Genomic DNA, 55,699 nt, shown 5'->3' on the forward strand with positions numbered 1-55,699 from the left:
TCTGCTTACGTTTGCCGGCGTACTCAGCATCGGCGAAGGACATCTGTTTCATCGGGACTCAACCGTTCGATTCCTGTGAGGCGGGTATTTCACCAAATCTGGAAGCCTTTTTCAGAGTTTCCCTAAGTTGCAAGGCGGGCGCAGATAATAACCAAAACGCATCTATGGCTCGGGAAGACAGTTATTTGGCTTGAAATGATTGTAAGACTGTCATTTCTGACAGGTGTGTCGGTTGAAAACACATGCTTCATTGGTGATGCCCAGACAGGGCTTTTATCACCTACCGAGATGGAGCAACGGTCATGAATCAATCAATTACTTTGTCATCAGGCGACCTCGACCTTGCCTTTGCTACGGGTGGTCTGCTACCCATTCCTTCAAATGAACTCCTCGGCCTTCCCTCTCAAGCATTGATTGCACTTAAAGATAAAAAACTTCTGGTGGGAGTTGGAACCGACATTGGCGGCCATGCAAAATTGGCGCGGTTAAATGAGGACGGCACCCGCGATCGCTCCTATGGACAAGATGGATATGCTGAAATCCCGATGGGAACCGGGCGTCTGCCAGTTAAACTGGTTGGAGCGTTAAATGGTGGGTCGGTGGTTGTAGGAGTTACTCGCAAAGACCCTACATCTATAAGAGAATTTAGTGTGGTGCGTCATCTTGAGGACGGCCAGCTGGATTCAACGTTTGGCAAGAACGGTACAGTTTTCATCAACTTGCAAGAGCTTCTCGATCCCAAAAATGCCCTTGGCATCGAAATTGTAATTGATCGGGAGAGCCTCACTGCACATGATAGACTCATAGATCCAGCAGAGATTTTACCCGCTCAGCAATCGGACGGAAAGACGCTCCTGGCCTGCACTTACGGTACGCATGATACTTCTTATAAAAGCATTTTGATCCGACTTAAGCTGAATGGCGAGTTGGATGAATCATTCAACGGCCGAGGTTATGTGCACGTAGAAGTGGGAACGCCGAAATTCAAACCGCAAATAGTTAATGCGATTGCGGTTCAAGGGGATGGGAAGATCCTTGCCTGTGGCACAAACGGTACCGAGAAAAGTCGAGGTGCTTTTGCTGTTCGCTACACAGAGGATGGTCAGATAGATACGTCGTTCGGAGGGAGTGGGACCGGTATTTTGCCCGTGACGAATGACGAAGCAACACTTACTTTCTCTGCGATGGAATTGTTGTCTGCGTCCAACACGGCAGGTGGAATTGTGCTGGTGGGAGACCGTTTGGTTCTTCCGGGTCAAATTACAGACGGGATAATTGCTGTGCTTACTGCAGATGGCACGTTTGACAAAGGCTTTAACGGTGGCAGTTTGCTATATACCACTCTCTTCGACTTTGGTGAGAAATGGTCAACTTGTGGAGTGCAAAGAGATCAGTCGGGTAACGCTGTCGCGATTATTGTCTCGGGACCTGCCACAACTCTTGAGGACGACAAGTTTGGCATGACAATAACGGCACGGTATCTGCTGGACGGTACACTGGACACATCATTCGGTGCTGAAGGCTGGGTTGTGTACACTGAAAAACCGTCAGCCGTGGTCCGGGCGTCTGTAGTGACCGCAGATAATAAAATCATGTTATGCAGTTCTCATGGTTCCAATGCCAATCTGCGGCGTTATTTGGCGTGATGCTTGTTGTGGATTCTGGAGTCGTGCACAACGGTGCCGGTAGGAGCGGCTGAGGTACAGGATTTCAGTTAGCCGTGGGGCTGATCGCTGCATGTACGTGCGGTCAGTCCTGTTTCAATAAAGCACATGACGCTTTACAACAACTGCCCCTTGTCCCAAAGATGCACCAGATCTCCCGGCGCCTGATCCTCCGGCACTTTCAGCACCATTTCCCCGGACGGGTAGCGCACTTCTATCTGATAGAAGCGTTGGTCTGCGCGCCCGGTTTCGGCACTGTCCAGCGGCAGACACCCCTCCAATACCGAGCAGATCCGTGTGCGTTCGCTGATATCGCATTGAGCGAATTCGATTTCACGGGGGCGGCTCAGGCTATGAATGGCCGCCACGCCACCCTGACGGGATACCCGCACTACGGAATCGTCACCTAACTCGGGCAGAACTTTCATACGACCTCCACGACCAATTCGATACCGACCTGAGCCCAGGCCTCACGCACCGCAGTCACCTCTCTGGCACTGAAGCGTTTGCCAGCGTTTTCGACCGTCAACCCGGCGAATGCCTCAAACGTTGCGTCCTGACTCAAGCGTTTGTCGCACAGCGTGTCGTACCAGATCCGCCCGGCTTTCTCCCAAGCGAAGCCGCCCAATGCCCGCGCCGCCAGATAGAACGCGCGGTTGGGAATCCCTGAGTTGATATGCACGCCACCATTGTCTTCGGTGGTAATGACGAACTTGCGCATGTGATCCGGTTGCGGATCCTTGCCCAACAGCGGGTCGTCATACGCGGTGCCGGGATGCGACATCGAGCGTAGCCCCTTTCCGTGGATTTGTGGCATCAGCAGATCGGCGCCGATCAGCCAGTCAGCCTGTTCCGCCGTGTGGCTAAGCGAATATTGCTTGGTCAACACGCCGAACACATCCGACAGTGATTCGTTGAGTGCACCCGATTGGTTCGCGTAAATCAGACCGGCCTCGCTTTCCGTCACACCATGGGCCAGTTCGTGGGCGATGACGTCGAGCGAGCGAGTGAAACGCTGGAAAATTTCCCCATCACCGTCACCGAACACCATTTGAGCGCCGTTCCAGAAAGCGTTCTCGTAGCCTTGACCGTAGTGCACGCTGCCGATCAGGGCAAACCCGTTGTTGTCGATCGAGTCCCGACCCAACACCTTCCAGAAGAAATCATAGCTGGCACCCAGCGCATCATAAGCTTCGTCGACCGCCGGATCGCCTGTTGCCGCCTGTCCTTCCACACGTACCTCAATCCCGGGCAGCAGCATTTTGTTTTGCGCATCATGCACGCTGCGCTGAGCGATACCGGGTTTGCTCAATGGCGCAAGAATGGCGCGAGTTTCCCGGCGCAAGAGCGCGCCGGGGTTGGGCAACAGGCTGCGCACATGATTGAGGGTGCGCATCGCCGCTGTCCGTTGCGGCTCCGAACCGTGGGCGATGATGCGATTGAGGATGTACGGCGGAATAAAACTGCGCGGCGATTGTGAGTCGGTCATCAGAGCTTCCTTGGCTAAATACGATGTCGATACACATGTGAGCAGCGCGGCGTGTTTCGGTTCCGTGCATTGCCATCGGCAACGAATTCTGCGAAAAACGCCGTCCGTGCCCCGACCGGGCCATCCCGACTGAGTGAAACAGCCATGACGAACGAACTACAAATCATCGACCTGCAACCGGGCGAGGGCAAAGCCGCCGTCAAAGGCGCGCTGATCACCACCCAATACACCGGCTGGCTGGAAGACGGCACCGAGTTCGACTCTTCCTACAGCCGTGGCAAACCTTTTCAGTGTGTGATCGGCACCGGCCGCGTGATCAAGGGCTGGGATCAGGGGCTGATGGGCATGCAGGTGGGCGGTAAACGCAAACTGTTGGTGCCGGCGCATCTGGGGTACGGGGAACGGACCATGGGCAAAATTCCGCCGAATTCGAATCTGGTGTTCGAGATTGAACTGTTGGAGGTTTTGACGCGGGAGGATTGAGATTGTGGGCGCTGATTTGGATGAGGTTCGTTACTTCATCCAAATGCCATCAGAGTTGATCAGGTGAATACGTCTATATCGTCGAGCGTGTCTTCAATGATCCCTTGCAGCGAAGGATGCGTCTGCTTGACTGATTCGAGTGTCGCAAAAATTGTTTCAGTATCCAGTTCGCCATGTCTGCGAGGGATGTGTCCGAGCGCCGTAGCCGCAGAGGCCACAATCGTTTCGGTTTTGCTGGTCAGGTATTTAAGGCAGATGCTCTGAGCCCAGTGTCTGTCGGTTTCATTTAAGCCAATGGAAACGAGCGCAGCCACCACGTTTGCATCGGTGCCGCTGGCAAGAAGTTTTATGGCCTCATCGTGGTCTATCGATGGATCTTGGTAGATGAGGCTCATAGGCGAAGTTAACCCCTAACACCAATAAAAAGATCGAGTCCCGATGGCAACTGCTCGTTAACCGCCATGCCGATTTGTTGAGCTTGCCCGGGTGTCAGCAACCATTCACCGTCGGGACTTTCATCAAGTCCTTTCCAACCCATTGCAGCCAAGACTGCAGGCTCAAACTCCGGCCCGACTGTAAACTCGTATCTTAAGGCGTCGTCTTCGTCGTCACCTTTTAAAAAACCGCTAATCCATAAAAACATCTGTAGCCTCCAGTTTACTTAGGGGTTGATCTTTCAGGGTCTGCGGGATCGATTTGTTCCCCGGTCTCGTGGTTAAACTCGCCTAGATGCTTGCCTTGCTTGTTATAAAGCTCAATTGCACCGGTTTTACTGTCCCATTCATAGATGCGACCTTTTCTATCTTTCCATCGGCTGCGTCTGCCGCCGCCACCTTGAACACTGCTTTTGGATTTGACGGGAAAGGCATCCGGGAATGCGGGAAGTATCGCGGGAGGTCTGTGGTATTTGATATCGCCGCCGAGAGCGGGCCTTGAAATCACAACATACAGGGGCGGGACCCCAGAGTCAGCAGGAAAAACGAGGATGAAATCTCGGTAATCAGGCGGATAAACCGGGTTGACGATGATCTTGTCTGCTTGCTCGGTCGGCGGGTAAATCCAGATCTGGGGTATTTGTGGTGCGCTCTCCAGCGGTGGAATTCCCGATGTACTGGTGGGGTCTACGGCGGGTGTCCAAATCAGTGTTGTCCCATTGCCGAAATCTGCGACTTGCTGGGTGCCTTGCTTCACGAACTGTACGACTGGAATCATTTCCCAATCGCTGCGCGTCTGGGTGTTGTACCCATATCCTTTCAAGATGCCGTCGGCCTGTTGTTCTAAAAGCAATCGGACACGAGTGCGACCTACCTCAAGCGATTTAAGTTGTTCTTCTGTATACAGCGAGCTGTCGCCCAAACTCGACGGCCAAAGCAGAGCAACCATGCCGAGCAATGCGCCAGCGGCAACACCTCCCGTCACTGCACCTGCACCTGCACCACTCACCGCAGTTGTGCCTAGGCTTACATTGGTGGTCGTACCTAAAAAAAGCGTTCCTGCCGCGGCGGGAAAATTGCGCCCCCCCACCTTCTTCAGTGGGATGTTTCCAGCAGTATCTCGTTCGCGACCACCCAACAGAGACAATTCTCCAAAATCAGCCAACCTCTCTACCGGAATAAAACCGGTGGTACTGACATGGTTGATTACACCATTCGGAAGTTGGCAGCTTTTAGCGAACACACAACCTTTTGCATCAGGAATACGCTGTTGTGCTTGTTTGATGAGGCTATTTTCGTAAGCTTGTTGTCTGGCAAGCATGTTGTCATAGGCTGCTTGTCTGGCTTCCCGTTCTGCCAACTCGCTACCGGTCATGTAACGGCTAGTAATGTGGTGGCCGTCACCGGCCGGTGGGTTTTGAACCCAAGGTCTATCTGTCTTACGCGCCATTGAGCGTCCTTGTTCTATCGTCAGGAAACGACGCGGACGCTAAATGAATGGATGTTTGATAGATGTAGGAAGGGTCTGAAATTACGACCTTTGTTACAAGTGTAAAGATTTAGGCTTTATGCATCGCCAGGTACGCCAACTCGCCCGAAGATACTGTGTCGATTTCGCCATTGGGTACATCTTTGAGCCGTGGCTGGGTAATGTCCACGTGTTTGGCCGCTTCTTTTGAGGAAGTTTTCACTATCGAATTCTCGCAAAGCGTGCGCATCAGTCTGGCCCGAAGACGCATACGGGCGGCGTCCTGCGGCGTGTCTTCCAGTGCATCCCAGACACTTGAGAAACGTTGGAAGCCGGGGTGATGTTCCTTCATGGTTTAAGCCTTCCTGAGGTTTGGCTTTCGGATAATCGATCGCAGAAAGAACGCTATCGCGAGCAGGCTCACTCCTACAGTTGATTGCGGTGGATCATGGCAATTGAGTACACCGCAGATCCACTGTGGGAGTGAGCTTGCTCGCGAAGAGCGATCACGCGGTTAATCAGGCCCCATGCGCCATCTCGGCCAATGTGTCAGCCACGGTCCTTTGCAGTGATGGGAAGCGGCGTGCCACGCGGTGCAGTGCAGGCAGCAAGGCGTCGACCTCCAGCTCATCGAGTTGGGCGAGGGCGGTGACGGCGGAGGCGACGATGGTTTCTCGTTCGCTTTCGAATAGCACCAGACAGGCATCTTGTGCCCAGCGTCCTTCTCTTTCGTTGAATCCCATGGCCACCAAGGCTGCGACGACCTTTGCATCTGATTGTTTGGTCATGGTCATTGCCTCAGGGCGGGGTCGAGTTTGTCGAGGGCGCGGTTCACCGCGAGTTCGCCGAGCATGACCACTTGCTGGATGCCGAGGACGGTATTGCGGTAGGGCGAGTCGAGCAGGGCGGCGAAGTCGCTCAGCATGACGCTGGCCGAGGCCATGGATTCGCAGGCGTGGGCCATGAGGTCTTCGGTGCCTGTGTTCGGGTCAACGAGGAACATGGTGCTGGGTTTGCGCGGTGGCGCTGGGGGCGTGGGTTTCAGATAGTGATCGAGGGCGCGTTCGGCGGCTTCGTGGAGTTTTCTGGAGCCTGGCGTGGAATAGGGGGATGCTGGATTTGGATCAAGTTCCGCATCTGTTTCGGGCGGATTTGGCGTTATTTTGAACATATGCTGGGAAACCTCAATGAGGCTGACACCGTTCTGCGACTAAACATTAGGTGGCAGCTATACGCAGGTTAGTCGACCGGCATCCCAAGCATTACCGGCGCGCTCGAAAGCGCCCTGCGCACAGCCGCCATTGAGTGCAGGCATGGAAATGCCAGACTGAATAACAGCTTGCGAACTTGAGATAACACCGAGCGACTAAACCCGATCACTGAACATTCAGTGACGCGAACCAAGTTACCGGTGACCCTCAAGCCGCACAAGCCGGCGGATTCTGGCGTAGTTGTAGGCAAAGGCGCAAGGCGCTGTAGCCTCTTGGCTGATGCCGAAATGATGCTGCGTTTTACCGGACGCTTTCGCGAGCAGGCTCGCTCCCACTCTTGAAATGCGTAACCCCCTCTGGGAGCGAGCCTGCTCGCGAAGGCGGCTTCAACTTCAACTCAGGAAATGGTTTTGACACCCCGCCCAAACCGCTCCCGATACACCGACGGCGGCACACCCACCACACCCCTAAACGCCACGCGAAAACTCTCCACCGACCGATAACCGCAGCGCTCGGCAATCTGCTCGGTGTATTGGTCAGTGCTCTCCAGCAACTCCCGCGCCCGCGCCAATCGCTCATGCTGCAACCACGCCTTGGGCGACTGACCGCTGGCCTCAGTAAAGCGCCGCAAAAACGTGCGCTCGCTCATCGCCGCTTCACTCGCCAGGTCGCGCACCTCCAACGGCTCGTGCAAGCGCTCGCGCGCCCATTGCATCACGCGTGACAGATCGTTGCGCGGCGTCTGGCTGACGGGGGTCGGAATGAATTGCGCCTGACCACCGGTACGCTGCGGCGACATCACCAGTCGCCGTGCCACGAAATTGGCAACCTGAGTGCCAAAGTCGCGCGCCACCAGATGCAGGCACGCGTCGATGCCGGCCGCGCTGCCTGCCGAAGTGATCAACTGGCCGGAGTCGACGTAGAGCACATCCGGGTCGACTGCAATTGCTGGAAAGCGCTGCGCCAGTTCCGCTGTGTAACGCCAATGAGTGGTGGCGCCATTGCCGTCGAGCAGGCCGGTGGCAGCCAGCACAAACACACCTGAGCAAATCGACAGCAATCTCGCACCGCGGGCATGGGCCTGGCGCAGTGCGTCGATTAACGGTGGAGGCACTGAAGTATTCCGGTCGCGCCAGCCGGGGATGATGATGGTGCGGGCCTCGGCCAGCAACTCCAACCCTCCGTCAGCCAGCACCTGAATCCCGCCCATGGCGCGCATCGGGCCTTGATCGACCGCCGCAATTGCATGCTCGTACCACGCAAAGTCGAACTCCGGCCGGGCCAGCCCGAAGATCTCCACGGCAATGCCGAACTCGAATGTGCAGAGGCCGTCGTAGGCCAGAATCGCGACCAAACCTGGTGAAGTAGGCATTTGGCGGAAAATTCCCGGTGGGTGTCTTGCGCGCCACTTTAGCGATAAGCGTTGGCTGGATAAAGTCTGTTCACACCCACTCAGATGAAGGAGCAACACCTTATGACCAGCCTGGTTCGCGAAATCCCTGCCGCCCCGTCGGCCATCGCCCTCATGCATTTCAGCAATCGTCTGACGTTCGAAACCGATTGTTCCGACGTGTTCAGCAGCCTTGAGGCCGGTGCGGTCGACTTTGTGCTGGTCGATGTTCGCGGACCAGTAGCCTTCGAGCGCGGTCATGTACCGGGCGCGATCAATATTCCAACGCGGCGGCTGACCGTTGAAAGTTTGGCGGGCTACCCGAAAACCACGCTGTTTGTGGTCTATTGCGCCGGCCCGCATTGCAATGGCGCAAACAAGGCTGCCGTGAAACTGGCGGCGCTGGGGTACCCGGTCAAGGAGATGATCGGTGGCGTGACGGGTTGGCTCGATGAAGGTTTTCAATTAAGCGCTGAGCAAGCCGCCAAAACTGCAATCGGCTGCGAATGCTGATCCTATTGTAGGAGCTGCCGCAGGCTGTGATCTCTTGATCTTGCGGTTAAAAAACCAGATCAAAAGATCGCAGCCTCCGGCAGCTCCTACATGGAAATCAGCGTATTTCTGCGCTGGAAATGCTCTTGTCCTACAGTCTTTGCACCACGACGGCGCACCTGTTGACCCCGGTCAATCAGTGCGCCGGAGTTCTGTAAGTAATTGTCGCTTAAAAACAATTTGCCCTGTGCGCGCCGCCATAGACTGCCGACCACTTCGGTTTTTTGCCGCTGTATGGCCATGACCGAACGCTGAATCGAAAGCTGCCAATAAAAGCCTCCGCACACAGGAGTAATAAATGAAGAAGCTAGTGATGTTTGGTGCCCTGGCACTGTCGATGTTGTCCCTGACCGCTGTGGCCGAAGACGCCAAACCGATCCGCATCGGTATCGAAGCCGGTTACCCGCCGTTCTCGATGAAAACCCCTGACGGCAAACTCACCGGTTTCGACGTGGATATCGGCGATGCGCTGTGTGAGCAGATGAAAGTCAAATGCACTTGGGTCGAGCAGGAATTCGATGGCCTGATCCCGGCGCTGAAAGTGAAGAAAATCGACGCGATCCTGTCCTCGATGACCATCACTGACGATCGCAAGAAAAACGTCGATTTCACCATCAAGTACTACCACACACCGGCCCGCTTCGTGATGAAGACAGGCTCCAGTGTCACCGATCCGCTGACCCAGCTCAAAGGCAAGAAAGTCGGTGTACTGCGCGCCAGTACCCACGACCGTTTCGCCACCGAAGTGCTGGTCCCGGCCGGGATCGATCTGGTGCGATACGGCTCGCAGCAGGAAGCCAACCTCGATATGACGTCTGGTCGTCTGGATGCCATGCTGGCCGACTCGGTCAACCTCAGCGACGGTTTCCTGAAAACCGACGCGGGTAAAGGCTTCGAATTTGTCGGTCCGACCTACGAAGACGCCAAATACTTCGGCGGCGGCGCCGGGATTGCAGTGCGCAAGGGCGATGCGGCCCTGGCTGAGCAGTTCAACAAAGCCATCACCGAAATCCGCGCCAACGGCGAGTACAAGAAAGTGCAGGACAAGTACTTCGACTTTGACGTGTACGGCCATTAATACGCCGTAGAAAAAGTGGCCCCGTTTGCGCGGTGGCCACTTTTTTATGCCCATGATTTATCCTGCACAACACCTTTCCAATGTAGGAGCTGCCGCAGCCTGCGGAAGCTCCTACAGAGTTCGCGGAGTTTTCTTATGCAACGCATCGACCATCTTCTGCCCTGGAGCCACTTGGGCAGCGAACGTTCCCTCAGCGTGTTCCGTTACGGCGCGGGTGCCCGCAAGGTATACATCCAGGCCAGCCTGCACGCCGATGAACTGCCGGGCATGCGCACCGCGTGGGAACTCAAGCAGCGCCTGAGTGCACTTGAAGCGCAGGGTCGTTTGCAAGGTGTGATTGAACTGGTGCCGGTGGCTAACCCGATCGGGCTCGATCAGCATCTGCAAGGCAATCACATGGGCCGCTTCGAATTGGGTAGCGGCAAGAACTTCAACCGTGCGTTCGTCGAACTCAGTGCGCCGGTGGCAGCGTTGATCGGCGAGCGCTTGGGTTCTGATGCCGACGCCAATATCGCGCTGATCCGCCAGACCATGCGCCAGGTCTTCGATGATCTGCCGGCTCCGGCCTCGCAACTGGAAGCCCTGCATCGTTTGTTACTGCGCCACGCTTGCGATGCCGATATCACCCTCGATTTGCATTGTGATTTCGAAGCCTCAATCCACCTGTATGCGTTGCCCCAGCACTGGCCGCAGTGGCAGTCATTGGCGGCGCGCTTGAAGGCTGGCGTGGCGTTGCTGTGTGAAGACTCCGGCGGCAGCTCGTTCGATGAATCCTGCTCGACGCCGTGGCTACGTCTGGCACGAGCCTTCCCGGACGCGGCAATTCCAGCGGCCAACCTTGCGACCACGCTGGAGCTGGGCAGCATGGGCGACACCCGGGTCGATCAGGCGCAGGCCAATTGCGAAGCGATTCTCGGGTTTCTGGCGGAGCAGGGTTTCATCAGCGGTGAGTGGCCGGCGGCGCCAGGCGAGTGCTGCGAAGGCATGCCATTCGAAGGCACCGAATACCTCTTCGCGCCGCACCATGGTGTGGTGAGTTTTCTGCGCTCGGCGGGCGAGTGGGTAGAGAAGGGCGATGCGTTGTTCGAGGTGGTGGATCCATTGAAAGATCGCGTCACCACCGTGCGTGCAGGAACCAGCGGAGTGTTGTTTGCGATTGATCGCGGGCGTTACACCGAGCCGGGGATCTGGCAAGCGAAAGTGGCGGGGCGGGTGCCGTTTCGCACGGGTAAATTGACTAACGACTGACCGATCTTTGCTGTATTTGCTGGCCTCATCGCTGGCAAGCCAGCACCCACAATGTTCTGGGGCGTTCACAAAACCTGTGGGAGCTGGCTTGCCAGCGATGGCGGCATCCGCGGCACCACAACATTTGGATCCTCGCTTCAGGATGTTAGGCTCCCCCGAACCCTGCACCCGGTGAAGGAAGACTTATGTTGAAGGCGTTTGCTCTGCTGACCCTCCTGGCGTCCACCGCCGCTCATGCTCAAACCACACTGCAATCCGATCTGCCGCTCAAGTACATCGAACAGGTTCACCCTGACGCCGATCCACGTCCGTTGGTGATTTTCCTGCACGGTTACGGCAGCAATGAAGCCGATCTGATCGGCATGAAATTTCAGCTGCCGGCGCAGTACAACTACCTCTCGGTGCGGGCACCGCTGGCGTTGGGCGAAGGGCGTTTCCAGTGGTTTCGCAAGAAAGGCGAAGGTGCCTACAACGGCGAGACCGATGACCTGAAGGTCAGCGGCCAGAAGCTTCGGGATTTTGTCGCGCAAGCGGCGAAGAAATATCACGCTGCCCCGGACAAGGTGTACCTGATCGGCTTCAGCCAGGGCGCGATGATGACCTACGAGGTGGGCCTGCGACCACCCGTAGCGGTGGGCGGTATTGCGGCGTTGAGCGGGCGTTTATTGCCGGTGTTGAAGGCAGAGCTGAAGACCGGGCAACAACCGCTGCCGCTGAGCATCTTCATCGGTCACGGCACGGCCGATGATCCAGTGCCGTATCACCTCGGTACTGAGGCCAATGCATTACTGCAGAAACTGGATTATAAACCGCAGTTTCACGCGTATCCCGGCGTCGGCCACAGCATCAGTGCGGCCGAACTGCGGGACTTGAACGCCTGGTTGCAGCAGCTCAATCCTTGAGGATGGTCTTCACCAGCGCATCGTGACCTTTCTTGTCGCTGACCCGGGAGATCACCTGAACCAGCGCCATGCGTGTCCCGGAACCCGCCATCAACGTCGTGTTGAGGGTTTGGCCGCCGCCCTGGCTGGCGGTGCTGTCGACCTGACGCAAGCCCAGGCCAGTGCCTTTCTGGGTCAGGCTTTTTTCGCTGAGTTTGTTGAAGTCCGGTAGCGCTTTGCGCTGGGCTTCGATGAAATCCGACACGCTGCCGTCCAGGAACTCGCTGTCGTTGTCCTTGACGTTGTTGCCTTCGGGAATCTGGTTTTCTGCGGCGATGACCACGGTTTTGCTGGTCTGGTTGGTGTACATCGTGCCCGTGGCACCGGTCGGGCTGGCCGGCAGCGGTTCGGCAACGAAGTCTTTGGGCAGGGTGAAAGCGAATTTGCCGCCCAGCATCGAAACCTTCTCGGTGGAAGTTTTTTCCTTTGCCTTGGCGGCCTGAGCGTTGATGGCGCCGAGACCGGCAACCGCCGCCAGCAACAGGACGACGGCTTTCTTGCTCAACAATGTCATTCGAATCTCCGGGAAGTGGTCATGCCAGGCGGGCGATCATCCCACGCAGCGCCTCGGCACTCCAGCACGTCTCGTCAGGCTTGCGGCTGCGCTGCCGGTTTGGCCAGCAGTTTGCGCGTGACGCCAAGCATGGCCACCGACACGGCCACGCCAATAGCAAATCCGCTGAAGCCCAGGCTTGGCAAGGTCAGCGCTGACACCAGACAAAACGCCGAAAACGAGTACATCCCGGTCGCCGTCGCGCGCAACAACGCCGCAGTAAACTCGGGGCCGCGGGTCTGTTGGGAAAACACCGCCATGACACTGCCGAGCACCGGGAAGACTGCCAGTAATCCGCTCCAGCGTTCGCCGACGGTGCTGGCCAGCATCGTCACCAGCAGCGTCAACGCCGCACCGGCGACCATCCGCCAGATCAGTTTGTCCGACTTTGGCGCCGAGCGATTGAGCACCGGTTGCACCTTGGGAAACAGGTAGGGCGCCGCCAATAAAGCAACTGCCGCCGCCCCAATAGAAAACGGCAGCGACGCCGGGATCAGCGACAAGACCAACGCCAGCGTTGCCCAGACCGCCAGCGAAGCGCTCAGCGCCCACGGCCAGTTCGCCTTTTGCGCGACCTGCGCGTACGTGATGCAGAAGGCGATCATGGCGAACATCGCCGACAATGCGGCCACTGCTGACTGCGCGGCAAATTGTGGCCCTTGTTCGATCGCCAGGAAAAACAGAATCGGCCCGACCACCACCGGCAAACCCGACAGCCAACCGGCCACACTTGGCCCCCAGCGCTTGCCGGCCAATGAGATCAGCAGCAGAAAACCGGGAATCAGCAGCAGTTTGAGGATCAGCACGCGGGTGTCTCCGTCAGTGAGAGAGGGCCACGGTAGCATTGCTGTACGTACATTGCTGCAGATGCGTGCAATTCTTGTATACAAGATTTTTGGTCTGATATCCGGCTATGCTTTGATTATCAGGGCCACTGCCGGAGTCGATGCAGCGATGAACAGAACACTGAAGATATGGCGTGGATGCTGCGGCATTGGCCTTTGGGCTTTGCTTGTCACGCCGGCCTGGGCCAATTGGCAGGAGGCGGTGCCGGGCGCGCAAATCATTGGCCGCGGCGAATTCAGCGTGTTCGGCTTCGACGTGTACAACGCGCGTTTATGGAGCGCTTCGCGTCCGTTGGCGGACGGCCAGCCGTTCGCTTTGGAGCTTATCTACCAGCGCAGCATTTCCCGGGACGATCTGGTGCAGGCCAGCGTCGATGAAATCAAACGTCTGGCCGGCAATACGATCAGTCCTGCACAACTTGCCGCCTGGCAGGTTCAGATGCGGCAATCGTTCATCGATGTGCAGGCTGGCACGCGTATCACCGGGGTCTATCTGCCGGGACAGGGCGCACGATTTTTTGTTGGCCAGCAGTTGCAGCACGAGATAAATGATCCCCGTTTTGCCCGGGCGTTTTTTGATATCTGGCTGGACCCGCGTACGCGCAACCCCGAGTTGCGCGAGCAGTTGTTGGGTGCGAGCCGGTAAAGATCAAAGGACTGCAGGCTTCGGCAGTGCTTGAATTGGAATGCGCCGCCTGTAGGAGCTGCGGCACGCTGCGATCTTTTGATCCTGATTTTTGAAAACCAGATCAAAGGATCGCAGCCTCGTTTCACTCGACAGCTCCTACAGAGAATTTGCGCACGACGCAGACCCAGTGTGGTCTCTCAGACTGAACAGTGGAATGCGGCCATTGAGCGAAGGCCGGTAGTGCCAGTTCAGGCGATCCAGTTCAATGCCATGATTCAGAACTTCCCGCACCGTCGCACTGGCAATGCTCATCGCCAATGCTTGTCCCGGACATTGATGCCGCCCGCTGCCAAAACTGAAACTGCGCCGATTCGGGCGATCCCAGAGAAACTGGTCCGGATCTTCATTGAGCGCCGGATCACGATTGGCCGCAGCGAGCAGTACAAGAATCACTTCGCCGGCCTCCAGGCGCACACCGTCGATGTCGCAAGCGGCAGCGACAAAACGCCGTGTGTTCTGCACCGACGGGTCGAAGCGCTGGACCTCCGCCAGCAGCGCCTCCATCGGCGCTTCCCGTAGGTCAGGTTGGCGCCGCAACGCCAGCAGCGCATTGCCGATCAGTCCGGCGCAGGCCTCGAATGTCTGCGAGCACAGGCCGATCAGATTGGCGATGAGGATGTCCTCATCGCCGTCAAAGCGCTGCCCGATGTCCGCAAGTAATGCGCTGTGCACATCAGGCTCTGCCAGCAACTCAGTGAAGTGGCCGTGTAATTTTTGCGCCGCGATGTCGGCCGCCGCCAGTTGCAATTCGTTGCTCAACGGCGACAGGCACGCCGCGAAATCGGCTGTTAGCGCGCTGATCGTCCGCGCCTGTGCCGGGGTAAAGCCGAGCAGTGCCGCGACCACGCACACCGGGCCGCAGAACATGGCGTTATATAGGCCATCGGCATCGGTGGTCATCAACCGTGCGCTTACTCGGGCGTCGACTTCGTTCTGATCGATCAACCCCAGTGCCGGTTCAAACGCCGATCGTGGGCAGCGCTGGCGTTCGCCGTCGTTCATCCGCATCAGGTGGCCGAAGACCTTGCCGGCCATGCCCCGGGCAATCGCTTTGGGCACCGGCTCCATCGCCGGGCGCACCCGGCAGTCGGCATGAGCCAATACCGCGCAGACGGCGCGAGCGCTGCTGGCGACCCACAGTCTCAGTTCGGGATCAAAGGTCAGTCCGCCCATGCTGCGTAGTGTTGCGTAGTAGGGGTAGGGATCGGCATGAGTTGCAGCGATGATCGGGTCCATGGTTCGCAGCCTTGTCGATGAGGAAAGTGTTGCTACTATCTGCAGTCCGTAACGGCGATGATTCGTCGGGGAGCGAAATATGCACGCAGAACATCAAGACATCGGCGTCTCGCAGGTGGCCGCTGCCATCGCCGAGCCGGCGCGGACGAAAATCCTCTGCTCGCTGATGGACGGCCACGCTCGCACCAGCACCGAGCTGGCAGCCGTTGCTGAAGTCAGCGCCTCCACCGCCAGTGCGCACCTGGCCAAACTCAAGGATCTGGCGCTGGTGCGTCTGCATGTTCAAGGTCGCCATCGGTATTACAGCCTCGCCGACAAACGCGTCGCACAGGCGCTGGAAGCGTTGATGGTGATCAGCCAGAACGCCGCGCCAACCTTCAGGCCACACACACCGGATCGCCTGCAATTCGCCCGCACGTGCTACGACCATATGGCCGGGACACTGGCGGTGATGCTGCACGACCGCTTGCTCGAAGCGGGGTGGTTGGTGGCAACCGACGAGCAGGCGTATTGCTTGAGCGACAACGGTGAGGCGCTGTTTTCGGGCTTGGGCATTGAGGTCGAGGACTTGAATGCACTGCGGCGCAAATTTGCCTGCCCGTGCCTGGACTGGAGCATGCGCCGGCCACATCTTGACGGGTCACTGGGAGCGGCGTTGCTGCAAGCAGCGCTCAAGCGCAAGTGGGTGACGCAGGATCTGGACAGTCGGGCGTTGGCGTTGACGGCGGTGGGGCGCAAGGAAATTCGTGCGAAGTTTGGTATCGCGTTGACGATTGAGAACAGTCAGATCAACAGATTGCAGCCTTCGGCAGCTCCTACAGGGAGCGGTGATCACGTGTAGTGCGATGTTTTGATCTACCGACGAAGGGCACTTTTTCACCTTGAACCTGACAGGTCGACCCTATACTGTATATGCAACCAGTAAAGGGCCCGTGCCATGCAAATTATCGACAAGCTCAGCATTCTCGCCGACGCCGCCAAGTACGACGCCTCCTGCGCCAGCAGCGGCGCGCCCAAGCGCAGTTCCGAGGGCAAGAGTGGTCTGGGCTCGACCAATGGCATGGGCATTTGCCACAGCTACACGCCGGACGGGCGCTGCGTCTCGCTGCTGAAAATCCTGCTGACCAATTTCTGCCTCTACGATTGCCAATACTGCGTCAACCGCCGTTCCAGTGATGTGCCTCGCGCGCGTTTCACGCCCGAGGAAGTCGTGGCGCTGACCATGGACTTCTACCGCCGTAACTGCGTCAGCGGGCTGTTTCTCAGCTCGGGGATTATCCGCTCGGCGGACTACACCATGGAGCAGCTGGTTCGAGTGGCCAAATTGCTCCGCGAAGAGCACGAGTTTCGCGGCTACATCCACCTCAAGACCATTCCCGAAGCCGACCCTGCATTGATCGCGGAGGCCGGGCGCTACGCTGATCGCCTGAGCGTCAACATCGAGCTGCCGACCGATGCCAGCCTGCAGATCCTCGCGCCGGAGAAACACATCGGTTCGATCAAGCAAGCGATGCAGACCATCTACACCGGCGAGCAGACCGTACTCAACGAGCCTCGTGCGCCAAAGTTCGCACCGGCTGGACAAAGCACGCAGATGATTGTCGGCGCCGATGACACCGACGACAGCACCATCCTCCATGGCGCCCAGGCCTTGTACGGTAACTTCCGGCTGCGCCGGGTCTACTACTCGGCGTTCAGTCCGATCCCCGACAGCCCGAAAAGCGTGCCACTGGCTGCACCGCCGCTGATGCGCGAGCACCGCTTGTATCAGGCTGATTTTCTGTTGCGCAGCTACGGCTACAGCGCCGGCGAGTTGCTCAAGGGGCCGGGAAACCTGGCGTTGGACATCGACCCGAAACTGGCGTGGGCGCTGCAGAATCGCGAGGTATTCCCGCTGGATCTGAACAGCGCCGAACCCTCGTTGATCGCGCGCATTCCCGGGATTGGCCTGCGCACCACGGAACGTCTGGTGGAGCTGCGCCGGCAGCGGCGCATCCGTTACGAAGATGTGGCGCGCATGCGCTGTGTGCTGGCCAAGGCCAAGCCGTTCATCATCACCAGCGATTACCACCCGCAGCAGGCCGAGGTCACCAGTCAATTGCTCTATCAGCAATTGCGCGACCGGCCGATGCCGCAGCAGATGGGGTTGTGGGGATGATCAATCTCGATTGCGACGACCTGTTCGATACCTGGCGCCAGCAGGCACGCTGGCTGCTTAGCCATGAAGTCGACCCGAGCGTGGTGAGCTGGGCCAGCGAGGGCGTCAGTGATCTGTTCGCCAGTGATCATCAGGTACCCGAAGGGCAGGGGCCGTTTCAGGCGCGAATTCCGCGTGCATTGCTCGATACGCTTGGGCAAGCCGCACAATATCGTGGCGACCAGCGCTGGAGCCTCTTGTACGAAGTGTTGTGGCGGGTCAGCCACGGCGATCGCACGGCGATGATGGCTGGGGACAAGCTGGGCAGCGAGTTACAGCGGCGGATCAAGCAAGTACGCCGCGAATCCCACCACCTGCATGCTTTCGTGCGCTTCATCGAGCGGCCGACGGATTTGCCCGGCCCGCAATATGTGGCGTGGCACGAACCGGCGCACGACATCCTGCACAGCGCCAGCGAGCATTTCGTCGCGCGCATGGGCCGGCACCGTTGGCTGATCGCGACCCCGCGTGATGGCGTTTATTTCGATGGCGAACAACTGATCCATGAGCGCCAATGCCCGGTGGAGTGGCAGCAAATGGCGCAGAACGTCGACGATCCGCATGGCGATCTCTGGTTGACCTATTACAGCCACATCTTCAACCCGGCGCGGCTGAACCCGAAAGTGATGCAGGGCCATTTGCCGGTGCGGTTCTGGAAAAATCTGCCGGAGGGGGAATTGATTCCCAGGCTGATCACTCAGGCGCGGATGGGCAAGCAGCAGAATGGGCAGGCGAGCGGGATTGCCGGGCGTTCCGGGAAACGGATTGCGCTTAAGTAAAAGATCAAAAGATCGCAGCCTTCGGCAGCTCCTACACGGAAGCGTGAACACCCGATACACAAATGTCCCAAGCATACTGAGTCACTGTAGGAGCTGCCGAAGGCTCGGGCCGCGATCGGACGATCTTTTGATCTCGCTTTAAATAAAAAGCCCCCACCAGTTTCCCGGTGGGGGCTTTTGAACATCAGCAACCGTCAGATCAAACCTTGACGATCCAGCCCGCTGGCGCTTCGATGTCGCCGGTTTGCACGCCAGTCAGCTCTTTATAGAGCTTCTGGGTCACCGGGCCGACTTCGGTTTCGCTGTGGAACACATGCAGATGGTCGTTGTAGCTGATGCCGCCGATCGGGGTGATCACCGCCGCAGTGCCGCAGGCGCCGGCTTCCTTGAAGTCCGCCAGTTTGTCGATCAGCACATCGCCTTCAACCACTTCCAGGCCCAGACGCGTTTTCGCCAGCTCGATCAGCGACAGACGGGTGATGCCCGGCAGTACCGATGGTGAGCTCGGGGTCACGAACTTGTTGTCGTGGGTGATCCCGAAGAAGTTGGCCGAGCCGACTTCTTCGATTTTGGTGTGGGTCATCGGGTCCAGATAGATCGCGTCAGCGAAGTTGGCTTTCTTGGCTTTCGAGCCCGGCATCAGGCTGGCCGCGTAGTTGCCGCCGACCTTGGCTGCGCCGGTGCCTTGTGGGGCGGCGCGGTCGTAGCTGGAAATCTGGAAGTTGTGCGGGGTCAGGCCGCCCTTGAAGTAGGCGCCGACCGGGATGCAGAAGATCGAGAAGATGAACTCGGGCGCGGTGCGCACGCCGATGTTGTCACCCACGCCGATCACGAACGGACGCAGGTACAGCGCGCCGCCGGTGCCGTATGGCGGAATGAAACGCTCGTTGGCACGAACCACTTCTTTGCAGGCTTCGATGAACTGCTCGGTTTCGACCATCGGCATCAGCAGACGCGCGCAGCTGCGTTGCATGCGCAGGGCGTTCTGGTCCGGGCGGAACAGGTTGATCGAACCGTCCTTGCAACGATAGGCCTTCATGCCTTCGAAGCACTGCTGACCATAGTGAAGGGCAGTCGAGCCTTCGCTGATGTGCAGCACGTTGTCTTCGGTCAGGGTGCCTTTGTCCCACTCGCCATCGCGAAAGTACGACAGATAGCGCTTGTCGGTCTTGATGTAGTCAAAACCCAGCTTGTCCCAATTGATGCTTTCGTTACCCATGACACCCTCTATCACTGAACAACCGTCGAAACGGTTCAAGGCTTCTGACGTTTTTTGGATGGGCACAACAATACTTCATTCTTGAGCGGTTTCGCAGCCCGGACTATCGGATGACAGACAGATAATTCGTGTTGCCCTCAGGAATTCGCGAGCAGGCTCGCTCCCACAGGTGGAACCCATTTCAAATGTGGGAGCGAGCCTGCTCGCGAAGGGGCCTTCATGGCCATCCGCAAAAGTCCTGAATTACAGATGCAACGCATGCCCCAAAGCACGCAATGCCGCTTCCTGCACCGCTTCACCCAAGGTCGGATGCGCATGAATGGTGCCGCCGATGTCTTCCAGCCGCGCGCCCATTTCCAGGCTCTGCGCGAACGCCGTGGACAACTCCGAAACCCCGACACCCACCGCCTGCCAACCGACAATCAGATGATTGTCGCGACGCGCAACCACCCGCACGAAGCCGGTTTTCGACTCCAGGGTCATTGCGCGGCCATTGGCGGCGAACGGGAAGCTGGAAACGATGCAGTCGAGCCCGGCAGTTTTGGCCTCGTCCGGCGTCTTGCCGACCACCACCAGTTCCGGGTCGGTAAAGCACACGGCAGCGATGGCGGTCGGGTTGAATTCGCGGTTTTTGCCGCTGATCAGCTCGGCAACCATCTCGCCTTGCGCCATGGCGCGGTGGGCCAGCATCGGCTCTCCGCTGAGGTCGCCGATAGCGTAGACATTGCGCATGCTGGTCTGGCAGCGGCTGTCGATCTTGATCGCCGAGCCGTTCATGTCCAGATTCAGTGCTTCGAGGTTCCAGCCTTGCGTATTCGGTTTGCGACCGACGGCCACCAGCACCTGATCCGTTTCCAGATTCAGGGTGTCGCCGTTTGGATCGCGCACCTGCAAGGTACCGTCGAAACCCAGCACGCTGTGGTTCAGATACAGTTTCACGCCCAGTTGCTTCAGCGCTTCATGCACCGGTTGCGTCAGCTCAGCGTCATAGGCCGGCAGAATGCGCTCCTGCGCCTCGACCACGCTGACTTCAGCGCCAAGCTTGCGATAGGCAATGCCCAGCTCCAGACCGATATAACCACCGCCGACCACGACGAGACGTTTCGGTACGCTTTTCGGCGCCAGCGCTTCGGTGGAGGAGATGATCGGTCCGCCAATCGGCAGGATCGGCAGGTTGACACTGGTCGAACCGGTGGCCAGCACCAGATGCTCGCACTGAATGCGCGTGTCGCCGACTTCAACGGTTTTGCCGTCGATGACTTTGGCCCAGCCGTTGATGACTTGAATCTTGTTCTTCTTCAGCAATGCGGCGACGCCGGTGGTCAGGCGATCAACAATGCCGTCCTTCCACTCGACGCTTTTGCTGATATCGAGGGTCGGCGCCGCAACGCTGATACCCAGTGCCGAATGCTGGTTGTGCTGCTGGGTCTGATGAAACTGCTCAGCCACGTGGATAAGCGCTTTCGACGGGATGCAGCCGATGTTCAAGCAAGTGCCGCCCAGCGATTGGCCTTCGACCAGAATGGTCTGAATGCCCAGTTGCCCGGCGCGAATCGCCGTGATGTAGCCGCCGGGGCCGCCGCCAATGATCAGCAGCGTGGTGTTCAAGGTTTGCATTGCATCACTCCACAAACAGCGTTGCGGGTTGTTCGAGCAGGCCACGAATGGCCTGGATGAAGAGCGCCGCGTCCATGCCGTCGACCACGCGGTGATCGAAGGAGCTGGAGAGGTTCATCATCTTGCGGATCACTACCTGGCCTTTGACGACCATCGGACGTTCGACGATTTTGTTGACGCCGACGATCGCCACTTCCGGCAGATTCAGCACCGGCGTGCTGACGATGCCGCCCAACGCACCGAGGCTGGTCAGGGTGATGCTCGAGCCGGACAGTTCATCGCGGCTGGCCTTGCCGTTGCGGGCGGCGTTGGCCAGGCGCGAAATTTCTGCAGCGCTGTCCCACAGGCTGCGCGCTTCGGCGTGACGCACCACCGGCACCATCAGGCCGACATCGCTTTGCGTGGCGACCCCGACATGCACGGCGCCGAGGCGAGTGATGACCTGGGCTTCGTCGTCGTAACGGGCGTTCATCTGCGGGAAGTCGCGCAGGGCCACCACCAGTGCGCGGACGAGGAACGGCAGCAAGGTCAACTTGCCACGGCTGGCGCCGTGTTTTTCGTTCAAATGCGCGCGCAGTTCTTCAATCGCGGTGACGTCGATTTCTTCCACGTAGCTGAAGTGAGCGGCACGTTGAGTGGCGTCTTGCATGCGCTGGGCAATCTTGCGGCGCATGCCGATCACTTGAATCTGTTCTTCGTCGTTGCGCTGGGCGTAAGCGGCGGCGACTGGCGCTTGAGCGTTGGACTGACCTTGCGCCAGATAGGCATCGAGGTCTTCGTGCAATACGCGACCGGCCGGGCCACTGCCACGCACCAGACGCAATTGAATGCCCAGATCCAGCGCGTGTTTGCGCACGGCCGGGGAGGCCAGCGGACGCTCATTCGCCTCACGGGCAACCATCGGGCCCTGACAAACGGCAGCCGAGCGCGGTGCAGCGGCGGCGGATTTGGTCTCTACGACAGCTTCGACTTTCGGTGCAGCAGGTTCCTTGACAGCAACCGGAGCCGGCGCCGCCGATTCTTTCAGATTGCCCGCGCCTTCCACTTCAATGCTGATCAGCACGCTGCCGACCGCCATCACTTCACCCGGCTGACCACCGAGCGCAATCACCTTGCCGTGCACCGGCGAAGGAATATCGACCATCGCCTTGTCGGTCATGACATCGGCCAGCACCTGATCTTCAACCACCAGATCGCCAACCTTGACGTGCCATTGCGACAGTTCTACTTCTGCGATGCCTTCGCCAATGTCCGGCATCTTGATAACGTGCGTGCCCATTCAGACCTCCATGACCCGTTTCAAAGCCGCGCCCACTCGGGACGGGCCAGGGAAATACGCCCACTCTTGCGCGTGCGGGTAGGGGGTGTCCCAACCGGTGACGCGTTCGATCGGCGCTTCCAGGTGATGGAAGCAGTGCTCTTGCACCAGCGACACCAACTCGGCGCCGAAACCGCAGGTGCGGGTGGCTTCGTGGACCACCACGCAGCGGCCGGTTTTCTTTACCGATTTGACGATGGTTTCCAGGTCCAGCGGCCACAGGCTGCGCAGGTCGATGACTTCGGCATCGACGCCGCTTTCTTCAGCGGCCACTTGCGAGACATAAACGGTGGTGCCATAGGTCAGCACGGTCACGTCCTTGCCCGGACGGGTGATCGCGGCGACGTCCAGCGGCACGGTGTAGTAGCCGTCCGGAACCTGCGCGGCAGGATGTTTCGACCACGGGGTTACCGGGCGGTCGTGGTGGCCGTCGAACGGGCCGTTGTACAGGCGTTTTGGTTCGAGGAAGATCACCGGGTCATCGTTTTCGATGGAGGCGATCAGCAAACCTTTGGCGTCATACGGGTTGGACGGCATGACCGTGCGCAGGCCGCAGACCTGAGTGAACATCGCCTCGATGCTCTGGCTGTGGGTCTGGCCACCGTAGATGCCACCACCGCACGGCATGCGCAGGGTCATCGGTGCGGTGAACTCGCCAGCCGAGCGATAGCGCAGACGCGCCGCTTCGGAAATGATCTGGTCGGACGCCGGGTAGACGTAGTCGGCGAACTGGATCTCGGCCACCGGACGCAAACCGTAAGCGCCCATACCGACGGCAACGCCGACGATGCCGCTTTCGGAAATCGGTGCGTCGAACACCCGCGACGAGCCATATTTGGTCTGCAGGCCTTCGGTGCAACGGAACACGCCGCCGAAGTAACCGACGTCCTGACCGAATACCACCACGTTGTCGTCACGTTCAAGCATCACATCCATGGCCGAGCGCAGAGCCTGGATCATGGTCATGGTGGTCGTGGTCATGGCGGTTTCCAGCTGAATATTGTTGTTGTGATCGTTCATCTCAGACCCCCAACTGCTGACGCTGGCGCTTCAAGTGCTCCGGCATCTCTTTGTAGACGTCTTCGAACATGGTCGCGGCGCTTGGAATCTGGCCACCGGCGAGGGTGCCGTACTGCTCGGCCTGTTTCTGCGCGGCAATCACTTCGGCTTCGAGTTCGGCGCTGACGGCGGCGTGCTCTTCATCGGACCAGTGGCCGATCTTGATCAGGTGCTGCTTGAGACGCGCGATCGGGTCGCCGAGCGGGAAGTGGCTCCAGTCATCGGCAGGACGATATTTCGATGGATCGTCGGAGGTCGAGTGCGGGCCGGCGCGGTAGGTGACCCATTCGATCATGGTCGGGCCGAGGTTGCGGCGGGCGCGCTCGGCGGCCCAGGCAGAAGCCGCGTAGACCGCGTAGAAGTCGTTACCGTCAACACGCAGTGAGGCAATGCCGCAACCGACGCCGCGTCCGGCGAATGTGGTGGCTTCACCGCCAGCGATGGCCTGGAAGGTCGAAATCGCCCACTGATTGTTGACCACATTGAGGATCACCGGCGCCCGATAAACGTGGGCGAAGGTGAGGGCGGTGTGGAAGTCCGATTCGGCAGTGGCGCCGTCGCCGATCCAGGCCGAAGCAATTTTGGTGTCGCCCTTGATCGCCGAGGCCATGCCCCAGCCCACGCCCTGAATGAACTGGGTGGCGAGGTTGCCGGAAATGGTGAAGAAGCCGAAGTCCTTGACTGAGTACATGATCGGCAGTTGACGGCCCTTGAGCGGGTCGCGCTCGTTGGACAACAACTGGCAGATCAGGTCGACCAGCGGCACGTCGCGCGCCATCAGAATGCTTTGCTGACGGTAGGTCGGAAAACACATGTCGTCGACGTTCAACGCCAGCGCCTGAGCGCTGCCAATGGCTTCTTCGCCAAGGCTCTGCATGTAGAACGACATCTTTTTCTGACGCTGGGCGACCACCATGCGGTTGTCGTAGATGCGCGTCTTGAGCATGGCGCGCATGCCTTTGCGCAGGATCTCGACCGGCACGTTTTCAGCCCATGGGCCGAGGGCGTTGCCCTGATCGTCGAGCACGCGAATCAGGCCTCGCGCCAGGTCGGCGGTGTCGGCGGGTTCAACGTCGATGGAAGGTTTGCGCACCGTACCGGCATCGGTCAGATGCAGGTAGGAAAAGTCGGTTTTGCAGCCTGGACGGCCCGAGGGTTCAGGGACGTGCAGACGCAGCGGTTCGTACGCTTGGGTCATGGCTTCTACGCTCGATCTTGTGAATTTCTTGTAGTGAGCTGGCAGTCATTCTTCGCTGGAAGAAATCTTGTCCTACAACAATCATAGGCGCGGGCAAGAAGAATATTTCTCTCTGTTTCGTTGCGCTGGCGATGATTTGCAGATAAAAAATCTGCATAAACATAAAAAATAGGTAGTTTTGTCTCATGCGCAAACTGGACCGTACCGATATCGGCATTCTCAACAGCCTTCAGGAGAATGCGCGCATCACCAACGCCGACCTCGCTCGCTCGGTAAACCTGTCGCCAACCCCGTGTTTCAACCGGGTCAAGGCAATGGAAGAATTGGGCCTGATTCGCGAGCAAGTCACGCTGCTCGACGCCGATCTGCTGGGCCTGCATGTCAACGTGTTCATTCACGTCAGCCTGGAGAAGCAGGTGGAGGAGGCATTGCAGCATTTCGAGGAGGCGATTTCCGATCGCCCCGAGGTGATGGAGTGCTACCTGATGGCCGGCGACCCGGACTATCTGATCCGGGTTTTGGTGCCGTCCATCCAATCGCTGGAGCGGTTCATGATGGACTTTCTGACCAAAGTGCCGGGGGTGGCGAATATCCGGTCGAGCTTCGCGCTCAAGCAGGTGCGCTATAAAACAGCGTTGCCGTTGCCGGCGAATGGGTTGACGCTGGGTGTCTGAAAGGCAAGATCGGACGATCTTTTGACGTTAAAGCTTGTTGATCGGAATCTTCAGATAAACCACGCCATTGTCTTCCGCCGCCGGAAAATTCCCCGCCCGCACATTTACCTGAATCGCCGGCAGCAACAGCGTCGGCATGCCCAGCCCGGCATCACGCTTGGTGCGCATCTCGACGAACGCCGCTTCATCAATGCCGTCATGCACATGAATGTTGCTTTTACGCTGCTCGCCAACGGTGGTCTGGCAGTGGGCCTCGCGGCCCTCTGGCGGGTAGTCGTGGCAGACGTAGAGTTTCACGCTGGCAGGGAAGGCCAGCAGTTTGTGAATCGAGTTGAACAGTTGATGGGCATTGCCGCCGGGGAAGTCGCAGCGCGCAGTGCCCACATCCGGCATGAACAGCGTGTCACCGACCAGAATCTGCTCGCCGTCGATCAAGTAGGCCATGTCCGCCGGTGTATGCCCCGGCACATGCAGCGCCGTGGCTTTGAGGTTGCCGATGGTGAATGATTCGTTCGGCGCGAACAGGTGATCGAACTGCGAGCCATCGACACAGAATTCCGGCTCGAGATTGAACAACGCCTTGAACACGTTCTGCACTTTGCTGATCGACTCGCCAATCGCGATCTTGCCCCCCAGTTCCCGGCGCAGATAGGGCGCGGCGGACAGGTGATCGGCGTGGGCGTGGGTTTCCAGTAACCATTGCACTTGCAAGTCATGTGCGCGGACAAACGCAATGATCCGGTCAGCCTGAGCGGTGCAGGTGCGGCCGGCGGCGCCATCGTAGTCGAGCACCGGGTCGACGATTGCGCATTGTCCGCCGTCGGCCTCGTAAACCACGTAGCTGTAGGTCGAGGAGGCGGGGTCAAGAAAGGCTTCAATCAACGCGGTCATGGACATGAACCTGTGCAAGGGTGGAAAAGTCAGTTGCAACACTTTATGTAAAAACATAATGTTCGCAGCTTAAGTGACGTTGAAGGCATCATGCAAATGCAATCCAGTCTGACCGAATGTGAAGTCGCCCAATTGCGCGCCTCGGCCTCCAAGGCCTGTTCGCTGCTCAAGGCCATGGCCAATGAAGATCGTCTGTTGATCCTCTGTCAGCTGACCCAGGGCGAGCGCAATGTCGGCGAACTGGAAAAGATGACCGGCGTGCGTCAACCGACGCTGTCCCAGCAACTGGGCATTTTGCGCGATGAGGGATTGGTCGGGACCCGTCGTGAGGGCAAATACATCTTCTACGGGCTGGCCAGTCCTGAAGTGATTCAGGTGATGAAAACATTGTCCGGCCTCTATTGTGGCGCCGTGCTCAAGAGCCTGGGTCATCAATAAATATCCGCCAACACACCACATTCCCTGTAGGAGCTGGCTTGCCAGCGATGAGGATTTTTCATTCGATATTGATGGCGACTGACACTCCGCCATCGCTGGCAAGCCAGCTCCCACAGGTTTTGTGTATGACGGGTAACCTTGCGTGCAGCTATAAGGAACAAGCAATGAACGTTCAACACTGTGGCCCATCCATCAGTGCAGACATCGTGGTCATCGGCGGCGGCACTGCCGGTATCGCCTTCGTCGCCAGCCTGCTCAAGCGCGACCCGCACTTGAACATCACCGTCATCGAACCGAGCTCCCAGCATTACTACCAACCGGCGTGGACGCTGGTCGGTGGCGGCGCTTATGACGTGAAAGATACCGTTCGACCGATGAGCAAAGTCATGCCGCGCCAGGCCACCTGGATTCAAGCGGCGGTCACCCAAATCGACGCGGACAACCGCCAGCTCAGCCTCAGCGATCAACGCAGTGTCAGCTATCAAAACCTGATCGTCTGCCCAGGCCTGCGTCTGGCCTGGGAGAAAATCGAAGGCTTGCAAGACAGCCTCGGCCAGCACGGCGTCACCTCCAATTACAGCTATCAGCACGCGCAGTACACCTGGGATCAGGTGCAGAAACTGCGCGGCGGCAAGGCGCTGTTCACTCAGCCGGCAATGCCGATCAAATGCGCTGGCGCCCCACAAAAAGCGCTATACCTGTCCTGCGACCACTGGCTTAAAAGCGGCGTGCTGAACAACATCAATGTCGAATTCAATCTGGCAGGCGCCGCGTTGTTCGGCGTGGCCACGTTCGTGCCGCCGCTGATGAAATACATCGAGAAGTACAACGCGCAATTGGCGTTCAACGCGAATCTGGTCAAGGTCGACGGCCCGGCGAAAACCGCGTGGTTCGAGATCAAGGACGCCGACGGCAACGTCACCCGCGAAGCGAAAACCTTCGATCTGTTGCACGTCGTGCCGCCGCAGGTTTCGCCGGAGTTCATCGCGCAAAGCACATTGGCCGACGCCGCTGGCTGGTGCGAAGTCAATCCGCACAGCCTGCAGCATCCGCGTTATCCCGAGGTGTTTGCACTGGGCGATATCTGTGGCACCAGCAACGCGAAAACTGCAGCGGCAGTGCGCAAGCAAGTTGTGGTGGTCGCACAGAACCTGCTGGCCCTGCGCAAGCAACAACCGCTGCCGTTGAAATACGACGGCTACGGTTCCTGCCCGCTGACGGTGGAGAAGGGCACGGTGATCCTCGCCGAGTTCGGTTATGCCGGTAAATTGCTGCCGACCTTCGCCCTGGACCCGACCGTGCCACGTCGGTCGGCATGGTGGTTGAAGGCAACCTTGCTGCCGTGGTTCTACTGGAACGGCATGCTCAAAGGTCGCGAATGGCTGACCAGCCTGTCCAAGGTCGATTGAGAAAACCCTATGTTGCTGGCAAGTCTGTTTGGCGTGGTGATGGGGTTGGTCCTCGGGTTGACCGGGGCCGGCGGCGGAATTCTTGCGGTACCGGCGCTGGTGCTCGGGCTCGGCTGGACGATGACGCAAGCGGCGCCAGTGGCGTTGTTTGCCGTCGGCAGTGCGGCGGCGGTCGGCGCGATCGATGGCTTGCGTCATGGTCTGGTGCGTTATCGCGCGGCGCTATTGATTGCTGCACTCGGCGCGGTGTTTTCGCCGCTGGGGATCTACTTCGCGCATCAGTTGCCAGAGAAGATCCTGATGATTCTGTTCAGCCTGCTGATGGTCATGGTGGCCTGGCGCATGCTGCGGTGCGAGCGTCAGCAGGAGGGGCCGAGTGATCATGGCCACGCCAGTTGGGGCCAGAAGAATTGCATGCTCGATGAAGAGACCGGACGCTTCGACTGGACGGCCAAATGCACTGCAACCCTGGCGGCATTGGGTGCGGTGACGGGCGTGGTTTCAGGATTGTTGGGCGTGGGTGGCGGCTTCTTGATCGTGCCGGCGTTCAAGCAGCTGACCGATGTGCAGATGCGCGGCATCGTTGCCACGTCATTGATGGTGATCAGCCTTATTTCGGCGATCGGCGTGATCGGTGCGTTTCATGCCGGCGTGCGGATCGACAGCCTGGGTGCGGCGTTCATTGTCGCCAGCGTTGTCGGCATGATCATCGGGCGCAAGCTCTGCGCAAGGGTGCCGGCACGTGCGTTGCAGGTGGGGTTTGCGAGTGTGTGTCTGGTGGTGGCGGGGTATATGTTGTTGCGGGCTTGAGGGAAACCCTGTGGCGAGGGAGCAAATCCCTCGCCACAAGTACTGCGTTACAACACCAGATGCGGCAGCCACAACGAAATCGCCGGCACGTACGTTACCAGCAGTAAAACCATGAACAGCACCGCATAGAACGGCAGCAGCGCTTTGACGGTGCTCTCGATGCTGACCTTGCCCACCGCCGAGCCGACAAACAGCACGGCGCCCACCGGCGGTGTTATCAATCCGATCCCGAGGTTGACCAGCATGATCATGCCGAACTGCACCGGGTCGACGCCAATGCCGAGAATCACCGGCATCAGGATTGGCGTGAGGATCAGGATCAGCGGCGCCATGTCCATCACCGTGCCGAGCAACAGCAGCATGACGTTGATGCACATCAGGATCACGTAGCGGTTGTCCGACAGGGTCAGGAACAGCGTGGTGATCTTCGCCGGAATCTGCATCAGGGTCATGATGTAGCCGAAGCTCGCGGCAAAACCGATCAGGATCATCACGATCGAAATCGTCCGCACCGTGCGGTGCATCAGCTTGGGCAGTTCACTCCACTTGTAGTCGCGGTAGATGAACATGGTCACGAAGAACGACCACAGCACCGCGATGGCAGCCGATTCGGTGGCAGTGAAAATCCCCGACAGGATGCCGCCGAGGATGATCACCATCGCCATCAAACCCCACAACGCTTCGCCGCAGATTTTCAGGGCCTGGCGCATCGGGATGACTTCGCCTTTGGGATAGTCGCGTTTACGCGCGAAAATCAGGCACAGCACCATCAGGCACGCGCTCATCAACAGGCCGGGAACCACGCCGGCCATGAACAGCGATGCGATGGACACGGTACCGCCGGCGGCCAGCGAGTAAAGCACCGAGTTGTGGCTAGGCGGGGTCAACAGCGCTTGCACGGAGCCGCTGACGGTCACCGCCGTGGAGAAATCACGCGGGTAACCTTTGCGCTCCATTTCCGGGATCAGCACCGAACCCACAGAAGCGGTGTCGGCTACCGACGAACCGGAAATGGCGCCGAAAAACGTCGACGCCACGATATTGACCAGCGACAGGCCACCACGCACGAACCCGACGAGCACACCGGCAAACGCCACCAGGCGCCGGGACATGCCGCCCTCGGCCATGATCGCCCCGGCCAGAACAAAGAACGGAATCGCCAGCAGCGAGAATTTGTTCACCCCGCCCGCGACCTGGATCATCAGGGCCTGAAACGGAATGTCGATCCACCATGCGCCGATCAGCGCCGACAGCCCGAGGGCGTAGGCGACCGGCATGCCGATCAGTATCAGTACGATAAAACTGCCCAGCAAAATCAATGCGCCCATCAGGCAGCCCCTTCGTTTTCTTCAACCAGATCGAACCGCACCACGCGGCGATTGCTCTGGTCACCCAGCAACAGTTTTTCCACGACGAAAATCAATGTCAGCGCGCCGCCAATCGGGATCGGCATGTAAGTGATGCCCACGCGCAGTGTAGGAATGGCGCTCATGAACTGGTTCCAGGTCGACAGGCACAGCTTGGCGCCCCAGATGGTCATGAACAGGCAGATGATGCCCATCAATATCTGGGAAACGATGCTCATGATTCTGCGCATGTTCGGGTTCAGGCGATCAGTAACCATGGCCACGGCCATGTGTGCACCGGCGCGATAACTGGCGGCAGCGCCGATGAAGGTGAAAACCATCATCAGCAAGATGGCGGTGGGCTCCGGCCAGCTCGAACCGGTGCCCAGGATGTACCGGGCAAACACGCCCCAGGGGATGATCAGGGAAATGGTCAGCACCGACAGACCGGCGACCCAGATGCAGGCCATGTAGATCCGGTCATTGATGCTCAGCAGTAGATTCTTCATCGGGTTCCACCGTAACCGGGCAGGCGCTGACACCAAACGAGGTCAGCGCTGCCGGGCCTTTCATTGAGGACAGAGAGTTACTGAACGGCTTCGATGCGCTTGATCAGGTCGGCATAAGGCGCGCCGTACTTCTCGCGGACCGAGGCGGTGGCCTCGTAGAAGGGTTTTTTGTCGACGGTGATGAACTCCACGCCGGCAGCCTTGAGTTTCTCTTCGCTGCTGGTGGACTTGGCATCCCACAACGCGCGTTCCTCGGCCTGCGCGGCTTTGGCTGCTTTCTTGACCAGTACTTGTTGATCGGGAGTCAGTTTTTCCCAGGTGATTTTCGACATCACGATGGGCTCGGGCAGAATCAGGTGACCGGTCAGGCTGTAGTACTTGGCGTTCTGGAAATGGTTGTGTTCGAGCAGGGTCGGCGGGTTGTTTTCCGCGCCGTCGATCACCCCTGTTTGCAGGGCACTGAAGATCTCGCCAGTGTCCATCGCGATGCCGTTGCCGCCCATGGCGTTGATGGTGTCGATGAACATCGGATTGCCTTGCACGCGAATCTTCATACCCTTGAGGTCTTCGAGTTTGCGCACCGGTTTTTTGGTGTAGATGTTGCGCGTACCGCCGTCCATCCAGGCCAGGGCGACCAGACCGAATTCGGAATTGGTGATCTTGTCGAGAATTGCATCGCCGACTTCGCCGTCAATGACGGCGCGCATATGCGCCTGATCGCGGAAGATGAATGGCATGTTGAACACGTTCACATCCGGTACGACCGGGCCGACGATGCCGAGGCTGACCCGTGTCATCTGTATCGCGCCGACCTGCGCCTGTTCGATGACCTCTTTCTCCGAGCCGAGCACACCGCCCGGGAAATACTTGAAGGTCAGGTCGCCATTGGTTTCCTTGGTCAGGGCATCGCCCATGCTTTTTTCGGCGACAACCGTTGGATAACCGGCGGGGTGGATGTCGGCGAATTTGATTTCCAGCGCGTGAGCGGCGCTGCTGAGGGTGAAGGCCAGCGGAAGTGCAGCGGCGAGCAAGGTGCGTTTGAAGTCCATGGGGGTGTCTCCAGTCTTGTTATTTTTGTGTTCAAGGCACAGCGGTGCAGCAGAGGCGGGTTAAAGCAAATCGTTGAAAAGAGGCTCCGGCAGGCCTTTGACGCCGGGGTTCAGGGCGAACACGCCGCCGGCCAGAGACTGCGGGTCGTGGTCATCGCCGGAACGGATCGAAGCGACAAACAGGGTGTCCATTCGGGCGCCACCAAAGGCACACATGGTCGGTTTCTTCACCGGCACTGGCAGCGAATAATCAAGGCGTCCATCGGGGGTGAAACGGTGGACAAGGCCGGCGTCGTTGGCGCAGATCCAGTAGCAACCGTCGGCATCGACCGCCGCGCCATCGGGGCGGCCGCAGTGCTGATTCATGTCGACGAAGACGCGACGGTTCGACGGTGTGCCGCTGCCACTGTCGTAATCGAAAGCCCAGATCAGTTGCACGTTGGGATGCGAGTCGGACAAGTACATGGTTTTGCCATCGGGGCTGAAGCCGAGACCGTTGGGTACGATGAAACCGTCGAGTTGCGCGTCGATCACACCGGACTCGGCGGCGCCGTAGCGATAGAGCCGACCTTCGGGCGCGTTCAAACCCATGTTCAGCACCATGCTGCCCGCCCAGAAACGGCCCTGGCGGTCACAACGACCATCGTTGAGGCGCATGTCTTCGCGGCTGTGTTCGACCGTGGCGAGCAATTCGCTGTCGAGGCTGCCGTCCGCGTTCGGGTGCAGGCGGAAAAAACCGGTTTCCATGCCCGCAACCCAGCCACCACGGCTGTGTGGGGCGATGCAGGCGAGCATTTGCGGGGCTTTCCAGGCGTGAACATGCCCGGTGTCGGCGCTCCAGCGTTGCAGGCCGCCGTTGGGAATATCCACCCAATAGAGGGCGTTTTCCTGCGGCACCCAGACCGGGCTTTCACCGACCGCGTTGCGGGCGTCGACGATCAATTCGGCTTGCATACTCATTCCCTTGGTTCTTGTTGGAGGGGGATCAAGTGGACAGGTCAGTCACCAAACGGGCCGGCCGCAACGAAAGCGCCGCCCTGATAAATGCGCGCCGGGTCATCGGCGGCCGGCATCGGCTGTGCCTCGACTTTTTCGCGGAACACTTCAGAGCTGTCCTTGGCTTCGAAGCCGAGGTGGCTGGCCAGGCGGTTGTCCCACCAGACGTCCTTGTTGTTGGACATGCCATACACCACGGTGTGGCCGACATTCGGTGTGTACAACGAGCGTTCGAGCAATTGGGTGAGGTCGTCGAAGCTCAGCCAGGTGTGCATCATTCGGCGATTCTGTGGCTCCGGGAACGAGGAGCCGATGCGAATGCTCACGGTCTCGATGCCGTAGCGATCGAAGTAGAAACTGGCCATGTCCTCGCCGTAGGACTTGGACAAGCCGTAGTAACCATCGGGGCGGCGGGCGGAGCTGGCGTCGAGCGGTTCGTCCTGTTTGTAGAAGCCGATGACGTGGTTGGAACTGGCGAAGATCACCCGTTTTACGCCATGTCGGCGCGCGGCTTCATAGATGTGGAAGACGCCGCAGATGTTGGCGCCGAGAATCTCTTCGAACGGTCGTTCAACGGACACACCGCCGAAATGCAGGATCGCGTCGACGCCTTCGACCAGTTGATGCACAGCGTTTTTGTCGGCGAGATCACACAGCACGACTTCTTCGCGATCATCCACGGCCGGGGCGAGCGCAGCGATGTCAGACAAACGCAGCACATTGGCGTAAGGCCGCAGACGTTCGCGCAATACTTTGCCCAGGCCGCCAGCGGCACCGGTCAGCAGCAGGCGATTGAATGGGGCGCGTGAGGTAGAGGTGGACGTCATGGCAATCCCTGAACTCGTTGTTATTAGGTTTGTTGTAGGTTGTCGTATGACTGCGCTGAAGTATCGGTAGGGTTTCCGGATCTTGTCAACGCGACTTTTGTTGTAAATGACGGAAGGGCTGATTACCCGGTTCTCGCCTGACAATGCGATCTCTGCAGGAGTGAGCCTGCTCGCGATCGCGCAGTGTCTATCAACAGCAATGTTGAATCTGCTGCCCTCATCGCTGGCAACCAGCAATGGGGCGGTTCAGGCAACATTTGCATTGACTGACATGACGCCATCGCGAGCAGGCTCGCTCCCACAGAGAAAGGGCGGATGCCTTACAACAACGATATCGGATAGCTGATAAAGAGCCGGTTCTCATCGAACTCGTTGGTGCTGAAGTCTCGGCGAATAGTCGCGTTGCGCCATTTCACATTGAGATTTTTCAGTGGCCCGCTCTGTACGGTGTAGGCCAGTTCCGACTCGCGTCCCCATTCCTTGCCATCGCTGGTGGTGGCGGTGTGGACGTTATCGCCGCTGATGTAGCGGTTCATCATGGTCAGACCGGGAACGCCGAGAGCGACGAAATTGTAGTCATGGCGAACCTGCCAGGAGCGTTCCTTGGCGTTGTCATAGCTGGCGTTGTAACTGTCGTTGGCCAGGGTGCCACCGCTGGTGCCGTTGACGCGCATCCATGCATCGTCGCCGCCGAGTTTCTGCAGGCCGACGTAGAAGGTATTGCCGCCGTATTTGGCCGAAAGCAGGGCGAATGCGGTTTTGTTGTCGAGATCGCCGGCCTGCGCGCTGCCGTCCTCCTTGCCGGTGAAGAAACCGAGGTTGGCGCCCAGCGTCCAGTCGCCGATTGGCTGGCTATGGCTGAGGTTGAAGTATTGCTGCTGGTAGATGTCGGTAAGTTCGGCGTACCAGACGCCGACCTGGGTGCGCTTGTCGTTGAAGGCGTATTCACCACCGCCGAAGTTGAAGCGGTCGGACGTGAACGCGCCGCGGCCGTTCATCGACATGTCTTCCATGCTCGCGTCGTTGCGCGGGCTGTTGCCGCGGAACTGGCCGCCGTACAGGCTCAAGCCGTTGATCTCGGTGGATGTGATCTGGCCACCGCGAAAGGTCTGCGGCAGGGAGCGGCCATCATCGGAACGCAGGATCGGCAGCACCGGCATCCACTCGCCGACCTTCAATTCGGTCTTCGACACCTTGGCTTTCAACGCCACACCGAGGCGACCGAAATTGTCTGCCGGGCGCCCGTCATCGTGGATCGGCAGCAGCTGTGTACCGCCAGTGCCTTTGCCACCATCGAGCTTTTGCGAGTACAGCCCGAGCATGTCTATGCCGAAACCCACGGTGCCTTGGGTGAAGCCGGACCTGGCATCGAGAATGAAGCTCTGCGTCCACTCTTCAGCCTTGCCCTGAGCATTGTTCGGGTTGGTGAAATTGCGGTTGAAGTAGGCGTTGCGCAGGTTCAGCGTGGCTTTGCTGTCTTCGAGAAAGCCTTCGGCGCCGGCGCTCATGGGCAAGGCGAGAACAAGACTGCTGCAGCCGATCAGGCTGAGGGTGGCACGAGGACAAGTGACGCTAAAGCGGGAAGGGCGGACGGAATTGCGGGCGATTGTGCTCACTGTGACGCTCCCTGGATCATTGTTGTTTTTATTATTGTTATACGTCGTCGTACAACATGAGGGCGGATATTTCCTAGGTTTCACTGGAAAGTCAACAGGAAGTTATACGATGACTCGTTCTAGGTGAAAATCGCCCATTCAACATAGAACCCTGTGGGAGCTGGCTTGCCAGCGATAGCGGTGTGTCAGTACACAAAGATGCCGGATCTGCCGGCCTCATCGCTGGCAAGCCAGCTCCCACAGGGTTTTTTGTTGTCCATGGAATGTGCTGTCAGCGGTTTTGCGGCAAACTTCGTTCATCTCCCGCACAAGGCTTTTCAATGGATCAATACGCCCCGCGCAACTGGCAGCCTCACGAGAAGCCCAGTTTGCCCGGTTCCCCCTCGACGCCACTGCACTCCAATCCCAAGCGACTGGCTTATGCGCTGGTGGGTTTGCTGGTGGCGGTGACTGGCGGTTTGGGTAATTCGCTGGTGGTCGCCAACCTGATTTACCTGCAGGGCGCGCTCGGTGCGACCACGGCGGAGATGGCCTGGCTGCCGGCGGCGTATGTGATGACCAACGTCTCGATGAACCTGCTGCTGGTCAAGTTTCGTCAGCAGTTCGGTTTGCGTGCGTTCACCGAGGTGTTTCTGGTGCTGTATGCGCTGGTGACCTTCGGCCATTTATTCGTCAACGATCTGAACTCGGCAGTGGCGGTGCGTGCGGCGCACGGTATGGTCGGCGCGGCGTTGAGCTCCCTGGGTTTGTATTACATGGTCCAGGCGTTTCCGGCGAAATGGCGGATGAAAGCGCTGGTGCTCGGCCTCGGCAGCTCGCAATTGGCTTTGCCGCTGGCGCGATTGTTTTCCGAAGATTTGTTGCAGATTGCCGAATGGCGCGGGCTGTACCTGTTCGAATTGGGCATGGCACTGCTTTCGCTGGGTTGTGTTTTGCTGCTCAAACTGCCGCCCGGAGACCGCTTCAAGACCTTCGAAAAACTCGACTTTCTCACCTTCGCGATTCTGGCCAGCGGTGTGGCGTTGCTCTGCGCGGTGCTGTCGCTGGGGCGCATCGACTGGTGGCTGGAGGCCGACTGGCTCGGCGTCGCCCTGGCCGGTTCGATCGCGTTGATCCTCACCGGCCTGGCCATCGAACACAACCGCAGCAACCCGTTGTTGATGACGCGCTGGCTCGGCAGCGGGGTGATGATTCGTCTGGCGCTGGCGGTGATCCTGATTCGCATGGTCACCTCGGAGCAATCCACCGGTGCGGTCGGCTTCATGCAAAACCTCAACATGAGCAGTCAGCAGTTGCACAGCCTCTACGTGGTGATGATGATCGGCAGCGTCGCCGGGTTGTTGACCAGTGCGCTGACGATCAACCCGAAACACCTGCTCATGCCGCTGATTATTTCGCTGGCATTGATGGCCACAGGCTCGGTGATGGACAGTTTCTCCAACAACCTGACCCGTCCGCAAAACATGTATTTCAGCCAGTTTTTGCTGGCGTTCGGCAGTACGTTTTTCCTCGGCCCGACCATGGTTCTCGGCACCCGCAATGTGCTGACCAATCCACGCAATCTGGTGAGTTTTTCCGTGCTGTTCGGGATCTGCAATAACCTCGGCGGCCTGATCGGCGCGGCGCTGCTCGGCACCTTTCAGATCGTCCGGGAAAAATTTCATTCCAGCCACATCGTCGAGCACCTGACGTTGTCTGATCCGTTAGTGGCCGCGCGGGTGCAGAGCGGCGGCTCGGCGTACGGCTCGCTACTGGCCGACCCGAGCCTGCGCAATCTGGCCGGGATTCGCAGCCTGGCCAATGCCGCGACGCGCGAAGCCAACGTGCTGGCCTATAACGATGTGTTCATGCTTATCGCGGTGATCGCGGTGCTGACCATGATCTGGATTTCCATTCGCGCACTGTGGCTGATGAGCACCACCAAAGCCGTCGCCCCTGCGCCTCCCGTATCTTCCAGCGGTGCCACAACTTCATGACCGAACCGACCACCACAACCACCAATGCCATCGCCGCCACCCCGGAAGGCGTTGCGCCGCCATCCTCGCCAGGCACCGAACCGCGTTCACTGCGAGTACGGATCATCTCTTCATTGGGTTTTGCCGCGGTTGCCATTGTCGGCGTATTGATCGTGCTGTATGCCTGGCAGTTGCCGCCGTTCAGCAGTGCCGTCGAGACCACTGAAAACGCCCTGGTGCGCGGGCAGGTGACGATCATTGGCCCCCAGCTCGCGGGCTATGTTTATGAAGTGCCGGTGCAGGATTTCCAGTTCGTGAAGGCCGGTGATCTGCTCGTGCGTCTGGATGACCGCATCTATCAGCAACGCCTCGACCAATCGCTGGCGCAACTGGCGGTGCAGAAGGCCGCCCTGGCCAACGTGGTGCAGCAACGCAACAGCGCCGAAGCGACGATCAAGTTGCGTCAGGCAGTGGTCGCCGACAGCGAAGCGCAGTTACGCAAAAGTGCGGCCGATCTGCGCCGTAACAAGGAACTGGTGAGAGACGGCTCGGTGTCCAAACGTGAGATGGACGTGGCACTGGCGGCCGACGCGCAAAGTATCGCGGCCGTCGCCCAGGCCAAGGCCAATCTGGAAATCGCCCGTCAGGACCTGCAAACGGTGATCGTCAATCGCGGCTCACTCGAGGCCGCTGTCGCCAGCGCCGACGCCGCCGTGCAACTGGCGCGGATCGACCTGTCGAACACGCGCATCGTCGCCCCGCGCGACGGCCAGCTCGGGCAGATCGGCGTGCGTCTCGGCGCTTACGTCAACTCCGGGGCGCAGTTGATGGCGTTGGTGCCGAACCAGAAATGGGTGATCGCCAACATGAAGGAAACCCAGATGAACAACGTGCGGGTCGGGCAACCGGTGCACTTCACCGTCGACGGGTTGAACCACCGCAAATTCACCGGGCATGTGCAGCATATTTCGCCGGGCACCGGTTCTGAATTTGCCTTGTTGCAGGCGGACAATGCGACAGGCAATTTCGTCAAAATCGCCCAGCGAGTGCCGGTGCGCATCACCATTGATCCCGATCAGCAGGAAGAAGAAAGATTGCGGCCGGGGATGTCGGTGGTGGTAAGTATTGATACGGCGGCGGGGAATACCCAGCCGCATTGACCAACAGTCTTCGAAAACGTTGTTGTCAGGGAGCCCACATGGGCAATCACAAGATCGAGATTCGCCGCAGTAACGTCGAAAAAATCCTCCTCGGCGCGGAAAAGGTCTTCGCCGAAAAAGGCTTCGGCAGCACCGCCATGGCCGACATTGCCGCGGAGGTGCAACTGCCGCGTTCCAATCTGCATTACTACTTCAGCACCAAGAGTGAGTTGTACAGCGCGGTGCTGTTTGATCTGCTGGAAGTGTGGAAGCAGGACGCATTGTGCTTCGAGATGTTCGATGACCCGCGGGTGGTGCTAAGCAGCTATATCCGCGCCAAGATGAACCACTCGCGCAGCCGGCCGTATGGCTCGAAAGTCTGGGCCAATGAAATCATTCATGGTGCGCCGACGCTGGGTGAGGCGCTGGATGTCAGCCTGTATGACTGGGCGAAGATGAAGGAAGCGAAGATCCGTCAGTGGGTTGAAGACAAGCGCATCTTGCCGGTTGAGCCGTCGAGCCTGCTGTACATGATCTGGGCGTCGACCCAGCATTACGCCGACTTTGATCATCAGGTGAATATCCTGAACGATCACCAGCCGTTGTCGGATATGCAATTCGAGCGGGCGGTGCAGACGGTGACGAGTGTGATTTTGCGCGGGATCGGGTTGGAGCCCTAAATCAAAAGCTGACCCTCACCCCAGCCCTTTCCCGGAGGGAGAGGGGGCCGACCGTGGTGTCTGGCGAGCTACGTCGACCTGAAATACCAACGCGATTATGGATTCGCAGCAAATCGTTCAAGTCGGTGTATAGCGCCAATATCCCCCAATCAGTCCCCTCTCCCTTTGGGAGAGGGTTAGGGTGAGGGGCTCCTGGATCTGCAGATGACCTAGACGGCAACGTGATACGGATTCCGCGGATCATGATTCCAGTCCAGAAACGGCTTGCCCGTCTCCATCGGCACCATCTCGATGCAGTCCGCTACCGGGCAGGTGATCTGGCACAGATTGCAGCCGACGCACTCATCATCGATCACTTCATATTTATGCGTGCCATCGGCCTCGCGAACACTGCTGATCGCCTGATGTGAAGTGTCCTCGCAAGCAATGTGGCAACGCCCGCAACCAATGCAAGCCTCCTGATCGATCTTCGCAATCACCTGATAGTTGATGTCCAGGTACTTCCAGTCCGTGGTGTTGCCCACCGCACGCCCGGAAAACTCGGCGATGCTGGCGTAACCCTGACTGTCCATCCATCGTGACAGACCGTCCTTCATCTCCTCGACAATCCGAAAACCATGCAGCATCGCCGCCGTGCACACCTGCACCGCGCCGCTGCCCAACGCCATGAATTCCGCTGCATCACGCCAACTGCCGATGCCGCCGATGCCGCAGATCGGCAGGCCTTGGGTCAGTGGATCGCGGGCAATTTCCGCAACCATGTTCAGCGCAATCGGTTTCACCGCTGAGCCGCAGTAACCGCCGTGGGTGCTCTTGCTGCCGACGGTGGGCAGGGCGACCATGTGTTCCAGATCGACGCTGGTGATCGAGTTGATGGTGTTGATCAGTGACACCGCATCCGCGCCACCGCGATGCGCTGCGCGGGCGGCGACGCGGATGTCGGTGATGTTTGGCGTCAGCTTCACGATCACCGGCAGCGAGCAGTAAGTCTTGCACCAGCGCGTCACTTGTTCGACGTACTCGGGCACCTGACCGACCGCCGCACCCATGCCGCGCTCCGGCATGCCGTGGGGGCAGCCGAAGTTGAGTTCGATGCCATCGGCCCCGGTGGCTTCCACCAGCGGCAGAATGTATTTCCACGATTCCTCAACACACGGCACCATCAGCGACACGATCATCGCCCGGTCCGGCCAATCCTTTTTCACCTGAGTGATTTCGCGCAGGTTGATCTCCAGCGAGCGGTCGGTGATCAACTCGATGTTGTTGATGCCCAGCACTTCGCGGTTGTTGCCGTAGTGCGCCGAGTAACGCGACGATACGTTGACCGCCGCCGGGTCCTCGCCCAGGGTTTTCCAGACCACGCCGCCCCAGCCCGCCTCGAAGGCGCGAACCACGTTGTAGGCTTTGTCGGTCGGCGGCGCGGAGGCCAGCCAGAATGGGTTAGGGGCTTTGATGCCGGCGAAGACTATCGAGAGATCGGCCATTTACGCAGCCTCCACGTTAAGCATCAGTTGAGCGTTGATCGCCTCGGCGGCGAGCTTGCCGTGTTGCACCGCTTGCACCGTCAGGTCCTGATCGAGGCTGGTGCAGTCGCCACCGGCATACACGCCGGGAATGCTGGTGCGCAGGTTTTCATCAACCTGAATCCGTTCGCCCTGACGCTTGAGTTCACGGGCCATCGGGTCGGCGAGGGCGCTGCCGTCGAAGGATTGACCGATGGCTTTGAAGATCGCATCGGCCGCCAGGTCGAAGGTTTCCCCGGTGGTTTGCAGACGCCCGTCGACCAGATCCGTGCGGGCGAAACGCATGCCGCGCACGCGGCCCTGATCATCGAGCAGCACCTCTTCCGGTTGCGCCCAGGTCAGCAGGCGCACCTGATTGGCTTTGGCGATGTCCTGCTCATGGCCGGTGGCGCCCATGTCCGCTGCGCCGCGGCGATACACCAGATTCACATCACGGGCACCGAGGCGAGCCATTTGCACCGCCATGTCGATCGCGGTATTGCCGGCGCCAAGGACGATGCAGCGCTCGGCCAGCGGCAGTTGCGTCAGGTCATCGGCCTGACGCAGTTCGCGGATGTAGTCGGTGGCCGCGAGCAGGCCGGGGGCGTCTTCGTGGGCCAGGCCCAGTTGTTTGCTGGCGTTGAGGCCGAGGCCGAGGAACACCGCGTCGAACTGTTGATGCAATTCACTGAGGGTCAGGTTTTCGCCGAGTTTTTGCCCATGGCGGATTTCGATGCCGCCGATTTGCAGGAGGAAATCCAGTTCCTTCTGCGCGTAATCGTCGACCAGTTTGTACTTGGCGATCCCGTATTCATTGAGCCCGCCAGCCTTTTCCCGCGCCTCGAAAATCACCACATCGTGACCGTGCATGGCGCTGCGATGGGCGCAGGACAAACCCGCCGGCCCGGCGCCCACCACCGCGATGCGCTTGCCGGTCGCAGCGGCGCGCTGGAACGGGTGTTCGGTGAAGTGCGCGTTGTCCACGGCGTAGCGTTGCAACAGGCCGATCAGCACCGGTGCGCATTCCTGGGCGTTGTTGCGCACGCAGGCTTGCTGACAGAGGATTTCGGTCGGACAGACCCGCGCGCAACTGCCGCCGAGGATGTTCGCCGAAAGGATTTTCTGCGCAGCACCGGGCACGTTGTCCTGATGGATGTTGCGGATGAATGAGGGAATATCGATCTCGCTCGGGCACGCATTGACGCACGGCGCGTCGTAGCAATACAGGCAACGCGACGCTTCCAGATGGGCCTGGCGAGCATTGAGCGGCGGCGCCAGATCGCTGAAATGACCGGCGAGGGCGGCCGCGCTTTCGTGCGGGTGGGGGAGATGGTTCAGGGTCTCGATCACGGGTTATGGCCTCACGGTTATTTGAGGTGCTGCCTCTGATGGGCATTGGTTTTTGTGTTGCCTGGACTGGCCTCTTCGCGAGCAGGCTCGCTCCCACAGGGGAAAGCATTTCAAATGTGGGAGCGAGCCTGCTCGCGAAGGCCGAAGGCCTGGATTTCAGCGTTTCACAGCAGTCGGTTTATGCAACTCAGCCCGCTTGCTCAGCAAATCAAACACCGCCGGATACGCCGGTCGTTCGATGTACCGTCCGGCACCCCGTTCGGCGCGCAAGTCGCCATCGGCCCAGACCACCCGGCCCTGGCTGACGGTATGGCTCGGCACACCGCGCACGGTCTTGCCTTCGAAGATGTTGAAGTCCACCTGCTGATGGTGGGTCTTGGCGGAAATGGTGCGCGTGCCTTGCGGATCCCACAGCACCAGATCGGCATCGGCGCCGACGCGAATCGCGCCTTTGCGTGGGTAGAGGTTGAAGATCTTCGCGGTGTTGGTGGAGGTCAGCGCGACAAAATCCTGCATCGAAAAACGCCCGGTATTGACCCCTTCATCCCATAACAGCGCCATGCGGTCTTCGATGCCGGCAGTGCCGTTGGGGATCTTGCTGAAGTCGTCGCGCCCGGCGGCTTTTTGCTCGGCGCAGAAACAGCAGTGGTCGGTGGCGGTGGTGTGCAGATTGCCGTTTTGCAGACCATTCCACAGCGCTTCCTGATGGCCGCGTGGACGAAACGGCGGACTCATCACGTAACCGGCGGCGGTCTGCCAGTCCGGATGTTGGTAGACGCTGTCATCCAGCAATAGATGGCCGGCCAGAACCTCGCCGTAAACCGGTTGGCCCTTGCTGCGCGCATAGGTGATTTCGTCGAGGGCTTCCTTGGTCGAAACGTGCACCAGATACAACGGCGTGCCGATTGTTTCGGCAATGCGAATGGCCCGGCTCGCCGCTTCACCTTCAACCTGCGATGGACGAGACAGTGGATGCGCTTCCGGCCCGGTGATGCCCTGGGCCATCAATTTGCGTTGCAGGTGATAAACCAGCTCGCCGTTTTCTGCGTGCACGGTCGGCACCGCGCCGAGTTCCAGGCAGCGCTCGAAACTCGCCACCAGCGTGTCGTCGGCGGCCATGATCGCGTTCTTGTAGGCCATGAAGTGCTTGAAGCTGTTGATCCCGTGATGGCTGACCAGCTCGGCCATTTCCTCGCGTACCTGCTCGCTCCACCAGGTGATCGCGACATGGAAGCCGTAGTCCGACGCCGATTTTTCCGCCCAGCCACGCCACTGATGAAACGCCTCCATCAACGACTGCTGCGGATTGGGAATCACGAAATCGATGATTGACGTGGTGCCGCCGGCCAGACCCGCAGCGGTGCCGCTGAAGAAGTCTTCGCTGGCCACGGTGCCCATGAACGGGAGTTGCATATGAGTGTGTGGATCGATGCCGCCGGGCATCAGGTATTGACCGCTGCCGTCGAGCACTTCGGCGCTGGCGGGAACATCAAGGTTTTCACCGATGGCTTTAATCACGCCGTCAGCGCAATAGACGTCGGCGCGATAACTTTCATCATGGGTAACAACGGTGGCGCCACGGATCAACAGAGACATTCCGAGTTCCTCGCAGGCATGACCGACTTGTGCCGGTTCTAAATGTTTTATTGAAGTACAGCGGCGAAGGGCGTATTCCTGTCATCGCTGTCAGGAATAGAAACTAGCCTCAGTTTTACAATAGATCAAGATTATTTTTTATAAGCTTATATCTTGATTAACTTACTGATAATTAACGAAAAACAATCAAAATCACCAAAATGGTGAGCCTGCTCACCATTTTGACGCACTTGACAGGATGGAAATATGGTCAAGATTTCTTATGTGAAATCAGCCGCTTGAAGTTGAGCTGCGGTTGATCGCTCATCAACAAAAAAAGTGCAGTGCACCAGTTTGAGTCCTGTCTGTTCGGACAACTAGCCAAGCGTTTAGCCTGAGCGCCCAGACAAGTTTCCGAAGGCTCACCCGGTGAATAATTAAAATCGAGCAATATCAGAAAGTTGCAATGCGTTTAATGCACGGCCCGAGCGCTGAGCGGTACACCCGGCACGTTTATTGATGCCGCCGCTGACACCATGGCCGGTGCATGAAAGTTGTCAGTTCCTCCGGCCATCGTCCGGCTCGCGCCCCATGCGCCAGCCGCCTGATGAGCAAAAAAATAATCAGAAGAACAGTGGAGCGGCCATGCAACAGATCAGATCGCAAGTGACCGAGCGCGACGGCTTGTTTGAGCTTGAAGCCGGCAGCGACGTCCTCGACAGTCCCCGTTACAACCACGACATGGCACCGACCAAGGTGCACGAACGAACCTGGAACAAATGGCACATCACCGCATTGTGGGTGGGCATGGCGATCTGCGTGCCGACCTACACCCTGGGCGGCGTGCTCACGGCGTATTTCGGCCTGAGCGTCGGTGAAGCGCTGTTGGCGATTCTGTTCGCCAACGTCATCGTCCTGATTCCGCTGACGCTGAATGCTTTTCCCGGCACCAAGTACGGCATTCCGTTTCCGGTATTGTTGCGCTCATCGTTCGGCATTCTCGGCTCCAACGTGCCGTGCCTGATCCGGGCGCTGGTGGCGTGCGGCTGGTTCGGCATTCAGACGATGTTTGGCGGATTGGCCATTCACCTGTTTCTCGGCTCGGTGTTCGAGGGCTGGAAATCCCTTGGCGGCACCGGCGAAGTGATTGGTTTCATGGTGTTCTGGGCACTCAATCTATGGGTGGTGATCCGCGGTGCCGAGTCGATCAAGTGGCTGGAAACCTTGTCCGCGCCGCTGCTGGTCGCGGTCGGTATCGGCCTGCTGGTGTGGGCGATGCCCAATGTGTCGATGACCGAACTGCTGGCGATCCCGCCCAAACGCCCTGAAGGTGCAAGCGTGGTCAGTTACTTCGCTGCCGGGCTGACGGCGATGGTCGGCTTCTGGGCCACGTTGTCGCTGAACATTCCTGACTTCAGTCGCTACGCCAAGAGCCAGAAGGATCAGATTGTCGGGCAGATCATTGGTCTGCCGTTGACCATGTTCCTGTTCGCCTCCCTCGGCGTGATCATGACAGCCGCGTCAGTGAAGCTGGTCGGCGTGACGGTTGCTGACCCGGTCACGCTGATCGGCCACATCCAGAGCCCGGTATGGGTCGCGGTCGCGATGGCGTTGATCATCATCGCCACGTTGTCGACCAACACCGCTGCCAACATCGTTTCGCCAACCAACGACTTTCAGAACATCGCGCCGAAGGTCATCAACCGCACCAAAGCCGTGTTGCTGACCGGTCTGGTGGGGCTGGTGTTGATGGCCCATGAGCTGTTGAAAAAACTCGGTCTGATCGTTTCCGACGTCAGCCTCGAAACCGTGTATTCCAACTGGCTGCTGGGCTATTCGAGCCTGCTCGGGCCGATCGCCGGGATCATGGTGGTGGATTATTTCCTGATCAAGAAACAAAAACTGGACCTGGCCGGGTTGTATCGCGACGACGTTTACCCCGCGTGGAACTGGGCCGGGTTCGTCGCGTTTGGTGTGCCGGTGGTGCTGACCTTGCTGTCGCTGGGCAGTGATGCGTTCAGCTGGTTTTACAGCTACGGCTGGTTCACTGGCTCGGCGTTGGGAGGAATCATTTATTACGGGTTGTGCGTGATGCGAGCGCAGCCTTCAGTCGTGAAATCGGCGGTGTGAGGCAGGGCCCCATCGCTGGCAATCCAGCTCCCACAGAGATCAAGTCGTACACAAAATATGTGTTCACTCAAATACCTGTGGGAGCTGGCTTGCCAGCGATGGCGGCCTCACAAACGCCACAGCAATATCCATAAGAAAAGCAGCCTGAGGAGAACCCCATGAACGCAGCTGTAGACGTTCTGCAATCGACCCATCAGCACATCAACCGCGACCGTTTGTGGGCGTCGCTGATGGAACTGGCCAAGCTCGGCGCCACGGTCAAGGGCGGTGTCTGCCGCCTGGCCCTGACCGACCTCGACCGCCAGGCCCGCGACCTGTTTGTGCAGTGGTGCAAGGACGCCGGGTGCAGCGTCACGGTCGATGAGGTCGGCAACATCTTCGCCCGCCGCGCTGGGCGCAATCCGAGCCTGCCACCGGTGATGACCGGCAGCCATATCGACACGCAACCCACTGGCGGCAAGTTCGACGGCTGCTTCGGTGTACTCGCCGGTGTCGAGGTGTTGCGCACCCTTAACGACCTCGGCGTGGAAACCGAAGCGCCGCTGGAAGTGGTGGTCTGGACCAACGAAGAAGGCTCGCGTTTCGCGCCGTGCATGATGGGTTCAGGCGTGTTCGCGGAAAAATTCACCCTCGAAGAAACCCTCGCCAAAGTCGATGCCGATGGCGTCACCGTTGGCCAAGCGCTGAATTCAATCGGCTATGCAGGGCCGCGCAAAGTCAGCGGGCACAAGGTCGGCGCCTATTTCGAGGCGCACATCGAACAAGGTCCGATTCTGGAAGATGAACATAAAACCATCGGCGTGGTGCTTGGCGCGCTGGGGCAGAAGTGGTTCGACCTCAAGCTGCGCGGCGTCGAAGCCCATGCCGGGCCAACCCCGATGCACCTGCGCAAGGACGCATTGGTCGGCGCCTCGGTCATCGTCGGCGCCGTCAACCGCGCCGCCCTCGGCCACCAACCCCACGCCTGCGGCACGGTCGGCTGCCTGCAAGCCTATCCGGGGTCGCGCAACGTCATCCCTGGCGAAGTGCGCATGACCCTCGACTTCCGCCATCTGGAACCGGCGCGCCTGGACTCGATGATCGCCGAAGTGAAGCAGGTCATCGAGGCCACCTGCGAAGAGCACGGCCTGACCTATGAACTGACCCCGACAGCCGACTTCCCGCCGCTGTACTTCGAAAAGGGCTGCGTCGATGCCGTGCGCAGTGCCGCCAAGGGTCTGGGCTTGTCGAACATGGACATCGTCAGCGGCGCCGGCCACGACGCGATTTTCCTCGCTGAACTGGGGCCTGCCGGGATGATCTTCGTACCGTGTGAAGGCGGTATCAGCCACAACGAAATCGAAAACGCCGCACCGGATGATCTGGCGGCGGGATGTGCGGTGTTGTTGCGGGCGATGCTGGCGGCTTCGGCGATGGTGGCGGGGGGTGAAGTCGCTGCCTGAAGATTGCGCGCTGGACCCATCGTGCAAGGCCGTCGGTTTTGGTGTTGCGAGGGCAGGCCCCATCGCTGGCAAGCCAGCTCCCACAGGTTCGATGTTGTTTACCAGAATCGGATGCACAACCGAACCCTGTGGGAGCTGCCAGCGATGGGGCCAGCCCTGACAACAAAAACTCCCAAACCGATAACCCTCATCGATTCAACACATCCCCCATCCACTGCAAATATTCCCCCCGCTCGGAAATCGAGTTGTGCCCCGAATCCGGCACAACCTTGAGCAGCGCAACACCTGTGGGAAAACTACCCAGCAATCGCTCGGTGCTGGCGCGGGGAATGACCTCGTCATCACTCGCCGCCAGCAGCAATGTCGGCACGCGGATGTGCGCGGCGTACTTGCCTGACTCGAAGCGATCCTTGAGCAACCACTTCACCGGCACCCATGGATATTGCCGCGCGGCGATTTCTTCGAGGCTGTTGTAGGGTGTGACCAGAATCAACTGCTGCACCGGACGTTGACTGGCCAGGCGAACGGCGACACCCGAGCCCAGGCTGCGTCCGACCACGGCGATCTGCGCATGGCTGGCATACACCTGATCGAACAGTGCCAAGGCATCTTCGGCAATCGCCTCTTCGGACGGCGAACCACCGCTGCCGGCGAAGCCTCGGTAATTGAGCAGGTACAACGCGTACTCGGGAAATGCTTGGGCGAACTCCGGCAAATTGCGCGAAGCGTCCTCGGCATTGCCACCGAAATAGATCAACGCACGCGGGCCGACGCGTTCGCGGGTTGTGACCCAGATATCCGCGTCCGGCATCGATAGTTTCAGCCGCGAATCCAGGGAATCGACGGCGCCGGGCTGCGGGAAATAGATCAGCGAGCGCTGAAAAACGAACAGCGCCGCGCACAGCACCAGGTACGCGGCGACGATCAATGCGACGAGTGACATCAGGGTTCGGGACATTCGGCTACTTTTAACGGGGTATGAAGGTTTGCTGTCGCAGTGTAGTCCAGCGGATGCAAGTGGCAGCCTGCGCACACAACGTGCAACAGATCCACGCAGCAGGGGAACCAGCATGAGCCACACTGAGGGTTACTCCCGTCGCCGATTGCTCACGCTGGCTGCCGGCGTTTCGGCGGTGTTCACCTTTGATCGGGCGTTGGCCACCGCCACGTCGTCCGCCGCTCCCGGAGGCCAAGCCATGCAGACCCGCGCCATCCCATCAAGCTCCGAGTCCCTGCCCGTGGTGGGCCTGGGCACCTATCGCGGCTTCGACGTCGCGCCGGGGGATCCGGCCTACCGGCAACTGCCGGTGGTGCTCGAGGAACTGTTCGCCAAGGGTGGCACGGTGGTCGACAGTTCACCCATGTATGGCCGCGCCGAAGAAACAACCGGTGAGCTGCTGTCGATCCACGAACCACGTTCGCCGGCGTTTCTGGCGACCAAGGTCTGGACACGGGGACGCAAGGAGGGCATCGCGCAGATGGAGCAGTCATTCAGTCTGTTGCGTACCGAGCGTATCGACCTGATGCAGATTCACAATCTGCTCGACTGGCAAACCCACCTGCCAACCCTGCGCGAATGGAAGGAGCAGGGACGCATTCGCTACATCGGCATCACTCATTACACGTCGTCCGCTTATGACGAAGTCGATGCAGTGCTGAAAGCCGAGCAACTGGACTTCCTGCAAATCAACTATGCCCTCGATGATCGTGGCGTGGAAAAACGCATCCTGCCGCTGTGCCGCGAGCGCGGTGTGGCGGTGATTTGCAACCGGCCTTTTGGTGGCGGAGAGTTGTTGGCACGGCTCAAGGGCAAGCCGCTGCCCGCGTGGGTGTCGGATGTGCAGGTGAGCAGTTGGCCGCAGTTGGCGCTGAAGTTTTTGCTGGCGCACCCGGCGGTCACTTGTGTGATTCCCGGCACCGGTAATCCTCGTTACATGGCGGATAACGTCAAGGCCGGGTTCGGGCCGACGCTCACCGATGCGCAGCGTCATCAGTTGATTGCGTTGGTAAGTTAGTTTTCACCGCGAAATCGCAACGCTTCCAGCAACAGCGCAAACGCCGGTGCCGCTTGACGCCGGCTCGGGTAGTAGAGGTGATATCCGGCAAACGTCGGGCACCAGTCTGCCAGCACCTGCACCAGGCGTCCTTCCGCCAGCAGAGGCGCGACGAGGTTTTCCGGGATGTAGCTCAAGCCGAAGCCGTCCAGTGCGGCATCGAGCAACGGATAGACGCCATTCAAGGTGATTTGCCCGGACACCCGCACGTTCAGGCTTTCGCCGTCCTTTTCGAATTCCCAGCTGTACAGCCCGCCGTTGGTGGGCAGGCGCAGATTGTTGCAGGCGTGCCCGGTCAGATCGCGTGGGGTGTCTGGCGCTGAACGAGTGGCAAAGTAGGCCGGCGAACCGACGACGGCCATGCGCATGTCCGGGCCGATGCGGGTGGCGATCATGCCTTGGGCAACGTCTTCACCCAGACGCACGCCGGCATCGAAACCCTGGCCTGCGATATCGACGAAACCGTAGTCGCAGCAGACCTCCACGGCGATGTCCGGGTATTGCGGCAGGAATGTCTTGAGCACCGGGCGCAGCAGCCAGTCCAGCGAATGGTCGGTGGCGCTGATGCGGATCTTGCCCGCCGGGGTTTCACGCAGGTTGCTCAGGGCGGCGAGTTCCTGCTCGATCTCCTCGAAGCGCGGGCCGACGGTTTGCAGCAGATGTTCGCCGGCCTCGGTGGGGGAGACGCTGCGGGTGGTGCGGGTCAGCAGACGCAGGCCAAGGCGTGCTTCCAGTGCGCGAATGGTATGGCTGAGCGCCGATTGCGAGACGCCGAGCTTGGCCGCGGCTTTGGTAAAACTGCGCTCGCGCGCCACCGCGAGGAAGGCGAGCAGGTCGCTGGCGTTTTCACGAAGCATTGATTAGTTTCCTGCATAAGTTTTTTCAGATTCTAGTCGATTATCTAAGCAGTACGGCCCGGTAAGGTAAACGCATGTTCCTTGTAGGAGCTGCCGCAGGCTGCGATCTTTTGATCTTGTTTTTCTGCGGGTCAAGATCAAAAGATCGCAGCCTGCGGCAGCTCCTACAGGGGGATTCAATCATTTTTCTGGAGAATGCCATGAACCCGATTGCGGCCTCTGCGCTGACCCTTTCCTTGCTCGCTGGCGAGGTTCAAGCCAATGAACCCACGCGTGTGAGCGTGACCCTCAACGGTTCGCAACCCTCGGCCAAGGGGCCGGCCGATTGGTTCACCGGGACCGTACGCGTCGATGCGCCGTTCAAGGGCACCGACGAGGCGCGAGTCAGCGGCGCCACCGTCACCTTTGAGCCCGGCGCACGCACGGCGTGGCATACCCATCCGTTGGGTCAGACGCTGATTGTTACAGCCGGTTCAGGTTTTGTGCAGGAATGGGGCCAGCCGATTCGCGCGATTCGCCCTGGCGACACGGTGTGGATCGCACCGGGGGCCAAGCATTGGCATGGCGCAGCACCGACGACGGCGATGACGCATATCGCCATTGCTGAGGTGCTGGACGGTCGTGTGGTGGAGTGGATGGAGCAGGTGAGTGAGGCGCAATATCCGCGCATCGAGTAGCCCGATGACCCTCACCCCAGCCCTCTCCCGGAGGGAGAGGGGGCCGATCGAGTTGTCTTGCGCTATACACCGACCTGAAAGCACGGTGTCGATTATGGATTCACAGCTAAACGTTCAAGTCGGTATATCCCTCGAACATCCCCTCTCCCTGTGGGAGAGGGTTAGGGTGAGGGGCCGATCGAGGTGTCTGCCGCTATGCACCGACCTGAAAGCACGGTGTCGATTATCGATTCACAGCTAAACGTTCAAGTCGGTGTATCCCTTCAACATCCCCGAATCGGTCCCCTCTCCCTATGGGAGAGGGTTAGGGTGAGGGGCTCTTCAGGTTTTCAGATCATCGCCGGCAAGGATTCGAGAATCTTGTCCAGCGTGATCGGATACTCCCGCACCCGTGCTCCGGTGGCGTTGTAGATCGCATTGGCCACCGCCGCACTCACCCCGCAAATCCCCAACTCACCTACACCCTTGGCTTTCATGGGCGAGGAAATCGGGTCGGTCTCATCTAGGAAAATCACCTCCTGATGCGGAATGTCCGCATGCACCGGCACTTCGTATCCGGCCAGATCGTGGTTGACGAAGAAACCGAGTTTTTTATCGACCGACAACTCCTCCATCAACGCCGCGCCAACGCCCATGGTCATCGCGCCGATCACCTGACTGCGCGCCGCTTTCGGATTGAGAATCCGCCCGGCCGCGCACACCGCGAGCATCCGCCGCACACGAACCTCACCCGTCGCCGCATCCACCGCGACTTCGACGAAGTGCGCGCCAAAGGTTGACTGCTGATACTGCTTTTCGAGGTCGGCGAATTCGATGCTGTCTTCAGCCACCACCTCACCATTTTTTGCCGCCTCTCGCAGCGCCACACTCTTGCCGCTGACCCGCACCTGACCGTCGACAAACTCCGCCTGATCAGCCGCGAGGCCCAATTTGCCGGCGATCGCCTCACGCAATTTCACGCACGCGGCATACACGCCGGCAGTCGAGCAATTGCCGCCAAACTGACCGCCGGAACCCGCCGACACCGGGAAATTGGAATCGCCCAGCCGTACCACGACATTGTCGATGTCCACGCCCATCATTTCTGCGGCGGTCTGCGCGATGATCGTGTAGCTGCCGGTTCCGATGTCGGTCATGTCGGTTTCTACAGTGATCTTGCCATCACGCTCGAGCCGCACCCGCGCGCCAGACTTCATAAGCAGATTGTTGCGGATCGCCGCGCCGACGCCCATGCCGATCAGCCAGCGACCTTCGCGACGGCTGCCGGGTTTGGCGTTGCGCTTGTCCCAGCCGAATTTTTCGGCGCCGGTTTGCAGGCATTCGATCAAGCGTCGTTGCGAGAACGGGCGCTCGGTTTTCACCGGGTCGACCTGGGTGTCGTTGAGGATGCGGAACTGCACGGGATCGAGTTTGAGCTGTTCGGCCATTTCGTCCATGGCGATTTCCAGTGCCATCAATCCCGGCGCTTCACCGGGGGCACGCATCGCGTTGCCTTCAGGCAGATCCAGCGGCGCCAGACGCATGGTGACCAGACGATTTTGCGCCGCGTACAGCAACTGACTCGGCTGCGCCGCGACTTCGACCTTGCCCTGCGCGAGATTGCCCGACCAGCCTTCATGCGCGATGGCGGTGAGCTTGCCGTCCGCCGTGGCGCCCATGCGGATACGCTGGATCGTGGCGGGGCGATGCGTGGTGTTGTTGGCGACCTGTGGGCGGGCGAGGGCGACTTTCACCGGTCTGCCGGCCATGCGCGCACCGAGGGCTGCGAGGATCGCGTCGGCGCGAATGAACAGTTTGCCGCCGAAACCGCCGCCGATGTAGGGCGAGATCAAGCGGACTTTTTCCTTGGGCAGGCCGAGGGTTTCGGCAATGTCGCCGACGCTCCAGGCGATCATCTGGTTCGACGTCCACAGCGTCAGTTGGTCGCCTTTCCACGCGGCCAGGGTCGCGTGGGGTTCCATCATCGCGTGGGACTGGTCGGGGGTGGTGTAGGTCTGGTCGAATTGCACCGGGGCACCGGCGAACGCTGTCGCGAAATCGCCGTGGGTGACGTCGGGCATTTCTTCTTTCTGCTCGACGCCTTGGTCACGCACGCTGGCCAGATCGAACTCGCCTTTGCTCGCGACGTAATCGACCTTGACCAATTGTGCAGCGGCACGGGCCTGCTCGAAGGTCTCGGCAACCACCAGTGCAACGGCCTGGTGGTAGTGCTGAACCTCGGGCCCGGCCAATAAGTGCGCCGCGTTGTACTGGCCCTTGCCAAGTTTGCCGGCATTGTCGGCGGTGACGATGGCCAACACGCCGGGCGCAGCTTTTGCGTCGGCGAGATCAATGTGGCTGATGCGACCCTTGGCGATAGCCGAACCGACCATGAAACCGTAGGCCTGATCGGCCACGGCTTCATGTTGTTCGTAAGCGTAAGGCGCCTGGCCGCAAGTTTTCAGCTTGCCTTCGATGCGATCGGTCGGCTTGCCGATCACCTTCAATTGATCGATCGGATTGGTGGTGGCGGGCGTGTCGAATTTCATGCTTCATCCCTCGCTTGCGCCAACACCGAGCCGAGCGTGCGCTCGACCAGGGTCAGTTTGAATTGGTTGTCGTGGGTCGGCGTGGCGCCGTCGAGCAAGCGTTCGCTGACGGCTTTCGCGCCCTGGGGCAGCAGCGCTTCAGCCGCTTCCACGCGCCACGGTTTCGGCGCAATACCGCCGACCGCGACGCGGCCGCTGCCGTCCTTTTGCAGGATCAAACCCACGGACACGAGGGCAAAGGCGTAAGAGGAGCGATCGCGTACCTTGTGATAAATGTGCGTGCCACCCACCGGCGCAGGCAACGTCACGGCCGTGATGAATTCGCCGGCGCCGAGGCTGGTTTCGATGTTCGGCGTGTTGCCTGGCAACAGATGAAAATCGGCCATGGCGATGCTGCGGGTGCTGCCGTCGGGTTTCACCGTTTCAATCTGCGCATCTAACGCGCGCATCGCAATCGCCATGTCGCTCGGATGCGTGGCAATACAGGCGTCGCTGACGCCGATGATCCCCAGCTGCCGGGTGACCCCGCCAATTGCCGAACAGCCACTGCCTGGATTGCGTTTGTTGCAGGCCTGATTTGTGTCGTAGAAGTACGGGCAGCGGGTGCGCTGCAACAGGTTGCCGGCGGTGGTCGCCATGTTGCGCAGCTGCCCGGAAGCACCGGCGAGCAGGGCGCGGGACAGCAGCGCATAGTCTTTTCTGACCCGGGCGTCGGCCGCCAGATCGGTGTTGCGCACCAGCGCACCGATGCGCAAACCGCCCTCGGGCGTGGCTTCGATCGTGTCCAGGCCCAGGTGATTGACGTCGATCAGGTGCAGCGGGGTTTCGATGTCGAGTTTCATCAGGTCGAGCAGGTTGGTGCCGCCGGCGATGAACTTCGCGCCTTCGATCTGCGCCGCTTGCGCCGCTGCGGCAGGGGAGTCGGCACGGCTGTAATTGAACGGTCTCATGCCGGCACCTCCGCGACTTCAGTGATGGCTTCGATGATGTTCGAGTAGGCGCCGCAGCGGCAGATATTGCCACTCATGCGCTCTTGGAATTCGGAAGCGATCAGTTGTGGCGACTCGGTCAGGCTGGGGCTGACGTGGCTGGGAATGCCGTCGCGGATTTCCTTGATAACGGCGACTGCCGAGCAGATCTGCCCCGGCGTGCAGTAACCGCATTGATAGCCATCATGCTTGATGAACGCGGCTTGCATCGGGTGCAGGTTGTCCGGCATGCCGAGGCCTTCGATGGTGGTGATCTCACTGCCTTCGTGCATCACCGCCAGCGTCAGGCATGAGTTGATCCGCCGACCATCGGCGATCACCGTGCAGGCACCGCACTGGCCGTGGTCGCAGCCTTTTTTGCTGCCGGTCAGGTGCAGGTGTTCACGCAAGGCGTCGAGCAGGGTGGTGCGGTTGTCGACTTCAAGGGACTGGGGCTTGCCATTGACTTGAATGGTCACTTTGTTCATGGCCGGTTGCTCCAGGTTGGCGGCGTAGGCCTTGAGGCTGATGAATGGCGGCATCGCGAACGCCGTTGCGGTCACGGCGCCGAGAATCAAAAATTTACGTCGGGAAATCGGCATGGTTCGATTCCTATTTCTCTCAATCAGGCGGCAGGTTTGCGAAAGGCCCATAGGGGCATGCCGGCATGTTTGCCAGTCTCGGTCTAGGAGTGACCGCTGGAGGGAGGAAAAGGTTTTTGCGGATTTTCGCTATAGAGTTATTTGCTCAGCTCATGAATCATCAAATGGACACGCTTCCCTGTAGGCGCTGCGGGATCGAATAGCTCATCAGCAAACCGCCAACAACCGCCGTCGCTATCACCGAGATCGGGATGATGATTGAACACAAAGAGGGCGTTCCCGCAAAGGAACGCCCTCGATCATTGGCCCTTAGTCATCAAATAAAACGAGCGCTCGCCTGGACGCGGGAACGCGCAGGCACAGAGGCCTCGAGATCCAGCAAATGGGTGGCGAGAATGTCGCTCAGAAAGCGGAACTGATCGTTGATGCCGACCACTTCATTGCTGAAATGATTGGTCGCGGCGGGCATCAGCAGATCTACGAAATCTTCGTTGAACACCAGTGATTGTGCCTTGTGCGACACAGGTTGCTGGTCGTAGTAGTTGCTGCCGAACACCGGGAAACTCACGGAGAGTGCGATGGTGTGAATCATGATGTGAACTCCTCGTTGCGGTTCGGATGTGGCCATCGTGCCTTGCTTGGGCGGCAGACGGAAGGTGATCGTCGCAATGGTGAATATCGACGGCATTGATGGTCGAGTTTTGCGGCGCTTTGGCTGGCCTCATCGCTGGCAAGCCAGCTCCCACAGTGATCTTCGGTGAACACAAATTCAGGAACGACGCGAAACCTGTGGGAGCTGGCTTGCCAGCGATGAGGCCGGAACATCCAGCAACACCGCTGACTGACCCACCTATACTCAAATCTGCTCCCTCCTCAAAAGGACGCCCCCACCGTGAACCTGCGTGCGCTGGTCGTCGCCGCACTGTTTCTGCTGGCCGGTTGCACCACGTCGCCCCGGGCTCCGGTGACTGCTGCTCCAGCCGTCGTGGTGTCGCCCGCAACCTGGCA

General features: G+C 59.4%; 56 protein-coding genes (1 of these 56 cut by a window edge). 23 read left to right on the plus strand and 33 right to left on the minus strand.

Annotated elements, in window-relative coordinates; translation table 11 throughout:
- On the plus strand, positions 1-194 hold a 194-nt coding region (locus tag IEQ42_RS22735), incomplete at its 5' end, for a hypothetical protein (RefSeq protein WP_210705350.1).
- A 108-nt stretch (positions 195-302) separates the two neighbouring features.
- Positions 303-1,646 (plus strand): NHL repeat-containing protein, encoded by a 1,344-nt coding sequence (locus IEQ42_RS22740; protein ID WP_210705351.1) that lies wholly within the window; start codon positions 303-305, stop codon positions 1,644-1,646.
- A gap of 134 nt (positions 1,647-1,780) precedes the next feature.
- Here IEQ42_RS22740 and IEQ42_RS22745 read toward each other — a convergent pair whose 3' ends face one another.
- Together IEQ42_RS22745 and IEQ42_RS22750 are read right to left on the minus strand one after the other, a co-directional pair.
- A complete protein-coding gene (locus IEQ42_RS22745; protein WP_115146799.1) occupies positions 1,781-2,092 on the minus strand; it encodes a protealysin inhibitor emfourin in 312 nt (103 codons plus the stop codon).
- Entirely contained in the window at positions 2,089-3,153 is a 1,065-nt protein-coding gene (locus tag IEQ42_RS22750) for a M4 family metallopeptidase (protein WP_210705352.1), read from the minus strand. The genes IEQ42_RS22745 and IEQ42_RS22750 overlap by 4 nt, the downstream gene beginning before the upstream one ends.
- Positions 3,154-3,297: 144 nt before the next feature.
- Here IEQ42_RS22750 and IEQ42_RS22755 point away from each other — a divergent pair, with 144 nt between their 5' ends.
- On the plus strand, positions 3,298-3,636 hold the full coding sequence (locus IEQ42_RS22755) for an FKBP-type peptidyl-prolyl cis-trans isomerase (protein ID WP_210624988.1): 339 nt from the start codon (positions 3,298-3,300) through the stop codon (positions 3,634-3,636).
- 59 nt (positions 3,637-3,695) lie between these two features.
- On the opposite strand, the gene IEQ42_RS22760 is transcribed toward IEQ42_RS22755, so the two are convergent.
- The 7 genes from IEQ42_RS22760 to ftrA all read right to left on the minus strand — a co-directional run bounded on the left by IEQ42_RS22760 (position 3,696) and on the right by ftrA (position 8,121).
- A complete protein-coding gene (locus IEQ42_RS22760; protein ID WP_210705354.1) occupies positions 3,696-4,031 on the minus strand; it encodes a hypothetical protein in 336 nt (111 codons plus the stop codon).
- Positions 4,032-4,039: 8 nt separating this feature from the next.
- Positions 4,040-4,279 (minus strand): pyocin S6 family toxin immunity protein, encoded by a 240-nt coding sequence (locus IEQ42_RS22765; protein ID WP_210705356.1) that lies wholly within the window; start codon positions 4,277-4,279, stop codon positions 4,040-4,042.
- A gap of 14 nt (positions 4,280-4,293) precedes the next feature.
- Complete coding sequence (locus IEQ42_RS22770; RefSeq protein ID WP_210705358.1) at positions 4,294-5,520, minus strand: colicin E3/pyocin S6 family cytotoxin; 1,227 nt, start codon at positions 5,518-5,520, stop codon at positions 4,294-4,296.
- A gap of 109 nt (positions 5,521-5,629) precedes the next feature.
- Entirely contained in the window at positions 5,630-5,890 is a 261-nt protein-coding gene (locus tag IEQ42_RS22775) for an XRE family transcriptional regulator (RefSeq protein ID WP_210705360.1), read from the minus strand.
- A 166-nt stretch (positions 5,891-6,056) separates the two neighbouring features.
- Positions 6,057-6,326, minus strand: coding sequence for a hypothetical protein (locus tag IEQ42_RS22780; protein WP_210705362.1), 270 nt, complete (start codon positions 6,324-6,326; stop codon positions 6,057-6,059).
- 2 nt (positions 6,327-6,328) lie between these two features.
- Positions 6,329-6,709 (minus strand): DUF6124 family protein, encoded by a 381-nt coding sequence (locus IEQ42_RS22785; RefSeq protein ID WP_210705364.1) that lies wholly within the window; start codon positions 6,707-6,709, stop codon positions 6,329-6,331.
- Between the two features lie 437 nt (positions 6,710-7,146).
- Positions 7,147-8,121 (minus strand): transcriptional regulator FtrA, encoded by a 975-nt coding sequence (gene ftrA / locus IEQ42_RS22790; RefSeq protein ID WP_210705365.1) that lies wholly within the window; start codon positions 8,119-8,121, stop codon positions 7,147-7,149.
- Positions 8,122-8,223: 102 nt separating this feature from the next.
- On the opposite strand from ftrA, the gene IEQ42_RS22795 reads away from it, so the two are divergent.
- The 4 genes from IEQ42_RS22795 to IEQ42_RS22810 all read left to right on the plus strand — a co-directional run bounded on the left by IEQ42_RS22795 (position 8,224) and on the right by IEQ42_RS22810 (position 11,919).
- Complete coding sequence (locus tag IEQ42_RS22795; protein WP_210705366.1) at positions 8,224-8,652, plus strand: rhodanese-like domain-containing protein; 429 nt, start codon at positions 8,224-8,226, stop codon at positions 8,650-8,652.
- A 337-nt stretch (positions 8,653-8,989) separates the two neighbouring features.
- Positions 8,990-9,769, plus strand: a complete 780-nt coding sequence (locus tag IEQ42_RS22800) for an ABC transporter substrate-binding protein (protein ID WP_042559700.1) — start codon at positions 8,990-8,992, stop codon at positions 9,767-9,769.
- Between the two features lie 135 nt (positions 9,770-9,904).
- A complete protein-coding gene (locus tag IEQ42_RS22805) occupies positions 9,905-11,017 on the plus strand; it encodes a succinylglutamate desuccinylase/aspartoacylase family protein (protein WP_210705367.1) in 1,113 nt (370 codons plus the stop codon).
- Positions 11,018-11,202: 185 nt separating this feature from the next.
- Complete coding sequence (locus tag IEQ42_RS22810; RefSeq protein ID WP_210705368.1) at positions 11,203-11,919, plus strand: alpha/beta hydrolase; 717 nt, start codon at positions 11,203-11,205, stop codon at positions 11,917-11,919.
- Here the strand turns inward: IEQ42_RS22810 and IEQ42_RS22815 are convergent.
- Together IEQ42_RS22815 and IEQ42_RS22820 are read right to left on the minus strand one after the other, a co-directional pair.
- Positions 11,909-12,472: a DcrB/PsbP domain-containing protein gene (locus IEQ42_RS22815; protein ID WP_210705369.1), complete on the minus strand. Its 564-nt coding sequence runs from the start codon at positions 12,470-12,472 to the stop codon at positions 11,909-11,911. The two genes, IEQ42_RS22810 and IEQ42_RS22815, sit on opposite strands and share 11 nt — an antisense overlap.
- A 74-nt stretch (positions 12,473-12,546) precedes the next feature.
- Positions 12,547-13,317, minus strand: coding sequence for a hypothetical protein (locus IEQ42_RS22820; RefSeq protein ID WP_210705370.1), 771 nt, complete (start codon positions 13,315-13,317; stop codon positions 12,547-12,549).
- A 148-nt stretch (positions 13,318-13,465) separates the two neighbouring features.
- Between IEQ42_RS22820 and IEQ42_RS22825 the strand changes: the two genes are divergently transcribed.
- Positions 13,466-14,002: a chalcone isomerase family protein gene (locus IEQ42_RS22825; RefSeq protein WP_210705450.1), complete on the plus strand. Its 537-nt coding sequence runs from the start codon at positions 13,466-13,468 to the stop codon at positions 14,000-14,002.
- Between the two features lie 138 nt (positions 14,003-14,140).
- On the opposite strand, the gene IEQ42_RS22830 is transcribed toward IEQ42_RS22825, so the two are convergent.
- Entirely contained in the window at positions 14,141-15,280 is a 1,140-nt protein-coding gene (locus IEQ42_RS22830) for a cytochrome P450 (RefSeq protein WP_210705372.1), read from the minus strand.
- A 79-nt stretch (positions 15,281-15,359) separates the two neighbouring features.
- On the opposite strand from IEQ42_RS22830, the gene IEQ42_RS22835 reads away from it, so the two are divergent.
- The 3 genes from IEQ42_RS22835 (at position 15,360) to IEQ42_RS22845 (ending at position 18,256) form a co-directional block, all read left to right on the plus strand.
- A complete protein-coding gene (locus IEQ42_RS22835) occupies positions 15,360-16,121 on the plus strand; it encodes an ArsR/SmtB family transcription factor (protein ID WP_210705374.1) in 762 nt (253 codons plus the stop codon).
- 96 nt (positions 16,122-16,217) lie between these two features.
- On the plus strand, positions 16,218-17,438 hold the full coding sequence (locus IEQ42_RS22840) for a putative DNA modification/repair radical SAM protein (RefSeq protein WP_042559689.1): 1,221 nt from the start codon (positions 16,218-16,220) through the stop codon (positions 17,436-17,438).
- On the plus strand, positions 17,435-18,256 hold the full coding sequence (locus tag IEQ42_RS22845; RefSeq protein ID WP_210705375.1) for a TIGR03915 family putative DNA repair protein: 822 nt from the start codon (positions 17,435-17,437) through the stop codon (positions 18,254-18,256). The genes IEQ42_RS22840 and IEQ42_RS22845 overlap by 4 nt, the downstream gene beginning before the upstream one ends.
- 199 nt (positions 18,257-18,455) lie before the next feature.
- Here the strand turns inward: IEQ42_RS22845 and IEQ42_RS22850 are convergent, their stop codons facing one another.
- The 5 genes from IEQ42_RS22850 to IEQ42_RS22870 all read right to left on the minus strand — a co-directional run bounded on the left by IEQ42_RS22850 (position 18,456) and on the right by IEQ42_RS22870 (position 24,667).
- Positions 18,456-19,475 (minus strand): branched-chain amino acid aminotransferase, encoded by a 1,020-nt coding sequence (locus IEQ42_RS22850; RefSeq protein ID WP_042559687.1) that lies wholly within the window; start codon positions 19,473-19,475, stop codon positions 18,456-18,458.
- 243 nt (positions 19,476-19,718) lie between these two features.
- On the minus strand, positions 19,719-21,092 hold the full coding sequence (gene lpdA, locus IEQ42_RS22855; RefSeq protein WP_210705376.1) for a dihydrolipoyl dehydrogenase: 1,374 nt from the start codon (positions 21,090-21,092) through the stop codon (positions 19,719-19,721).
- A gap of 4 nt (positions 21,093-21,096) precedes the next feature.
- Positions 21,097-22,371: a dihydrolipoamide acetyltransferase family protein gene (locus IEQ42_RS22860; RefSeq protein ID WP_210705377.1), complete on the minus strand. Its 1,275-nt coding sequence runs from the start codon at positions 22,369-22,371 to the stop codon at positions 21,097-21,099.
- Complete coding sequence (locus tag IEQ42_RS22865) at positions 22,372-23,430, minus strand: alpha-ketoacid dehydrogenase subunit beta (protein WP_042559684.1); 1,059 nt, start codon at positions 23,428-23,430, stop codon at positions 22,372-22,374.
- 1 nt (position 23,431) lies between these two features.
- Entirely contained in the window at positions 23,432-24,667 is a 1,236-nt protein-coding gene (locus IEQ42_RS22870; protein WP_042559683.1) for a 3-methyl-2-oxobutanoate dehydrogenase (2-methylpropanoyl-transferring) subunit alpha, read from the minus strand.
- Positions 24,668-24,852: 185 nt separating this feature from the next.
- On the opposite strand from IEQ42_RS22870, the gene bkdR reads away from it, so the two are divergent.
- Positions 24,853-25,341 (plus strand): Bkd operon transcriptional regulator BkdR, encoded by a 489-nt coding sequence (bkdR, locus tag IEQ42_RS22875; protein ID WP_042559682.1) that lies wholly within the window; start codon positions 24,853-24,855, stop codon positions 25,339-25,341.
- A gap of 27 nt (positions 25,342-25,368) precedes the next feature.
- Here bkdR and IEQ42_RS22880 read toward each other — a convergent pair whose 3' ends face one another.
- Entirely contained in the window at positions 25,369-26,232 is an 864-nt protein-coding gene (locus tag IEQ42_RS22880; RefSeq protein ID WP_042559681.1) for an MBL fold metallo-hydrolase, read from the minus strand.
- 96 nt (positions 26,233-26,328) lie between these two features.
- Between IEQ42_RS22880 and IEQ42_RS22885 the strand changes: the two genes are divergently transcribed.
- The 3 genes from IEQ42_RS22885 (at position 26,329) to IEQ42_RS22895 (ending at position 28,889) form a co-directional block, all read left to right on the plus strand.
- Entirely contained in the window at positions 26,329-26,670 is a 342-nt protein-coding gene (locus IEQ42_RS22885; RefSeq protein WP_150595589.1) for an ArsR/SmtB family transcription factor, read from the plus strand.
- 164 nt (positions 26,671-26,834) lie between these two features.
- Positions 26,835-28,079 carry an NAD(P)/FAD-dependent oxidoreductase gene (locus IEQ42_RS22890; RefSeq protein ID WP_210705378.1) on the plus strand — a complete coding sequence of 415 codons (1,245 nt, stop codon included), beginning with the start codon at positions 26,835-26,837 and terminating at the stop codon, positions 28,077-28,079.
- A gap of 9 nt (positions 28,080-28,088) precedes the next feature.
- On the plus strand, positions 28,089-28,889 hold the full coding sequence (locus IEQ42_RS22895) for a sulfite exporter TauE/SafE family protein (RefSeq protein WP_210705379.1): 801 nt from the start codon (positions 28,089-28,091) through the stop codon (positions 28,887-28,889).
- Positions 28,890-28,936: 47 nt separating this feature from the next.
- Here the strand turns inward: IEQ42_RS22895 and IEQ42_RS22900 are convergent, their stop codons facing one another.
- From IEQ42_RS22900 to IEQ42_RS22925, 6 genes are all read right to left on the minus strand, one after another.
- Complete coding sequence (locus tag IEQ42_RS22900) at positions 28,937-30,217, minus strand: TRAP transporter large permease (RefSeq protein WP_210705380.1); 1,281 nt, start codon at positions 30,215-30,217, stop codon at positions 28,937-28,939.
- A complete protein-coding gene (locus IEQ42_RS22905; RefSeq protein ID WP_210705381.1) occupies positions 30,217-30,744 on the minus strand; it encodes a TRAP transporter small permease in 528 nt (175 codons plus the stop codon). Before IEQ42_RS22905 ends, IEQ42_RS22900 begins: the two co-directional genes overlap by 1 nt.
- 77 nt (positions 30,745-30,821) lie before the next feature.
- The gene (locus IEQ42_RS22910; protein WP_210705382.1) at positions 30,822-31,793 is read right to left on the minus strand and encodes a TRAP transporter substrate-binding protein; all 972 of its coding nucleotides are present in this window, start codon (positions 31,791-31,793) and stop codon (positions 30,822-30,824) included.
- A 60-nt stretch (positions 31,794-31,853) separates the two neighbouring features.
- Entirely contained in the window at positions 31,854-32,747 is an 894-nt protein-coding gene (locus IEQ42_RS22915; RefSeq protein ID WP_210705451.1) for an SMP-30/gluconolactonase/LRE family protein, read from the minus strand.
- Between the two features lie 44 nt (positions 32,748-32,791).
- Positions 32,792-33,616, minus strand: a complete 825-nt coding sequence (locus IEQ42_RS22920; RefSeq protein ID WP_210705383.1) for an NAD-dependent epimerase/dehydratase family protein — start codon at positions 33,614-33,616, stop codon at positions 32,792-32,794.
- A gap of 320 nt (positions 33,617-33,936) precedes the next feature.
- On the minus strand, positions 33,937-35,232 hold the full coding sequence (locus IEQ42_RS22925; protein WP_210705385.1) for an OprD family porin: 1,296 nt from the start codon (positions 35,230-35,232) through the stop codon (positions 33,937-33,939).
- Positions 35,233-35,552: 320 nt separating this feature from the next.
- Between IEQ42_RS22925 and IEQ42_RS22930 the strand changes: the two genes are divergently transcribed.
- The 3 genes from IEQ42_RS22930 to IEQ42_RS22940 are packed head-to-tail and all read left to right on the plus strand — an operon-like array spanning position 35,553 to position 39,006.
- Positions 35,553-37,208, plus strand: coding sequence for an MFS transporter (locus tag IEQ42_RS22930; RefSeq protein ID WP_210705387.1), 1,656 nt, complete (start codon positions 35,553-35,555; stop codon positions 37,206-37,208).
- A complete protein-coding gene (locus IEQ42_RS22935) occupies positions 37,205-38,347 on the plus strand; it encodes an HlyD family secretion protein (RefSeq protein ID WP_210705389.1) in 1,143 nt (380 codons plus the stop codon). Before IEQ42_RS22930 ends, IEQ42_RS22935 begins: the two co-directional genes overlap by 4 nt.
- 38 nt (positions 38,348-38,385) lie before the next feature.
- Positions 38,386-39,006: a TetR/AcrR family transcriptional regulator gene (locus IEQ42_RS22940; protein WP_042559668.1), complete on the plus strand. Its 621-nt coding sequence runs from the start codon at positions 38,386-38,388 to the stop codon at positions 39,004-39,006.
- Positions 39,007-39,215: 209 nt separating this feature from the next.
- Here the strand turns inward: IEQ42_RS22940 and preA are convergent, their stop codons facing one another.
- The 3 genes from preA to hydA all read right to left on the minus strand — a co-directional run bounded on the left by preA (position 39,216) and on the right by hydA (position 43,454).
- Positions 39,216-40,490: an NAD-dependent dihydropyrimidine dehydrogenase subunit PreA gene (gene preA, locus IEQ42_RS22945; RefSeq protein ID WP_210705390.1), complete on the minus strand. Its 1,275-nt coding sequence runs from the start codon at positions 40,488-40,490 to the stop codon at positions 39,216-39,218.
- Positions 40,491-41,858, minus strand: coding sequence for an NAD(P)-dependent oxidoreductase (locus IEQ42_RS22950; RefSeq protein ID WP_210705392.1), 1,368 nt, complete (start codon positions 41,856-41,858; stop codon positions 40,491-40,493).
- Between the two features lie 156 nt (positions 41,859-42,014).
- Entirely contained in the window at positions 42,015-43,454 is a 1,440-nt protein-coding gene (gene hydA / locus IEQ42_RS22955; protein ID WP_210705393.1) for a dihydropyrimidinase, read from the minus strand.
- Between the two features lie 624 nt (positions 43,455-44,078).
- Here hydA and IEQ42_RS22960 point away from each other — a divergent pair.
- Entirely contained in the window at positions 44,079-45,563 is a 1,485-nt protein-coding gene (locus IEQ42_RS22960) for an NCS1 family nucleobase:cation symporter-1 (protein WP_210705394.1), read from the plus strand.
- A 158-nt stretch (positions 45,564-45,721) separates the two neighbouring features.
- Positions 45,722-47,005 carry a Zn-dependent hydrolase gene (locus IEQ42_RS22965; RefSeq protein WP_047300624.1) on the plus strand — a complete coding sequence of 428 codons (1,284 nt, stop codon included), beginning with the start codon at positions 45,722-45,724 and terminating at the stop codon, positions 47,003-47,005.
- Positions 47,006-47,192: 187 nt separating this feature from the next.
- Here the strand turns inward: IEQ42_RS22965 and IEQ42_RS22970 are convergent, their stop codons facing one another.
- Complete coding sequence (locus IEQ42_RS22970; RefSeq protein WP_210705395.1) at positions 47,193-47,963, minus strand: alpha/beta hydrolase; 771 nt, start codon at positions 47,961-47,963, stop codon at positions 47,193-47,195.
- 112 nt (positions 47,964-48,075) lie between these two features.
- Here IEQ42_RS22970 and IEQ42_RS22975 point away from each other — a divergent pair, with 112 nt between their 5' ends.
- Positions 48,076-49,020, plus strand: coding sequence for an aldo/keto reductase (locus IEQ42_RS22975; RefSeq protein ID WP_210705396.1), 945 nt, complete (start codon positions 48,076-48,078; stop codon positions 49,018-49,020).
- Here the strand turns inward: IEQ42_RS22975 and IEQ42_RS22980 are convergent.
- Positions 49,017-49,916, minus strand: coding sequence for a LysR family transcriptional regulator (locus IEQ42_RS22980; RefSeq protein WP_210705397.1), 900 nt, complete (start codon positions 49,914-49,916; stop codon positions 49,017-49,019). The two genes, IEQ42_RS22975 and IEQ42_RS22980, sit on opposite strands and share 4 nt — an antisense overlap.
- Before the next feature lie 200 nt (positions 49,917-50,116).
- On the opposite strand from IEQ42_RS22980, the gene IEQ42_RS22985 reads away from it, so the two are divergent.
- On the plus strand, positions 50,117-50,593 hold the full coding sequence (locus IEQ42_RS22985; RefSeq protein ID WP_210705398.1) for a (R)-mandelonitrile lyase: 477 nt from the start codon (positions 50,117-50,119) through the stop codon (positions 50,591-50,593).
- 329 nt (positions 50,594-50,922) lie between these two features.
- Here IEQ42_RS22985 and paoC read toward each other — a convergent pair whose 3' ends face one another.
- From paoC to IEQ42_RS23005, 4 genes are all read right to left on the minus strand, one after another.
- Positions 50,923-53,121 carry an aldehyde oxidoreductase molybdenum-binding subunit PaoC gene (paoC, locus tag IEQ42_RS22990; protein ID WP_210705399.1) on the minus strand — a complete coding sequence of 733 codons (2,199 nt, stop codon included), beginning with the start codon at positions 53,119-53,121 and terminating at the stop codon, positions 50,923-50,925.
- Entirely contained in the window at positions 53,118-54,071 is a 954-nt protein-coding gene (locus IEQ42_RS22995; RefSeq protein WP_210705401.1) for an FAD binding domain-containing protein, read from the minus strand. The genes paoC and IEQ42_RS22995 overlap by 4 nt, the downstream gene beginning before the upstream one ends.
- Positions 54,068-54,691, minus strand: a complete 624-nt coding sequence (gene paoA, locus IEQ42_RS23000; RefSeq protein WP_232391917.1) for an aldehyde dehydrogenase iron-sulfur subunit PaoA — start codon at positions 54,689-54,691, stop codon at positions 54,068-54,070. Before paoA ends, IEQ42_RS22995 begins: the two co-directional genes overlap by 4 nt.
- A gap of 316 nt (positions 54,692-55,007) precedes the next feature.
- The gene (locus IEQ42_RS23005; RefSeq protein WP_210705405.1) at positions 55,008-55,283 is read right to left on the minus strand and encodes a hypothetical protein; all 276 of its coding nucleotides are present in this window, start codon (positions 55,281-55,283) and stop codon (positions 55,008-55,010) included.
- Positions 55,284-55,583: 300 nt separating this feature from the next.
- Between IEQ42_RS23005 and IEQ42_RS23010 the strand changes: the two genes are divergently transcribed.
- Positions 55,584-55,699, plus strand: partial view of a hypothetical protein gene (locus IEQ42_RS23010; protein ID WP_210705407.1) — the 5' portion only. It continues 967 nt past the right edge of the window; the window shows 116 of its 1,083 coding nt (coding positions 1-116); it begins with the start codon at positions 55,584-55,586; the stop codon falls past the right edge of the window.

The sequence above is a fragment of the Pseudomonas iridis genome (genome assembly GCF_017980685.1).
In the GTDB taxonomy this organism is placed as follows: domain Bacteria; phylum Pseudomonadota; class Gammaproteobacteria; order Pseudomonadales; family Pseudomonadaceae; genus Aquipseudomonas; species Aquipseudomonas iridis.

Excerpts from the sequence above, each read along its gene's own strand:
- IEQ42_RS22995 (WP_210705401.1), bottom strand. The coding sequence starts at position 54,071 with ATGAGACCGTTCAATTACAGCCGTGCCGACTCCCCTGCCGCAGCGGCG.
- preA (WP_210705390.1), bottom strand. The coding sequence starts at position 40,490 with ATGGCCGATCTCTCGATAGTCTTCGCCGGCATCAAAGCCCCTAACCCA.
- IEQ42_RS22985 (WP_210705398.1), top strand. The coding sequence starts at position 50,117 with ATGAACCCGATTGCGGCCTCTGCGCTGACCCTTTCCTTGCTCGCTGGC.
- IEQ42_RS22885 (WP_150595589.1), top strand. The coding sequence starts at position 26,329 with ATGCAATCCAGTCTGACCGAATGTGAAGTCGCCCAATTGCGCGCCTCG.
- IEQ42_RS22905 (WP_210705381.1), bottom strand. The coding sequence starts at position 30,744 with ATGAAGAATCTACTGCTGAGCATCAATGACCGGATCTACATGGCCTGC.
- IEQ42_RS22915 (WP_210705451.1), bottom strand. The coding sequence starts at position 32,747 with ATGCAAGCCGAATTGATCGTCGACGCCCGCAACGCGGTCGGTGAAAGC.
- IEQ42_RS22835 (WP_210705374.1), top strand. The coding sequence starts at position 15,360 with ATGCACGCAGAACATCAAGACATCGGCGTCTCGCAGGTGGCCGCTGCC.
- IEQ42_RS22755 (WP_210624988.1), top strand. The coding sequence starts at position 3,298 with ATGACGAACGAACTACAAATCATCGACCTGCAACCGGGCGAGGGCAAA.
- IEQ42_RS22970 (WP_210705395.1), bottom strand. The coding sequence starts at position 47,963 with ATGTCCCGAACCCTGATGTCACTCGTCGCATTGATCGTCGCCGCGTAC.
- IEQ42_RS22860 (WP_210705377.1), bottom strand. The coding sequence starts at position 22,371 with ATGGGCACGCACGTTATCAAGATGCCGGACATTGGCGAAGGCATCGCA.
- lpdA (WP_210705376.1), bottom strand. The coding sequence starts at position 21,092 with ATGCAAACCTTGAACACCACGCTGCTGATCATTGGCGGCGGCCCCGGC.
- IEQ42_RS22750 (WP_210705352.1), bottom strand. The coding sequence starts at position 3,153 with ATGACCGACTCACAATCGCCGCGCAGTTTTATTCCGCCGTACATCCTC.
- IEQ42_RS22935 (WP_210705389.1), top strand. The coding sequence starts at position 37,205 with ATGACCGAACCGACCACCACAACCACCAATGCCATCGCCGCCACCCCG.
- IEQ42_RS22900 (WP_210705380.1), bottom strand. The coding sequence starts at position 30,217 with ATGGGCGCATTGATTTTGCTGGGCAGTTTTATCGTACTGATACTGATC.
- IEQ42_RS22890 (WP_210705378.1), top strand. The coding sequence starts at position 26,835 with ATGAACGTTCAACACTGTGGCCCATCCATCAGTGCAGACATCGTGGTC.
- IEQ42_RS22810 (WP_210705368.1), top strand. The coding sequence starts at position 11,203 with ATGTTGAAGGCGTTTGCTCTGCTGACCCTCCTGGCGTCCACCGCCGCT.
- bkdR (WP_042559682.1), top strand. The coding sequence starts at position 24,853 with ATGCGCAAACTGGACCGTACCGATATCGGCATTCTCAACAGCCTTCAG.
- IEQ42_RS22765 (WP_210705356.1), bottom strand. The coding sequence starts at position 4,279 with ATGTTTTTATGGATTAGCGGTTTTTTAAAAGGTGACGACGAAGACGAC.
- IEQ42_RS22975 (WP_210705396.1), top strand. The coding sequence starts at position 48,076 with ATGAGCCACACTGAGGGTTACTCCCGTCGCCGATTGCTCACGCTGGCT.
- IEQ42_RS22770 (WP_210705358.1), bottom strand. The coding sequence starts at position 5,520 with ATGGCGCGTAAGACAGATAGACCTTGGGTTCAAAACCCACCGGCCGGT.
- IEQ42_RS22825 (WP_210705450.1), top strand. The coding sequence starts at position 13,466 with ATGAACAGAACACTGAAGATATGGCGTGGATGCTGCGGCATTGGCCTT.
- IEQ42_RS22870 (WP_042559683.1), bottom strand. The coding sequence starts at position 24,667 with ATGACCCAAGCGTACGAACCGCTGCGTCTGCACGTCCCTGAACCCTCG.
- paoA (WP_232391917.1), bottom strand. The coding sequence starts at position 54,691 with ATGCCGATTTCCCGACGTAAATTTTTGATTCTCGGCGCCGTGACCGCA.
- IEQ42_RS22780 (WP_210705362.1), bottom strand. The coding sequence starts at position 6,326 with ATGACCAAACAATCAGATGCAAAGGTCGTCGCAGCCTTGGTGGCCATG.
- IEQ42_RS22795 (WP_210705366.1), top strand. The coding sequence starts at position 8,224 with ATGACCAGCCTGGTTCGCGAAATCCCTGCCGCCCCGTCGGCCATCGCC.
- IEQ42_RS22930 (WP_210705387.1), top strand. The coding sequence starts at position 35,553 with ATGGATCAATACGCCCCGCGCAACTGGCAGCCTCACGAGAAGCCCAGT.
- IEQ42_RS22880 (WP_042559681.1), bottom strand. The coding sequence starts at position 26,232 with ATGACCGCGTTGATTGAAGCCTTTCTTGACCCCGCCTCCTCGACCTAC.
- paoC (WP_210705399.1), bottom strand. The coding sequence starts at position 53,121 with ATGAAATTCGACACGCCCGCCACCACCAATCCGATCGATCAATTGAAG.
- IEQ42_RS22785 (WP_210705364.1), bottom strand. The coding sequence starts at position 6,709 with ATGTTCAAAATAACGCCAAATCCGCCCGAAACAGATGCGGAACTTGAT.
- IEQ42_RS22895 (WP_210705379.1), top strand. The coding sequence starts at position 28,089 with ATGTTGCTGGCAAGTCTGTTTGGCGTGGTGATGGGGTTGGTCCTCGGG.
- IEQ42_RS22850 (WP_042559687.1), bottom strand. The coding sequence starts at position 19,475 with ATGGGTAACGAAAGCATCAATTGGGACAAGCTGGGTTTTGACTACATC.
- IEQ42_RS22920 (WP_210705383.1), bottom strand. The coding sequence starts at position 33,616 with ATGACGTCCACCTCTACCTCACGCGCCCCATTCAATCGCCTGCTGCTG.
- IEQ42_RS22745 (WP_115146799.1), bottom strand. The coding sequence starts at position 2,092 with ATGAAAGTTCTGCCCGAGTTAGGTGACGATTCCGTAGTGCGGGTATCC.
- ftrA (WP_210705365.1), bottom strand. The coding sequence starts at position 8,121 with ATGCCTACTTCACCAGGTTTGGTCGCGATTCTGGCCTACGACGGCCTC.
- IEQ42_RS22940 (WP_042559668.1), top strand. The coding sequence starts at position 38,386 with ATGGGCAATCACAAGATCGAGATTCGCCGCAGTAACGTCGAAAAAATC.
- IEQ42_RS22740 (WP_210705351.1), top strand. The coding sequence starts at position 303 with ATGAATCAATCAATTACTTTGTCATCAGGCGACCTCGACCTTGCCTTT.
- IEQ42_RS22840 (WP_042559689.1), top strand. The coding sequence starts at position 16,218 with ATGCAAATTATCGACAAGCTCAGCATTCTCGCCGACGCCGCCAAGTAC.
- IEQ42_RS22800 (WP_042559700.1), top strand. The coding sequence starts at position 8,990 with ATGAAGAAGCTAGTGATGTTTGGTGCCCTGGCACTGTCGATGTTGTCC.
- IEQ42_RS22910 (WP_210705382.1), bottom strand. The coding sequence starts at position 31,793 with ATGGACTTCAAACGCACCTTGCTCGCCGCTGCACTTCCGCTGGCCTTC.
- IEQ42_RS22815 (WP_210705369.1), bottom strand. The coding sequence starts at position 12,472 with ATGACATTGTTGAGCAAGAAAGCCGTCGTCCTGTTGCTGGCGGCGGTT.
- IEQ42_RS22845 (WP_210705375.1), top strand. The coding sequence starts at position 17,435 with ATGATCAATCTCGATTGCGACGACCTGTTCGATACCTGGCGCCAGCAG.
- IEQ42_RS22830 (WP_210705372.1), bottom strand. The coding sequence starts at position 15,280 with ATGGACCCGATCATCGCTGCAACTCATGCCGATCCCTACCCCTACTAC.
- IEQ42_RS22805 (WP_210705367.1), top strand. The coding sequence starts at position 9,905 with ATGCAACGCATCGACCATCTTCTGCCCTGGAGCCACTTGGGCAGCGAA.
- IEQ42_RS22775 (WP_210705360.1), bottom strand. The coding sequence starts at position 5,890 with ATGAAGGAACATCACCCCGGCTTCCAACGTTTCTCAAGTGTCTGGGAT.
- IEQ42_RS22980 (WP_210705397.1), bottom strand. The coding sequence starts at position 49,916 with ATGCTTCGTGAAAACGCCAGCGACCTGCTCGCCTTCCTCGCGGTGGCG.
- IEQ42_RS22865 (WP_042559684.1), bottom strand. The coding sequence starts at position 23,430 with ATGAACGATCACAACAACAATATTCAGCTGGAAACCGCCATGACCACG.
- IEQ42_RS22960 (WP_210705394.1), top strand. The coding sequence starts at position 44,079 with ATGCAACAGATCAGATCGCAAGTGACCGAGCGCGACGGCTTGTTTGAG.
- IEQ42_RS23005 (WP_210705405.1), bottom strand. The coding sequence starts at position 55,283 with ATGATTCACACCATCGCACTCTCCGTGAGTTTCCCGGTGTTCGGCAGC.
- hydA (WP_210705393.1), bottom strand. The coding sequence starts at position 43,454 with ATGTCTCTGTTGATCCGTGGCGCCACCGTTGTTACCCATGATGAAAGT.
- IEQ42_RS22965 (WP_047300624.1), top strand. The coding sequence starts at position 45,722 with ATGAACGCAGCTGTAGACGTTCTGCAATCGACCCATCAGCACATCAAC.
- IEQ42_RS22760 (WP_210705354.1), bottom strand. The coding sequence starts at position 4,031 with ATGAGCCTCATCTACCAAGATCCATCGATAGACCACGATGAGGCCATA.